This is a genomic window from Streptomyces cavernicola (assembly GCF_029968035.1).
GTDB classification, from domain to species: Bacteria; Actinomycetota; Actinomycetes; order Streptomycetales; family Streptomycetaceae; genus Streptomyces; species Streptomyces cavernicola.
In genome coordinates, this window is record NZ_JASCIQ010000001.1 from 286050 (window position 1) to 343239 (window position 57190).

The window sequence follows — 57190 nt, forward strand, 5'->3', positions numbered from 1 at the left end:
CGCCTCGACCTGCAACGTCTCTATGCGGTCGGCGAGTTCGATGAGGCGCTGCGAGCCGGGGAAGAGCTTGGTGCGGAAGTCGGTGGTGATGCCGAACGCGAAGACGTCCATGTCCAGGTCGTCCACGACCCGCGCCAGCTGGTCGATCTGCTCGGGCGCGAGGAACTGCGCCTCGTCCACGATCACGTAGTCCACGCGCTCGCCCTGCGACATCCGCTCCACCAGATACCCGTACAGGTCGAGGCCCGGCGCCGCCTCCACGGCGTCCGTGACCAGGCCGAGCCGGGAGGAGAGCTTGCCCTCGCCGGCGCGGTCGTCGCGGGTGAAGATGATGCCCTGCAGTCCCCGCGCCGACCGGTTGTGACCGATCTGGAGGGCGAGGGTGCTCTTGCCGCAGTCCATGGTTCCGGAGAAGAACACCAGCTCGGACATGGGGAGTTGAGGGCCTTTCGGTACGTACGTGAGGGGGCTCGGGCGCGCGAGGGCCGTGCTCAGGTGCGGACTTCGAGCAGCGGGACGAGCTGCTCGACGGCCGTCATGGAGCCGTGGTTGCCGACCATCGCGGACTCGTTGGGCTCCCGCTCCGAGGCGATGATCAGGACGTCGTCGCGGGCGGCCGCGATCACGTCGCCGAGCCTGCCGTACACCCGCTCGTCGCAGGCGCCGGGCGGGCCGAACCAGCCCGCGGCAATGGCCTCTTCGCGGCTCGCCACCCAGAACTGCTCGCCGAGCACCTCGCGCCAGCAGGTCAGCACATCGTTCTCCGCACCGGGAACCGCGTAGACGTGCCGGGCACGGCCCTCGCCGCCGAGCAGGGCGACGCCCGCGCGCAGCTCCCAGTCCTCGTCGAAGTCGATGCGGTGCTGCTCGTCGAAGGGGATGTCGATCATGCCGTGGTCGGCGGTGACGTACAGCGTGGAGCGGGGCGGGAGCTGCTCGGCGAGGCGCTGCACCAGACGGTCGACGTACATCAGCTGGCCGCGCCAAGCGTCGGAGTCGACGCCGAAGCGGTGGCCCTTGCCGTCCACCTCGGAGTAGTACGTGTAGACCAACGAGCGGTCGCCCGCAGCGAGTTGCTCGGCCGCGACGTCCATGCGCTCCTCGCCGGAGAGCCTGCCGTGGAAGGTGCCGCCGCTGAGGGCGATCTTCGTGAGCGGGGTCTGCGCGAAGGCCGGGGACGACACCTGGGCGGTGTGCACGCCGGCCTCGTCGGCGACCTGGAAGACCGTCGGATACGGCTGCCAGATGTGCGGCGGGGTCCAGGGGTTCCAGCGCAGCTGGTTCATCAGCGCGTCGGTGTCCGGGTTGCGCACCGTGTAGCCGGGCAGTCCGTGCGCGGCGGGCGGCAGTCCGGTGCCGACCGAGGCGAGCGAGGTCGCGGTGGTGGCGGGGAAGCCCACGGTGATGGGGCGCCCGGTGCCGCCGCGGGAGCTGCCGATCAGGGAGGTCAGGAACGGGGCCTCGTCGGGATGGGCGAGCAGCTGCTCCCAGCCCAGGCCGTCGATCAGGAACACGCAGTTGCGGTCGGCGGCCGCGAGCTCCGGGATCTGCGCGTGCGAGCCGGGCACCTGCACGCCCATGCCGGTCGCCAGGGTGGGCAGCAGGTCGGCGAGCGATCCCGTGCCGTACGCGGGTACGGGGGCGGAGTCGACGGTGAGGAACTCCGCGGTCTCCTCCGGCCAGTAGGGCTCGGCCATCAGCGGGCGGTGGCCGCGGTGGCCTCGGAGAGGGCCTGCGCGAAGGCCAGGGTCTGGCGCACGGTGTCCGGGCCGTCGCCGGCCTCGCTGACGCGCAGGCTCAGGTCGTCGGCCGTGGTGTTGCCCGTGTACCCGTGGTCGGCCTCGCAGTTGGGGTCGCCGCAGGCGGCGGGCTCCAGGTCGATACGGGACACGGCGCCCCAGCCGATGGTGAGCAGGACCTCGCGGGGCAGGCTGCCGGGCTGGTACTTCTCCGGGTTCGCGACGACCCGGCTGACCACGACCGAGGAGATCCGGCCGAGCTTCACGGACTCGGTGGAGGTGGTCGCGTACGGCGTCGGCGAGGTGGAGTCGGCGGCCTGCTCGTCGGTGTGGCTGACGATGAAGCGGGTGCCGGTGAGGACGAGGACCGTCACATGCCGACGGACCTCGTTGGCGTCGAAGGTGGTCTCCTGGTGCACCAGGTACGACGCGATCGGCTCGCCGCCGACGGCGGCTTCCACCGCCTCGGCCACGAGAGCCGGGTAGTAGCCGCTGCGCTCGATCGCGGCGCGCAGCCCCTGGGTCGTCGTACCGGTCTTCGCCATACGCCCCATCCTACGGGGGCCCGGGGACCGCCGTGGCACCCCACTGCCCGCCCCCGGGGCCGGGGTGGGACGGGCGTGACCGGGCGGGCACGGAGGGGTGGGTGTGAACGGTGCGCCGGGCGTGCGGGGGCGGGCGGGCTCAGTAGGCGGGCAGGGTGCGCGGGCCCAGGTCGTCGCGGGCCGGGGGTGGGGCGAGGCGGACCGTGGAGTTGAGGACGGCGGCGCCGTGCTGTCCGACGACCACGGGTTCGAGTGTGACGGAGACGATCTCGGGGTGGTCGTCGACGAGGCGGGAGACACGGAGCAGCACGTCTTCGAGAGCCGGGGTGTCCACCGGGGAGGAACCGCGCCAGCCGAAGAGAAGCGGGGCGGTTCTGATGGATCTGATGAGTCCGGCGGCGTCCCGGTCGGTGACCGGGACCAGCCGGTGCGCGGTGTCGCCGAGCAGTTCGGACGGCGCCCCGGCGAGGCCGAAGGAGAGCACCGCTCCGGCGGCCGGGTCGATCGTGGCCCGTACGACGGTGTCGACGCCGCGCGGGACCATCGCCTGCACGACCGGCCGCAGCTCCTCCGGCTTGCCGAGGGCCTCGGTCAACTCGGCGTACGCGGCGCGGAGTTGGTCCTCCCCGGCAAGGTCCAGGCGGACTCCGCCGAGGTCGGCGCGGTGGCGCAGGTGGGGTGCGGTGGTCTTCAGCGCGACCGGGTAGCCGAGCACGCGGGCGGCGTGCGCGGCGGCGTCCGCGTCGGGTGCGGGCAGGGTGCGGTGGACGCGGATGCCGTACCGGCGCAGCAGGTCGTGGGCGTCCTCGGGGGCGAGGTCGAAGCCGCGGTCGGTGTCGGCGGCTTCGAGCAGGGCGTCGATCCGCTCGGCGGCACCGCGCTCGTCGATGTCGTCGTACTGCGGGACGCGGCCCGGGTGGTCGGCGTTCTCGCGCCGCCACTGGGCGTACTTGACGGCTTCGCCGAGGGCGCGGGCGGCGCGTTCGGCGGCCGGATAGGCGGGGATGCTGCTGCCTCGGCCCCGGTCTCGGCCCCGGTCTTGGACCTGACCCGGGGCTTGGCCTTGGCCGGGGTCGGCGGGGGTGGGCTCTCTCGGTTCGGCGGGCGTCAGCTCGGCTCGGGTGGAGGGCTCCGCCTCCGGGCGAGTGGCGGGAGTGGCCGTCGGGCCGGTGGCGGGCGCGGGGTTCGGCCCGGTGGCGGGCGCGGGGTTCGGCCCGGTGGCGGGCGCGGGGTTCGGCCCGGTGGCGGGCGCGGGGTTGGGCCCGGTGGCGGGCGCGGGGTTCGGCCCGGTGGCGGGCGCGGGGTTCGGCCCGGTGGCGGGCGCGGGGTTCGGGCCCGCGGACGGGCGGGCCTGGGCGGCGGGCTGCTGGGGGCGTTGGGCGCCCTCGGCCGGCGGTGCCGTGCGGGAGGCGGCGGAAAGGGCCTCGGCGAGCTGGCCGAGTTCGACCACGACCACGACGACCGGCTTGGCGGGCCCCGCCGCGACCGCTTCGCGCAGCGTGGCCGCAAGGGCGGACGTGGACTGGGGCGCGGAGTCGCCGACCCAGGGGATGGCGGTGACGACGACGGCGTCGCAACTGTCGTCGGCGAGGGCCGCGTCGAGCGCTGCCCGGAAGTCGGCGGGGGTGGCCTGGGTGGTGAGGTCGAGCGGGCGCTGCGGCCTGAGCCCCTCCGCGAGGCATGCGTCGTACGTGAGGACTCCCACCGACTCGGAGTTGCCGAGGATCGCGACGCGCGGCCCGGCCGGCAGGGGTTGTCCGGCGAGGAGCAGGCCGGCGTCGACCAGTTCGGTGACCGTGTCCACCCGGATCACACCGGCCTGGCGGAGGAGCGCGGACACCGTCTCGTGCGGGATGCGGGTGGCGGGCACCGCGTGGCCGATGGGGGCGCCGGTGTGCCGGGCGCCCTTGACCACGACGACGGGTTTGACGGCGGCGGTGCGGCGGGCGAGGCGGGTGAACTTCCTTGGGTTGCCGATGGATTCGAGGTACATGAGCGCGACGTCGGTGTCCGGGTCGTCGTACCAGAACTGCAGGACGTCGTTGCCCGAGACGTCCGCCCTGTTGCCCGCGCTGACGAAGGTGGACAGGCCCGTGCCCCTGCGGTGGAGGCCGGCGAGCAGGGCGATGCCGATGGCGCCGGACTGGGTGAACAGGCCGACGCGTCCGGCGGCGGGCAGCGTCGGCGCGAGCGAGGCGTTGAGCCGGATCTGCGGGGCGGTGTTGATGACGCCGAAGGCGTTGGGCCCGATGATCCGCATCCCGTACGACCGGGCCTGGCGGACCAACTCCCGCTGCCGGGCGAGCCCTTCGGGACCCGACTCGGCGTATCCCGCGGAGAGCACGACCAGGCCCTGCACGCCGCGCTCGCCGCATTCGGCGACGACCTCCGGGACGCGCTCGGCGGGGACGGCGACGACGGCGAGGTCGACCGGCTCTCCGATGTCCCGCACCGAGCGGTGCGCGGGGACGCCGTCGACCTCGGTCTCGTCGGGGCCGAAGGCGCTGTTCACCGCGTACGCCCGGCCCGTGTAGCCGGAGTGGACGAGGCTGTGCAGGACGGTGCGGCCGATGCCGCCGGGGCGGCGGCCGGCGCCGATGACGGCGACGGAGCCGGGGGTGAGCAGGCGCTGCACGGAGCGGGCCTCGGCGCGCTGCTCGCGGGCGCGCTGCACGGCGAGCGAGGCCGCGGTGGGTTCGAGGTCGAACTCGAGGCGGACGACGCCGTCTTCGAAGCTGCGCTTCTGTTCGTACCCCGCGTCGCGGAAGACTTTGATCATCTTGGTGTTGGCGGGCAGCACCTCGGCGGCGAAGCGGCGGATGCCGCGCTCGCGGGCGACCGCCGCGACGTGTTCGAGCAGCGTGGAGGCGACGCCGCGGCCCTGGTGGGCGTCCTGCACCAGGAAGGCGACCTCGGCGTCGTCCGCCGGGGCGGAGGCGGGGCGGCCCTGTTCGTCGATCCGGTCGTACCGCACGGTCGCGATGAACTCGCCGCCCACGGTGACCGCGAGGCCGACCCGGTCCACGTAGTCGTGGTGGGTGAAGCGGTGCACGTCCTTGTCGGACAGGCGTGGGTACGGGGCGAAGAAGCGGTAGTACTTCGACTCGTCGGAGACCTGTTCGTAGAAGCTGACCAGGCGGTCGGCGTCCTCGGTGGTGATGGGCCTGATCCGGGCCGTGCCGCCGTCGCGCAGCACCACGTCCGCCTCCCAGTGGGCGGGGTAGGCGGCGTCCTCCGTGGATTCCGCAGGTGTCTGCATGCGGCCCAGAGTACGGGGAAGCGGCCGTTCGGTCAGGGCCTGTGGATAACCCGAGTTGACGGTGGCGGGCGGGCCTGTGGACAACCTCCGACGGCCCCTTTCCTGGGCCGTCTCACCCACCGAGTACCGGTCGCGGTGCCGCCCCTCGCGATGCAAGGTAGGAGGGCTGTGCGGCGGTCGGGCTCGGGACGAACGACCCTCCGGAGCACCCGCCGCGGTATGAGACAGTGGTCTAGACAAGGCTTGAGCGAAACCTGAAGGGCTGCACACATGGCTGAGCGCCGCGTCAACGTCGGCTGGGCCGAGGGCCTCCACGCCCGTCCCGCCTCCATCTTCGTCCGCGCGGCCACGGCCGCAGGCGTCCCCGTGACGATCGCCAAGGCCGACGGCAACCCGGTCAACGCGGCCTCGATGCTCGCGGTGCTGGGCCTGGGCGCGCAGGGCGGCGAGGAGATCGTGCTCGCGTCCGACGCCGAGGGTGCGGACGTCGCCCTGGACCGTCTGGCGAAGCTGGTCTCGGAGGGTCTCGAGGAGCTCCCCGAGACCGTCTGAGCCTCACCACTGCCGCGTGAGCCCCGCAGGTCCGATGGGACCTGCGGGGCTCACGCGCTTTGCACGGCGAATGAAGGCACGCGAAACAGGCCGCCCTGGAAATGGGCAGCCTCGGAAAATCGGCAGCGTCCAGGAAAAGAGCAGCCTGAATAAGGGCGGGCAATAAACGGCCCACACAGCATAGCCCGCGCACCTTATTCGTATACGGCTTCCGTTAATTCCGGCCGCTCGCCATGTTTACGGAATGTTGCGAACTCCTCACCGTGACCCGGCCGGCCCGGTCGCCGCGACCGCCCCGCCCTTCCCGCCCGCCACCCCCGGGAAAGCGCAGCCGGTGCGCGGGCGTGGAGCGCTCGACGTGCTGGGCGGTGAGCGCGCGGGCGCGGTCGGCGTCGCCGCGGGCCACGGCGTCGACGATCGCCCCGTGCTCCGCCCAGGACGCGACCGGCTCGGCGGCCGGCTCGACCGCGTACATCCAGGCGATCTTCTGTCGGAGCTGGGTGAGCAGGGCGGTCAGGCCCGCGCTGCCGGAGGCCTGGGCGAGCGTCTCGTGGAACCAGCCGTCGAGGGAGCGCAGGTCGTCGCCGCGGCCCGCGCGGGCGCGTTCCTGGCCGAGCCGCACGAGGCCGCGCAGCACCTTCAGGTGGGCCTCGGTGCGGCGCTGGGCCGCGCGGGCCGCGCCGAGGGGTTCGAGCAGCTGTCTGACTTCGAGCAGGTCGGCGGCCTCCTGCGCGGTGGGCTCGGCGACGCACGCGCCCGCGTGCCTGCGGGTGCTGACGAACCCCTCCGCCTCCAAGGTGCGCAGCGCCTCGCGGACAGGGACGCGGGAGACGCCGTACCGCCGGGCGAGGACCTCTTCGGTGAGCCGGCTGCCGCGTTCGAAGACTCCCGCGACGATGTCGTCGCGGATCGCCGTGCATACCGAGTGCGCCGGAATGCGCATGACCGGACCTCCACCTGTGGAATTCGCGCTGCCGCGACTCTATTCCAGCACGGCCGAATTTCCGACGGGTCACCGGAATTCATGGACGTATTTTGGCCTGCGTCCGACCGGAACCGGACGAATCCGATGCGGCCCGGTAAACGCCGAAGGCCCCGGCGGGTGCCGGGGCCTTCGGGAAGCGGTGCGCGCGCGAGCGGTCGCGTGGGACGTATCAGACGTTCACACCGTGCGAGCGCAGGTACGCGACGGGGTCGATGTCCGAGCCGTAGTCGGGGGACGTACGGGCCTCGAAGTGGAGGTGCGGGCCGGTGGAGTTGCCGGTCGAGCCGGAGAGGCCGATCTGCTGGCCCGGGGTGACGGCCTGGCCGACGGTGACGCCGATGGACGAGAGGTGGCCGTACTGGGTGTACGTGCCGTCGTTCATCTTGATCACGACGTTGTTGCCGTACGCGCCGCCCCAGCCGGCCTCGACGACGGTGCCGGAGCCGACCGCGCGCACGGAGGTGCCGGAGGCGGCGTGGAAGTCGACGCCGCTGTGGCTGCCGGAGGACCAGAGGGCGCCGCCGGTCTGGTAGCCGGTGGAGACGTAGGAGTTCTCGACCGGGGCGGTGTAGCTGTTGAGGCGCTTGCGCTCGGCCGCACGCGCGGCGCGCTCCTTGGCCTCGCGCTCCTTTTTGGCCTTCTCCGCAGCCTTGCGCTTGGCCTCGGCCTTGCGGGCAGCCTCGGCGCGCTTCTCGGCCTTCTCCTTGGCGGCGGCCTGCTCGGCGGCCTCCTGCTGGGCGGCGGCCTGGGCGTCTATTCGGTCGGCGAGCGAATCGCCCACGGACATGGCCTGGTTGATGCCGGTGTCGTCGAGGGCCAGGGAGCTCTCGGCGGCCATCGCGGGGGCGGCGAGGCCGCCGACGACGCCCGAGGTGGTGAGGGCGGCGACGCCCGCGATGGTGGCGCCCTTGCGCGTCAGACGGCTGGGGCGGCGGTGCTTCCCGGTGGCACGGGCGAAGGCCATGGAGTGGCGGTGTCCTTTCCTTCCTTCTCGCCTACCGGGTTAGCTGACGGGTTCGGAGCAGGAAGGTCTCCTACGGGCTCCCTCCGCGCGGAGGGCGTCCGATTCACCCCAGGGACTGCGTGTGGGTCCCCGGCTCCCCTGGCTCGCGCCGTACGGGGACTCGGCGATGACTGTCCGGTGCCGCGGGCGCGGCGCATAGCTGGCGAACAGCCGGACCGACGCTAAACGGGACATCTTTCAATCAACAAACGGATCTAGGCTTTTGTAGTGCACGCCACAGGGCAGACCCCAACGAGCCTGAAATTTACGAACTAATCGGGCATTAGGTGATGAGGGTGGGCGAACGACGAGGCCCCGGCGGTGCGTGTGCGCACCGCCGGGGCCTCTGTGTCCCGCTGAACTAACCGGTGACGACGGTGACTTCGCCAATGCCGAGCGCCTTCACGGGCTCCTCGATCTGCGCGGCGTCGCCCACCAGGACCGTGACGAGGCGGTTCTCGGGGAAGGCGTTCACGACGGCCGCGGTGGCCTCCACCGTGCCCGTCTCGGCCAGACGGCGGTACAGCTGCGCCTGGAAGTCGTCCGGCAGCTGCTGCTCGACCTGGTCGGCGAGGGTGCCCGCGACGGCCGCCGCCGTCTCGTACCGCAGCGGAGCGACGCCTACGAGGTTCTGCACGGCGACGTCCCGCTCGGCGTCGTCGAGGCCCTCAGCGGCGAGGGTCCGCAGCACCTTCCACAGGTCGTCAAGTGCCGGGCCGGTGTTGGGGGTGTCCACCGAGCCGCTGATCGCGAGCATCGCCGCACCGCTGCCGTCCGCGGCCGAGCGCAGCACCTGGCCGAAGGCCCGCACACCGTAGGTGTAGCCCTTCTCCTCGCGCAGCACCCGGTCCAGACGGGACGTCAGAGTGCCGCCCAGGCAGTACGTGCCGAGCACCTGCGCCGGCCACACCTGGTCGTGCCGGTCCCCGCCGATACGGCCGATGAGCAGCTGCGTCTGCACCGCCCCTGGACGGTCGACGATGAAGACCCGGCCGGTGTCGTCGGCGGTGATCGGCGCCGCGGAGCGCGGCTCGGCGGTGTTCCCGGTCCACTCCCCCAGGGTCTCGCCGAGCATCGCGTCCAGGTCGACGCCCTCCAGGTCACCGACGACCACCGCGGTCGCGGTGACGGGGCGGATGTGCGCGTCGTAGAACGCCCGCACCGCCGCCGAGTCGATGCGCTCGACGGTCTCCTCGGTGCCCTGCCGCGGCCGGGACATCCGCGCCTCGGCCGGGAACAGCTGCTTGTAGAGCTCCTTGGCCGCGCGCCGCGCCGGGTTGGCCGTCTCGTGCGGAATCTCGTCGAGGCGGTTGCGTACGAGGCGCTTGATCTCGCTGTCCTCGAAGGCGGGGGCACGCAGGGCGTCGGCGAGCAGCGCGAGGCCCTTCGGGAGCCGGGAGACCGGCACTTCGAGGGAGATCCGCAGACCGGGGTGGTCCGCGTGCGCGTCGAGCGTGGCGCCGCAGCGCTCCAGCTCTGCCGCGAACTCCTCGGCGGAGTGCTTGTCGGTGCCCTCGGTGAAGGCCCTGGCCATGATCGTGGAGACGCCGTCCAGGCCCTCGGGCTCGGTGTCGAGCGGGGCGTCGAGCACGACGTCCACAGCGACGACCTGCTGGCCGGGGCGGTGGCAGCGCAGCACGGTGAGGCCGTTGGGCAGCGTGCCGCGCTCCGGGGCGGGGAAGGCCCAGGGCTTGGCGGTGCCCGGCTGCGGCTGCGGGTGGAACTCCATGGTGGCGAGCTGCTCGGTCACTTCGCCGCCTCCTCGTCCTGAACCTCGATCTCGGCGGCCTCGTTCACATCGGTGTCCGGGGCGTCGGGGGCCTGCTCCGGGGCGATCGGCTCGTAGACCAACACCGCGCGGTTGTCGGGGCGGAGCCGCGCCTGGGCGACCTCCTTGACCTCGTCCGCGGTGACGGACAGGACCCGGCCGACCGCGGTCAGCGCGAGCTGCGGGTCGCCGAACAGCACTGCGTACTTACAGAGTTCGTCCGCGCGGCCCGCGACCGTGCCGAGGCGGTCCAGCCACTCGCGCTCCAACTGGGCCTGGGCGCGCTCCATTTCCTCGTCCGTGGGGCCCTCCGCGGCGAACCGGGCGAGCTCCTCGTCGACGGCGGCCTCGATGTCGGGCACCTCCGCCTCGTGCGAGGTCTTCACGTCCAGCCAGCCGACCGACGGGGCGCCGGACAGGCGCAGCATGCCGAAGCCGGCCGTCACCGCCGTACGGTCCCGGCGGACCAGGCGGTTGTAGAGCCGCGAGGACTCGCCGCCGCCGAGGATGGTCAGGGCGACGTCGGCCGCGTCGCACGCGCGCGTGCCGTCGTGCGGCAGGCGGTACGCGGCCATCAGCGCGCGGGAGGGCACCTCGGCCTCGACGAGCTGGCGCTTCTCCTCGCCGATGACGTCGGGCAGCGTGCCGTCGCGCGGGGGGCGCTTTCCGTCGTGCGCCGGGATCGTGCCGAAGTACTTCTCGATCCAGGCGAGGGTCTGCTCCGGGTCGATGTCGCCGACGACCGAGAGCACCGCGTTGTTCGGCGCGTAGTACGTCCGGAAGAACTCGCGGGCGTCCTCGAGCGTGGCCGCGTCGAGGTCCGCCATGGAGCCGATCGGCGTGTGGTGGTACGGGTGGCCCTCCGGGTACGCGAGCGCGAAGAGCTTCTCGAACGCGGTGCCGTAGGGGACGTTGTCGTACCGCTGGCGGCGCTCGTTCTTCACCACACTGCGCTGGTTTTCCATCGACTCGTCGTCGAGGACCGTGAGCAGCGAGCCCATGCGGTCGGCCTCCAGCCAGAGGGCGAGCTCCAGCTGGTGGGCGGGCATCGTCTCGAAGTAGTTGGTCCGCTCGAAGCTGGTGGTGCCGTTGAGCGAGCCGCCGGCGCCCTGCACCAGCTCGAAGTGGCCGTTGTCCTTGACCTGCTTGGAGCCCTGGAACATCAGGTGCTCGAAGAGGTGCGCCAGGCCCGTACGCCCCTCGACCTCGTGGCGGGAGCCGACGTCGTACCAGAGGCAGACCGCCGCGACCGGGGTCAGGTGGTCCTCGGAGAGCACCACGCGCAGGCCGTTGGCGAGGCGGTGCTCGGTCGCTGTCAGGCCGCCGGAGCCGGCCTCGGCCGTGGCCGTGTGACCCATGGGCATGTAGATCCCTTCGATCGCGAGATGTCGTCCTTGACTGACCTGTCGGCGGCGGGCGGTGGCGGGCCTGATGGCGGTCGTCCACGCGGTCGCCGGAGCAAGTGCTGTCACTGTATGCAAGCGTGCGGACATCTGGCGAAGTTCCCGTCCCGGCTCTGCTCTCAGCGATCTCCGATCGCGTTTCGACGGTCTCGTACGGTCACCCTCGTACGGTCATCGGCGGTCTTCGGGCAGTCCGATGAACGTGCCGGGAACGGGGATTGGACGGGTCGCGGTCCGCGTTGTCAGTGGCGCGGTCCACAATGGTCGGCGTCAGAACTGGAGATTGCCCCGCACAGGAACGTGAAGGAGCCGCAGCAGCGATGGCCCGCCGCAGCACGAAGACCCCGCCGCCCGACGACGCGTACGAGGAGAAGATCCTCGACATCGACGTCGTCGACGAGATGCAGGGCTCCTTCCTCGAGTACGCGTATTCGGTCATCTACTCCCGGGCCCTGCCGGACGCCCGGGACGGCCTGAAGCCGGTGCAACGCCGCATCGTCTACCAGATGAACGAGATGGGCCTGCGCCCCGACCGCGGCTTCGTGAAGTGCGCCCGCGTCGTCGGCGAGGTCATGGGTAAGTTGCACCCCCACGGCGACGCGTCGATCTACGACGCGATGGTCCGCATGGCCCAGCCCTTCTCCATGCGCGTCCCGCTGGTCGACGGCCACGGCAACTTCGGCTCGCTCGGCAACGACGACCCGCCCGCCGCGATGCGGTACACCGAGGCGCGGATGGCCACGGCCACCTCGCTGATGACGGAGTCGATCGACGAGGACACGGTCGACTTCTCGCCGAACTACGACGGCCAGGAGCAGGAGCCGGTCGCGCTCCCCGCCGCGTACCCGAACCTGCTGGTCAACGGCTCGTCGGGAATCGCCGTCGGCATGGCCACGAACATGCCGCCGCACAACCTGGGCGAGGTCGTCGCGGCCGCCCGCCACCTCATCAAGCACCCGGGCGCCGACCTGGAGACGCTGATGAAGTTCGTCCCGGGCCCGGACCTGCCCACGGGCGGCCGGATCGTCGGCCTCTCCGGCATCCGGGACGCGTACGAGTCGGGCCGAGGCACGTTCAAGATCCGCGCGACGGTCGCGGTGGAGAACGTGACGGCGCGCCGCAAGGGCCTGGTCGTCACCGAACTCCCCTTCACCGTCGGCCCCGAGAAGGTCATCTCGAAGATCAAGGACCTGGTCGGCAACAAGAAGCTGCAGGGCATCGCCGACGTCAAGGACCTGACCGACCGCAACCACGGCCTGCGCCTCGTCATCGAGATCAAGAACGGTTTCATCCCTGAGGCCGTCCTCGAGCAGCTCTACAAGTTGACGCCGATGGAGGAGTCCTTCGGTATCAACAACGTGGCCCTGGTGGACGGCCAGCCGCTCACGCTCGGCCTGAAGGAGCTCCTGGAGGTCTACCTCGACCACCGGTTCAACGTGGTGCGCCGCCGCAGCGAGTTCCGCCGCGGCAAGAAGCGCGACCGCCTGCACCTGGTGGAGGGCCTGCTCGTCGCGCTGCTCGACATCGACGAGGTGATCCGCCTCATCCGCTCCAGCGAGAACTCCGCGCAGGCCAAGGAGCGCCTGATGGAGCGCTTCTCGCTGAGCGACATCCAGACGCAGTACATCCTGGACACCCCGCTGCGCCGCCTCACCAAGTTCGACCGCATCGAGCTGGAGGCGGAGCGGGACAAGCTGAAGGCCGAGATCGAGCAGCTGACCCGCATCCTGGAGTCGGACGCGGAGCTGCGGAAGCTGGTCTCCTCCGAACTCGCCGCGGTGGCCAAGAAGTTCGGCACCGACCGGCGCACGGTCCTGCTCGAGTCCTCCGGCGCCCCGGCCGCATCGGTGCCGCTCGAGGTCGCGGACGACCCGTGCCGGGTGCTCCTGTCGTCGACGGGCCTCCTCGCGCGTACGGCCACGGGCGAGGTCTCGTTCGACACCGAGGCCAAGCGCGTCAAGCACGACGTGATCGTCTCGGCCGTCCCCGCGACGCAGCGCGGCGAGGTCGGCGCGGTGCTCTCCTCGGGCCGGCTGCTCCGCCTGAACGTCATCGACCTGCCGCAGCTCCCGGAGACGGCGGCCGCACCCAACCTCGCCGGCGGGGCGCCGGTCGCGGAGTTCCTGACCCTGGAGGCGGGTGAGGAGCTGGTCTGCCTGATGACGCTCGACGAGTCCTCGCCGGGCCTCGCGCTCGGTACGGCGCAGGGCGTGGTGAAGAGAGTCGTGCCCGACTACCCGTCCAACAAGGACGAGTTGGAGGTCATCACCCTCAAGGACGGCGACCGCATCGTCGGCGCGGTCGAGCTGCGCACGGGCGAGGAGGACCTGGTCTTCGTGACGGACGACGCCCAACTCCTGCGCTACCAGGCCTCACAGGTCCGTCCGCAGGGCCGGCCGGCGGGCGGCATGGCGGGCATCAAGCTGACGCAGGGCGCGAAGGTGATCTCGTTCACCGCGGTGGACCCGGCGGCGGACGCGATGGTGTTCACGGTGGCGGGCTCGCGCGGCACGCTCGACGACTCGGTGCAGACCACGGCGAAGATCACGCCGTTCGACCAGTACCCGCGCAAGGGCCGGGCCACCGGCGGTGTGCGGTGCCAGCGGTTCCTGAAGGGCGAGGACTGCCTGTCGTTCGCGTGGGCGGGTGCGGTGCCGGCACTTGCGGCGCAGCGCAACGGCTCACCGGCGGAGCTGCCGGAGGTCGACCCGCGCCGTGACGGCTCGGGCGTCTCGCTCGCCAAGCCGGTCGCGGCGGTGGCGGGCCCGGTGTAGGGCTACTCCGCGAGCTCGGGTTCGGGGTCAGCCACAAGGTGCGCCTCGGGCTCGGGCTCGGGTTCGCGTTCGTCCACGTATCGCAGGACGCCCCACATGACCTCTTCGAGGCCGGCGTCCTGCGGTTCGTCGTCCCGGCAGCGCTCCAGGGCGGTGTGCAGGGCGGCGCCGTCGACGCCGGATCCGATGAGGACGAGCTGCGTGCCGCGCTCGGCCTCGCGGGGCCACGGCTCCGGGTAGAACCGCAGGAAGCGGCCGACGGCGTGCAGGGCGTAGCGGTTGCCCGGGTCGTGCGCGCCGAAGTCGACGAATCCCTTGATGCGGTAGAGCCCTTCGGGCCGCTCGTCGAGGAAGTCGAGGAGCCGGCGGGGGTGCAGGGCGCCGTCGGTGGCGAAGGAGACGCTGTCGTAGGCGGCGTGCAGGTGAGTGCGGTGAAGGTGCTCCCCGTGGGGACCCTCCCCATGGGAGCCGTCCTCGTCGGTGTCGTCCTCATGAAGGTCGTCGAAGGACAGCTGCCCGAAGCGCTCGCCCTTGGGCTTGCCGTCGAAGAGCAGCTCCGGGTCGATCCGTCCGTACGTCGACTCGACGACCGCCGCCCCGTCCGCGAGCCGGTCCACGCTCGCGCGCACCCCAGGAAGGTCTTGCGCCTCGACCCGGTCGGTCTTGTTGAGGACGACGAGGTCGGCGAGGGCGAGATGCCGTTCGATCTCGGGGTGCTTCGCGCGGGTGGCGTCGAACTCGGCGGCGTCGACGACCTCCACGAGCCCGCCGTACACGATGTTCGGGTTGTCGCTCGCGAGCAGCATCCGGACGAGTTCCTGCGGCTCGGCGGGGCCGCTCGCCTCGATGACGATCACGTCGAGGCCGACGGAGGGGCGGGTCAACTTCTCCAGGTACGCGTCGAGTTCACTGCCGTCGACGGCGCAGCACAGGCAGCCGTTGCCGAGCGAGACGGTCGAACCCACCTGCCCTGCCACGGACATGGCGTCGATCTCGATGGTCCCGAAGTCGTTGACGACGACGCCGATGCGGTTGCCGCCGCTGTGCCTCAGGAGCTGGTTGAGGAGCGTCGTCTTGCCCGACCCCAGAAACCCCGCGAGTACGACGACGGGGATCTGCCGCTTGCTCACACTGAACCTCTCGTACGGAACTGCACCCGGACGCGCCGGTCCCGGCACGGGTCCCGACCGGGAGTACCGGCCAGGAGTACCGGCCAGGATAAATGCGCCCCCGAGTACGCCCCTCAACGCGCTCCTCAGAGGCACAGAAGCCACGGCCCGAGGCCCTCGGAAACCATGTGAACGATTGTTAGCGCCGTACGCGGGGCACACATGGGGAACGGCACCGGTTGTCAGGACATTCGCATGCATCCAGGCGCCGCCACTCTGCTCCGCCTCCAGCCGATCAGCGCCGCTCGGCCACCGGAAGGCGGCAAGCGCGCCCGCCCACCGCTCGCCGGTCCCACACTCCCCCGTCGACCCGCACCCCGACGGCCGGCGAACGGTCGCCCGACTCGGGGGTTGACATGGCCACACGAAAAGTCTGCAAGCACAGGTTCGGTTCCGCCACGGCTTCTCTCGCCGCCGCCGGGGCCGTTCTGCTGTTCGCCGCGCAACAGCGCAAGTGCGAGTCCCTCAGCGCACAACTACGCGCGTGCACCTCTCTGATCGAGCGAGCACAACGACAGGGAGCACTGGACCGTCAGCACCGGCTTCACCTCGACCTGCTCTACAAGGCCATGGACGATCCCGCACTCGCCGCCGTCCTGGACACCTACGAGGAGGAACTGGGACCGGAACTGCGGCGCCAGTACCTGTTCGCGAACGCGCTCTACATCAACGCCCTGCACTCCCATCGAGTCGGCTACATCAGCCTGGTGGAACTTCACGGGCACCTGAGAGTCATGTGCCAGAACAAGTTCTTCCGCGGCTACTGGGAAGCCACCAGGCCGCACCGGGCCAGCCTCCCGGACGTGTCGCAGGAGGCGCAGAGCGGCCGCATGGTCGACGAACTCATTCGCGAACTCGACGACGCGGAGACCGAGGAGTGGTGGGTTGTCGGCGAACTGCCGGTGATATAGGGGCAGTTGGTCCAGTCGGGGGACATTGGGCCGCTTCTTGAGCATATGGAGCGGTTCCTGGCGCTAGCGTGTGCCGCGCGTGCGACTGGGCACAGCCCACCAAGCTGTCGGCCGGGCGCGCGCCTCCCCGCCCCACATCAGGGTGCGCCCCCTTCGCAGACCGGCGACCCCAGCCTGCCCTTATCGCCGCAACTCCCCTCAAGGACCGGGATCCCACTTGAAGATCGTGCGCCGCATCGGCACAGCCCCCCACGAACGCGGCAGCGTAACGGGCCAGACCTGCCCTGACCTCTTCGAGCTGAGCGACGGCAACTTCGCCGTCATGGGCACGGAGGCCACGGACGCCCTCCACCACCAGCTCCCGCCCGACGCAGCCAGGGCGGACTACGAACGCATCGTGGTGATCAGCCGGGAGACGCTCATCCGCGCGAAGGCCGACATCCCGGACGCCTGACGCGCGCACTCCCCGTCTCGCCTTCCGCGTCGGCCGCTCGACAACAGACCGGCGCGGAAGCCGCGCGCACCTCGCCGCCCGCCCCCGCGGCAGCCCCTCACCAGCCCCTCCCCCGCCACATCAGGCTAGGCTCACCTATGTGAGTACGTGCGCCACCGCCTCGCGGGACCTGGACGAACCTGTCGCCGGCACCGCCGCCACCGCGAGGACCTGGTTGCTCCTCGAACAGTCCGGGCCGTGGGGCGCCAAGGCGCTGACCTCCAGCCATCTCGACCCGGAGCTCGGCCGAGCCCTGGAAGCCGCCGCCGAGGGCACCGGCGTCCGCGTCGCCCTGATCCGCCGCCCCGGCCGGCACGCCGACTGCCACGACGCGGCCCGCCGCCATGTGTTCGCGGCACACGTCGACCCCGCCTCCCCCACCACCTGGCTCCACAGCGCGGTCATCGACGACCCCGCGCGACTGCTCCAGCTGGACTTCGCCGCCCTCGGCAAGGGCGACCACCACACCTTCGACCACGCCCTGGACGCCGCACCGCACACCGGCGCGCCCCTCGCCCTCGTCTGCACCAACGGCAAGCGGGACCGCTGCTGCGCGCTGCTCGGCCGCCCGCTCGCCGCCGAGCTGACGGCCGCCGGCGAGCCTGGTGCCTGGGAGGTCACACACCTCGGCGGCCACCGCTTCTCGCCCACGCTCCTCGTCCTGCCGTACGGATACGCGTACGGGCGGGTCGGCGCCGAAGAGGTGCGCGGGGTGCTCGCGGCGGCGGGCGAGGGCCGCGTCGTCGTCGACGGCTGCCGGGGCAGCTCCGCCTGGGAACGGCCCGGACAGGCCGCTGAGCTGGCGGTACGCAGGTTCAGCGGCGAGGACCGGGCGGGGGTGCTGTCGGTGCTCCGAACCGAGCCGGCCCGCACCGAGTCCACCCGAACCGGCCACTCCCGCACCGAAGACTCCTCTACCGACGAGCCCCGTACCGAAGACGCCGCCCCTACCGAGGACGCCCCTACCGACGACTCCCGTGGGCCCGAGGCCGCCGGCCCCCGCTGGGACGTGATCGTGGCGCACGTCGACGGGCGGTGCTGGCGGGTCACCGTTGCGCAGGGCGCCTCGCTGCCGCCGCGCCCCGAGAGCTGCGGCGCCGCCTTGGCCACGCCCGGCCGGATGGACGTGCTCGCGGTACGGCCCGAGGCCCCGCTCCCCCAGGCCCCAGGAGCCCTCGCCTCAGCGGCATCCGCCCCGGCCGGGAAGGCTGACGGGAAGGCGGAGGCGACCGGCGCAACGCGGTACGACCCCGCAGCCCCCGTCCGCGACATGGACCGGCTTTGACCCCCGACCCGCCACAAGCCGTACCGTTTCTGCATGAACGCAGCACTCCCCCCGGGCCCCGGCCGGAAGGCGCCGTCGCCGTGAGCGGTGGGCGCAGGATGCGCATCGGCCTGCCCCGACGGGTCTTCGCGCAGGTCCTGGTGATGCAGCTGGCGATCGCCGCGGGGGTCGCCGTGCTCGCCACCGGCCTCTTCCTGGCGCCGCTGAGCGATCAGCTCGACGACCAGGCGATGCGCCGCGCCCTCGCCATCGCGCAGACCACCGCCGCGCAGCCGCAGGTCGTCGAGGACCTGACCGCGACGCGGCCGAGCCCCGGCGGCCCGGTGCAGGCCGAGGCGGAGCGGATCCGCAAGGCCACCGGCGCCGAGTACATCGTGATCATGGACGAGCGGGGCGTTCGCTGGTCGCACGCCAACCCCGCCGAGATCGGCAAGGTCGTCTCCACGGATCCCAGCCAAGCGCTGGCCGGCCGGGAGGTCATGGAGATCGACGAGGGCACCCTCGGCCGCTCGGCCCGCGGCAAGGTCCCGCTGCGCGGCTCGGACGGCGACATCGTCGGGGCGGTCTCGGTCGGCATCGCGTACGACAGCGTCCGCGACCGGCTCATCTCCTCGATCCCCGGCCTCTTCGCGTACGCGGGCGGCGCCCTGGCCGTCGGCGCGCTCGCCGCGTATCTGATCTCCAGGCGGGTCCAGAAGCAGACCCGTGACCTGGCCTTCTCCGATATCTCCGCGCTGCTCGCGGAGCGTGAGGCGATGCTGCACGGCATCCGCGAAGGCGTACTTGCGCTCGACCGGAACGGCCGCGTCCGGCTACTCAACGACGAGGCGCAGCGGCTCCTCACGCTCGGGCCCGAGGCCATCGGCAAGCCCCTGGACGAGGCGCTCGGCGAGGGCCGCACCACCGATGTGCTCGCGGGACGGGTCACCGGCACCGACCTGTTGACCGTACGCGGCCAGCGCGTCCTGGTCGCCAACCGCATGCCGACCGACGACGGCGGCGCCGTGGCCACCCTCCGCGACCGTACGGAGCTGGAGCGCCTCGGCCGCGAACTCGACTCCACGCGCGGCCTGATCGACGCCCTGAGGGCAAAAGATCATGAGCACGCGAACCATCTGCACACGCTGCTGGGCCTGCTCGAACTGGAGATGTACGACGACGCCGTGGACTTCGTCGGCGAGACCGTCGGCGCCCACCGGGCCACCGCCGAGCAGGTCACGGAGAAGCTGCACGATCCGCTGCTCGCCGCGCTCCTGGTCGGCAAGGTCGCGGTCGCCGCCGAGCGCGGGGTCTCGCTCCGCCTCTCGGACGACACACGCCTTCCGGACCGGCTGATCGACCCGCAGGGCCTGGTGACGATCGCGGGCAACCTCGTCGACAACGCCCTGGACGCGGCGGTCGGCAGCCAGGACCCGCGCGTCGAGGTCGCCCTGCACGGCGAGGGGCGCGCGGTGGAGCTTCGGGTACGGGACTCGGGCCCCGGAGTCGTCCCGGAACAGCGGGAGTTGATCTTCACCGAGGGCTGGTCGACCAAGGAGCCGCCCGCCCACGGCAAGCGCGGCATCGGCCTCGTCCTGGTGCGCAGGCTCGCCGAACGCCAGGGCGGCAGCGCCCACGTGGGCGAAGCGCCGGGCGGCGGCGCGGAGTTCACCGTCGTACTGCCCGAGGCCCTCACCGAACCCGACCTCGCGCACGCGGAGGAACGACCATGAGCGGCAGCAACGCCCCCAGCCGCGCCGGCGGCGCGATCAACGTGCTGGTCGTCGACGACGACGTACGCGTGGCCGGGGTGAACGCCGCCTACGTCGCGAAGGTCCCCGGCTTCCAGGTCGCGGGCCAGGCGCACACCGGGTCCGAGGCACTGCGCCTCGTCGAGGAGTCGGCCTCCGGCGGCACGGCCGTCGACCTGGTGCTGCTCGACCACTACCTGCCGGACCGCACCGGCCTCGATGTCGTACGCCTGCTCCGCGAGCGCGGCCACCAGACCGACGTGATCATGGTGACCGCGGCGCGCGACGTGGCCACCGTCCAGGCGGCGATGCGGCACGGTGCACTGCAGTACCTGGTCAAGCCGTTCACGTTCGCCGGCCTGCGCGCGAAGCTGGAGGCGTACGCGGGTCTGCGGCGCACCCTGGACAGCGGCGGTGAGGCCGAACAGGCCGAGGTGGACCGGATCTTCGGCGCCCTCTCGGCCACACCCGAGCCCGCGCTCCCCAAGGGCCACTCACCGAGCACCGCGGAGCTGGTCCGCCGCGCGATGATGGCCGCCGACGGCCCGCTCTCCGCCCAGGAACTCGCGGACCGCACCGGCCTCAGCCGCCAGACCGCCCAGCGCTACCTGAAGCTCCTGGAACGCTCCGGCCGCGTCCGCCTCTCCCTCAAGTACGGGGACACGGGGCGGCCGGAGCACCGCTACGCCTGGGCCAAGTCGGGCGGCCCCGCAGCGGATTGAGACACCGCCCGGACTCCTTCGACAGCCGAACCAGTGCCTGCCCAAACCCCGCCCGAAGGCCTCAGACCGCCCCCGCCCCCGTGAGGGACCGCACTTCGGTCTCCGCGTGCTTGGCCTCGTCCGGCGACTCCTCGGACGTCACCGTGCCGATCCAACCCGCGAGGAAGCCCAGCGGGATGGAGACCAGACCCGGGTTCTGCAGCGGGAAGACCTGGAAGTCGACGCCGGGGAAGATCGATTCAGGGCTGCCGGAGACCACCGGCGACAGCACGACCAGGACGAGCGCGGGCACCAGACCGCCGTACACCGACCAGACCGCGCCCCGCGTGGTGAAACCGCGCCAGAACAGCGAGTACAGCAGCACCGGCAGGTTCGCGGAGGCCGCCACGGCGAAGGCGAGGCCGACGAGGAACGCCACGTTCAGGTCGCGGGCGAGCAGGCCGAGCCCGATGGCGACCGCCCCGATGCCCACCGCCGCGACCCGCGCCACGGCTACCTCGCTGCGCGGCTTCGCCGGCGCTTCCCGAGTCTTCCTCCGGCTCCGGCTCCTCAGTGACGCGTACAGGTCGTGCGCGACGGACGCCGACGAGGCCAGCGTGATGCCCGCGACGACCGCCAGGATCGTGGCGAACGCGACGGCGGCGACGATCGCAAACAGGATCGTGCCCCCGGTGGAGTCCGCGCCTCCGCCCAGGTCGAGCGAGAGCAGCGAAACCGCCGTGTTTCCGGCCGGGTTGGAGCGCCGCACCTCGTCCGAGCCGACGATCGCCGCGGCACCGAAGCCGAGCACCACCGTCATCAGGTAGAAGCCGCCGATCAGCCCGATCGACCAGACGACCGAGCGCCGCGCGGCACGTGCTGTGGGCACGGTGTAGAACCGCGACAGGATGTGCGGCAGACCGGCCGTGCCGAGCACGAGCGCGAGCCCGAGGCTGATGAAGTCGAGCCTGGCCGTCCAACTCCCCCCGTACTTGAGGCCGGGACCGAGGAACCGCTCCCCGTGCCCGCTGCGCTCCGCCGCCGTGCTGAGCAGCGCGTCGAAGTCGCCGTGGAAGCGCACCAGGACGAGCACGGTGAGCGCGATCGCCCCGCCCATCAGGAGCACTGCCTTGACGATCTGGATCCAGGTGGTGGCCCGCATCCCTCCCAACGACACATAGACGACCATGAGCGCGCCGACACCGACGACCGTCCAGCTCTGTGCCGCACCGCTCGTCCCGCCGAGCAGCAACGCGACCAGGCTGCCCGCCCCCACCATCTGCGCCACCAGATAGAGAACGGACACGGTCACGGAAGAAGTTCCCGCCGCGATGCGTACGGGACGTTCGTTCATCCGCGAGGCCACGACGTCGGCGAGCGTGAACCGCCCGCAGTTGCGCACGAGTTCGGCCACCAGGAACAGCACAACGAGCCAGGCGACGAGGAAGCCGACGGAGTACAGCAGTCCGTCGTAGCCGTAGAGCGCGATCAGTCCTGCGATACCGAGGAAGGAGGCCGCCGACATGTAGTCGCCGGCGATGGCGAAACCGTTCTCCATCGGCGTGAAGAGCCGCCCGCCCGCATAGAACTCCTCGGCCGTGCCGTGCCGTTTGCGGCTCGCCCAGGTCGTGATCGCCAGCGTCACGGCGACGAACACGCTGAACAGCACGAGCGCCAGGGTCTGGTGGTCTCCGCTCACCGCCCGACCCCCCTGGTCAACTCCTGGGTGTCCCAGCGCAGTTCGAGCGCCGCCCGGTCCCGGCGCAGGCGCGCGTGCCTGACGTACGCCCAGGTCAGCAGGAACGTGGAGAGAAACTGGCCGAGCCCCGCCACCATCGCCACGTTCACCGAGCCGGCCACCGGCCGCGCCATCAGCTCGGGCGCGGTGGTCGCCGCCACCACATAGGCCACGTACCAGGAGAAGAACGCGATGCACGCCGTCACCACGAACCTCCGGTACCTGCGCCGCACTTCCTGGAACGCGGGGCTCCGCTGCACTTCGAGGTAGATGTCGGCCGCACTCACGGCGGGCCCGCCCGGTCCGTCCTGCCCCGCCCCACGCGCATGCGGTACGGAGGACGCGGGCGCCCCGGTGTCCTCCGACTCGTCCCACCCCGAGGCGAGCGCGTCCTGCCAGGGGTCGTCGAGCTCACCGGGATCGCTGAGCCGGACCCTCCCGGCATCGCGATCTTCGTGCTTGTCCACCGAACTCTCCTCGTCCGCGGCGCACTTCGGCCGCGTGCCCAAGGATGGGCAGAACGTGAAGATCCCGACACTTCAATCCCCCCGCTTCACCCCATCAGGTGACCGGAGGCTTGGCGGGCAGGCCGCGAGCACCCCACGGAAAGCCTCGGGCCCGCCTCCTGCCCATGGGCGGAGGCGGGCCCGTGGGGCGGGCGCTCGGTACGGGCGCGCTCAGGCGTCGATGCGCGAGCGGTCGAGTGTGGCGGCGGAGCTGGTGATGAACTCCTTGCGGGGCGCCACCTCGTTGCCCATCAGCAGGTCGAAGACCTTCTCGGAGGACTCCAGATCGCTGATGTTGATCCGGCGCAGCGTGCGGTACCGCGGGTCCATGGTGGTCTCCGCGAGCTGGTCCGCGTCCATCTCACCGAGGCCCTTGTAGCGCTGGATCGAGTCCTTGTAGCGCACGCCCTTGCGCTCGAACTCGAGGAGCGTGGCCCGCAGTTCGTTGTCCGAGTACGTGTAGACGTACTTGTCCTGGCCCTTCTTCGGCTGGACCAGCTCGATCCGGTGCAGCGGCGGCACGGCGGCGAAGACCCGGCCGGCCTCCACCATCGGCCGCATGTACCGCTGGAAGAGCGTGAGCAGCAGGATGCGGATGTGCGCGCCGTCCACATCGGCGTCGACGAGCAGGATGATCTTGCCGTAGCGCGCGGCGTCGATGTCGAAGGTCCGCCCGGACCCGGCTCCTATGACCTGGATGATCGCGCCGCACTCGGCGTTCTTCAGCATGTCCGAGACGGACGCCTTCTGAACGTTGAGGATCTTGCCGCGGATCGGAAGGAGCGCCTGGAACTCGGAGTTGCGCGCCAGCTTGGCCGTGCCGAGCGCCGAGTCGCCCTCGACGATGAACAGTTCGCTGCGGTCCACGTCGTCGCTGCGGCAGTCGGCGAGCTTCGCGGGCAGCGAGGAGGACTCCAGGGCGGTCTTCCGGCGCTGCGCCTCCTTGTGCTGACGGGCGGCGATACGCGTACGCGCGGCGGCGACGGCCTTCTCCAGGACGGCCCGCGCCTGCGCCTTGGCGTCCCGCTTGGTGGACGTCAGGAAGGTCTTGAGCTCCTTGGCGACGACGTTGGCCACGATCCGGTTGGCCGCCGAGGTGCCGAGGACCTCCTTGGTCTGGCCCTCGAACTGCGGCTCGGCGAGCCGCACGGTGACGACCGCGGTGAGGCCTTCGAGGGCGTCGTCCTTGACGATGTCGTCCTCGGCGACGCGCAGCAGCTTCTGTGTGCGCAGGACTTCGTTGACCGTCTTCGTCACGGAGCGTTCGAAGCCGGTGACGTGGGTGCCGCCCTTGGGCGTCGCGATGATGTTCACGAACGACTTGATCGTCGCGTCGTAGCCCGTGCCCCAGCGCAGCGCGATGTCCACGCCGAGCTCGCGGGTGACCTCGGTGGGCGTCATGTGCCCGCGGTCGTCGAGAACCGGCACGGTCTCCTTGAACGTGCCCTCGCCGGACAGACGCACCACGTCGCAGATCGGCTTGTCCGTGGCGAGGAACTCGCAGAACTCGCTGATGCCGCCGTCGAAACGGAAGGTCTCCTCGCTCTTGCCGATCCCGTCGAGGTCACGCTCGTCGCGCACCACGATGGTCAGGCCCGGCACCAGGAACGCGGTCTGGCGGGCGCGCTGGTGCAGGTTCTCCAGAGAGAGCTTGGCGTCCTTCAGAAAGATCTGACGGTCCGCCCAGTAGCGCACACGCGTGCCCGTACGCCCCTTGGGGACGCGCTTGCCCTTGGTCAGGCCGCGGCCCGCCTCGAAGTCTGCCTCCGGGCCCTCGCCGGTGAACTTGCCGGGGACGCCACGGCGGAAGCTGATCGAATGCACGGTGCTGCGGTCGACCTCGACGTCGAGCCGGGCCGAGAGCGCGTTCACCACCGAGGCGCCCACGCCATGCAGACCGCCGGAGGCCGCGTACGAGCCGCCGCCGAACTTGCCGCCGGCGTGCAGCTTGGTCATGACGACCTCGACACCGGAGAGGCCGGTCTTGGGCTCGACGTCCACGGGGATGCCGCGGCCGTTGTCCTGCACCTCCACCGAACCGTCCTCGTGGAGGATCACCTCGATGTGGTCGCAGTGCCCGCCCAGGGCCTCGTCCACGGAGTTGTCGATGATCTCCCAGAGGCAGTGCATCAGACCGCGGCTGTCGGTCGATCCGATGTACATGCCCGGACGCTTGCGTACCGCTTCGAGCCCCTCGAGGACGAGCAGGTGCCGCGCGGTGTAGTTGGAACCGTCCCGGTCTGCCCCGGAAAGCAGCTCTGTGGACGACACGGACGTCTCGGCGGTCACGCGTTTCGCTCCTCGCTGAATTTCTGTTGGGACCCCCTGGAGAGAGGGTCGGCATCGGTCGCCGCTCAGAGGGTACCGAGGCCTGGTAGAGCCGATGTAACGCCACCCTCGACTGGAACCAACCCTAGTCCAGGGTCGTAAGGATGTTCGATCCCTCGATGGGGTGATGCTCACATCACGTTCCCAAGCAGGCATGAACCATTTAGGCTCCGGGCACGTCCTCATGAACAACCGGCCGCACCTTGGGTCGGGGAGGACAGAGCTGGACCACAACTGAAGACGGCAAGCAAGACTCTGCAAACCCACGCGAAAACCGTAGAAGACGTAATACGGCACATTCGCCGCCAACCGGCAGCAGTCAGCCGCCTCGGAAGAAAATTTCGAGGAAAAGCCGTGAGCGGGAACGTTTTCGGCCTGGTTGGATGTTGACCCTGGTACGACAGCTCGTCGAGCTAGAGAAGAGGCGACGTGACTACTGTTCTGACCCCCGCGAGCCCCCTGACGGCCGCTGATCGCTGCGACCGCTGCGGCGCCCAGGCATACCTGCGCGTCGTCCTGTTGAGCGGCGGTGAACTGCTCTTCTGCGCCCACCACGGTCGCAAGTTCGAGCCGGAACTCAAGAAGATCGCCGCTGAGATACAGGACGAGACGGAGCGGCTGACGGCCGCCCCGGCAAGCGCCAACGACGAGGAACGCTGACACTTCGCATCACGACGAGCCAGCACCGGCCCAGGGCCGGCACTGCGGGCGGCCACCCCGACGGGGGTGACCGCCCGCTCTCGTACATCCCGCAACACCGCCCCCAACTACCCAGCGCAGCGTCCCGACTACCGTGCGGAGCGCTGCAACCCTGGCTGCTGGGCGGCTAGTTCGGCTGGGGCGCGATGGGCGTCTCCGCCGGAAGCTGCTCCGTCGCGGGGTGCTGCTCCGCCACCGAGGGCTGCTCCGGCGCCACCGGAGGCTCCTCCGTCGTCTGCGCCTGCGACGCCAGCGGCAGCACATCGGAGATCCGCGTGTAGACACCGGGGTTGCCCGCCTGACCGCAGCCGCTCCCCCACGACACCAGGCCGATCAGCCGCCCACGCGCCACCAACGGCCCGCCGCTGTCGCCCTGACAGGCGTCCCGACCGCCGGCCGGCTCCCCCGCGCACAGCATGGAGTCGGCCATGTACTTTCCGTCGGCGCTGCCGGGGTAGGCCTGCTCGCAGACGCTGTCGGCCAACACCTTTACGCGCGCGGCACGCAGCGTACGCGCGTAGTCACCGTCGCCGGTCGTGTCGCCCCAGCCGTACACCGAGGCCTCCGTTCCGGGTTGGTATGCGGCGTCGCCCGCGTCCGCCATGGAGACCACGGACGCCTCGGGCAGGGGCTTGGCGAGGGTGAGGACCGCGACGTCTCCGGCGTTGGTGAGGTTGTCGTACTCCTCGTTCACCCGCACTCGACTCACGGTGACTTCGCTTCCGGTGTCGGTCCGCAGATCGCCGCGCCCCGCGACGACCTTCAGGTCGGGCACGCGGCTGGGCGGGACCCCGAGCACGTCCTCGCTCATGCAGTGCGCGGCCGTGAGCACGGTGCTCGGGCCCACCACAGCGCCGCCGCAGAACTGCCCCGACCGCGTACCTCCGAACCGGTCACGGCTCGCGACGGCCACCACCCACGGATGCTCGGCGACCTGGACCGGCCGGCCTCCGACCACCACTCCGTCGGCAACCGCCGGAGCAGGCGCGGTCAGGGGCAGCACAACTGCCGCCGCCAGCGGGACGAGTAAGCCCGACAGCGCTCTGACGAAGGGACCACGACGCATGCGTTCTCCTGACGCTGAGTTGCATTGACTCGCTCAGCGTCGACCACTGACGCGCGCTCCGCACCCGCGCATCGGTGCACGGAGAGGGCGTGCGCGCGCGAAGAAGGGCCCGGACTCCTCACGGAATCCGGGCCCTTGCCTCGTACGGACTGTCTGCGACCTAGTCGAGGTAGTCGCGCAGTATGGACGTGTGAGCGCTGTGCTCGATCGGCATCAATGCAGGTCGGCAGGAAGCGCAGGCCACGAAATATCTTGGCTTGAGATGAGTGGTGATCTCCATGGGACATCTCGAAGATCCGGGCACCTGGGTTGCCTCCGACGACGCCGACCGTTTCGTGGTCGACGCACAGTGGGAGTGTCAGGATCGCAACGACGAGCGCTCCGACTCGTCGGGCTGGGTCCTCATGGAAGCACCGGAGATCCTGGTAGCAAGGGAGGCCGGGGGGTCAGTCGATTCGTACTCTCCGGAGGAAGCCCGGAAGCTCGCCGAGCGGCTCCTGGAAGCGGCCGACGAGGGTGAGCGGCGCTGGGCGGCGGCGGTCTCCGCGCTCGACCACCCGAACTGGCTCACGCCGCTCACCAGCCAGTGATCTTGAGAGCCCCGGAGTCGCATCGGCGGACGACTCCGGGGCTCTGTCGTGCGTGGTCACGCCCTGTCGTGCGCGCCACTGGCATGGGAGCGGATCTCCGAGGCGTGCCGTGCCGCGATCCTGATGTCGCCCTTCTCCCTCGCTTCGGTCATCTGGTTGTGGTTGGCCGCGCACACCCCGCAGAGAGGCACTGGGACGCAATCGAGCAGCCAGGCCTCGAACCCGATCGGAAGCTCGATGACGGGCTCGGGGGTGGTCTTGTGCTTCGTGGTAGCCATCGGGGTCTCCCAGCTCTCTGCGGGCCTGTGAACGCGACCGTAGAAAGCGGGAGTTGGGGATGGCGGGAAGTATTCTCGAATATTCTCCCGCCGTGCCCCGGGATGCCTCGACATTCGCCTGCGATCACGGACACCCTTGTCTGGCCAGGGCTTCCACAAGCGGCACGAGGGGTGACTGCATGGCACGCAGGCTGCGTTTCAACGGGACGGGCAGCGGGGGTACGGGGTGCCCGTCCGTCCATGAGGACATCGACAGCGGAGAGGTGATCGTCCACGGTCCGCCGCTCACCGACCCCGAGGACATCGCCCAGCTCCAACACCTGTCGGAGGGCGAGACGGCCGTCGTCGTACCGCGCGAGGTGCTGGCCGACTGGACGCCCAAGGACAAGACCCGCAAGGCGAAGATCATCAGCCTGGACCAGTTCGAGGAGCTGTTCCGGGTCTTCCAGCACACCGCGTGGCGACTGGAGACACGCCGTCGCTATGCCAGCGACGAACAGACGGACACCTACCGGCAGTTCACCGCGGCCGGCACTGTCGACTGGGACCCGAATGATCCGTACTGCGAACTGATCCGTTCTCAGATCGCCCAGGGCAAGCGGGTGGAACGGGTACGGATCGTCGACAGCCCGCCGACCACCGGTCAGCTCTACCTGCTCAACAACGCCGAGCGGAACGCCTCGCTCGGGGAGGACATCCGCATCCTCACGCGCGCGGAAGCCGACCGACGCCTGATCTCCAACGGCCATCGCGACTGGTGGCTGTTCGACAGCCGGGTCGTGGCCGCCCTGCGGTTCGATGACGACGACCAGCTCGTGGACGTGGAGCTGATCACCGAGCCGGCTGAGGTGGTCCGCTGCAACGTGACCCGCGACACGGCATGGCATCACGCCGTCCCCTACCGGGAGTTCGCGGCAGGGCTGGGCGAGTAGGCAGGCAGATCGGGTACCGGTGAGCACGGACTATCAGAAGGCACGCGCAGAGCTGGGGCGCAGGCTCCGCGAGCTGCGCGAGGAGAGCCCTCACGGACGGCTCACTGGTACCCGGCTGGCCGCGCAGTTGGGCTGGCCACAGTCGAAGATCAGCAAGCTGGAGAACGGCAAGCAGACCCCGACGGCCGACGACATCCGCGCCTGGGCGGACGCCACCGGGCAGCCCGATGTATTCCAGGAACTGCACGGCCGGTTGAAGGGCTTCGAAAGCCACATCCGCTCATGGCGGCGGCAACTCGCAGGCGGACATCGACCCGTGCAGGAGACCTGGAACGCGCTGGTCGACGGCTCCAACACCCTGACCGTGTGGGAGAACAACGCGGTCAACGGCCTGCTCCAAACCGCCGAGTACGCCCGGCACGTCTTCGAGGGATACGCGTCACTCCAGAACTCGCCACGGGACGCGGACGACGCTGTCCGGGCCCGCATCATGCGGCAGGAATGGCTATACCAGCGGGGCAAGCGGCTGAACCTGCTGATGTGGGAGGGCGCGCTGCGGGCCCAGGTCTGCCCACGCCCCGTCATGGCAGCCCAGTTGGACCGACTCCTGGGCGTCATCGGCATGGACACCGTCCACCTCGGGATCGTCCCGCAGACCGGCTCCCTACAACTCCCACCCGGAAATCCCTTCTGGATCTTCGATGACCGGCTGGTCATCGCCGAGGACTGGCACGCCGAACTGTGGCTGGACGACGCGGACACCATCGCGCTGTACCAGCGCGTCTGGGAGACCTTCAGCCGCTCGGCCGTGTACGGCACAGACGCCCAACAGGTCATCCACGAGGCGCGCCAGAAACTCGGCACGCCCTGAGCTACAGCGTCGGTGAAGACCTCCAGCCAGCCGTCCTCCGCTGGCGGGCCCTGCGAGGCGGAACTCGACGTGCCGGGCAGGGCATTGAGGGCACATCGTGGCCCCATGACCGAGAACCGACCGGCAGTGAGCTGTGCCGAATCCTCGAAAGCGTCAACGAGCGCCCGCTGTCCGAATACATCGCAAACAAAGAGAAGGGATGGACAGAGGAAAGGACATTGAGGAACGAACATCGAGAATGGGCACTCTACATTCTCAGCGAGCTTGATTTGAGCATCCAGGAAATTCGTCAAGGCGATGGGAATCCCGTCCTCGACATTCACTTGAGCGCCCGCCTGCATTCCCGGCAACGGCGAAATCCTTCCGGAAGACTCCCCTTTCCACCCAGGCAAGGCCTCCCGCATCCCGCGCAAGGAACGACGCCGGTTTCCCGAGGAGGCATACCGTTGGCGCGAGCATTGGCGTACCAGTCGCGGTAGATCCTGGCACGCCGGGCCCGCACACATTCAAGCTCCCGGCAGTATTTCTGCCCCTTCCGCCCATCGAAAGACTTTCGACACTCGGCGCATTGCATCATGACACCCTCCGCATCTAGCCAATGTGCGATATTCGCATGAATATACGGTGCACTTGACCTGGGATTTTGCTCCATGGGCGAATATAGGGAGAGAAGCGATTCACAGGGGCGGGGTCAACCAGGCTACGCATAATGGCCGCACACCCACCCCCCTAGACCCTGCATATCCATGCACTGTTTATGCAGGCCTGGGGTGCGGATACTTTTCCCGCGCGAGACTGGATTGCAGGGGGCACCGATTTCACCTTGTTGCAGTTCTTCCGGTACCGGCACCTTAGCTTTCGAAATTCGGCAACACCTGCGACACCGAAAAGGGATTCCTTGGCTGCGCATGGGACACCGGTCCTGGCGCAAGCGCAATGGGACTTCGGGGTGACTCGGGAATTCAGAGCAATTGGCGATTACATCTCTTGTGAAATGCTCCTTTTCCGCAAGTCTCGCCGTTTCCGCGACACCTTGCCATTTCCCTTTGGTCTCCTGCTTACCTTCGAGCTATTCGCTGGCTGAGGTTTCGAACTTCTTTGTGGTTGCTGTCTCACACAAGGTCAGGTGTGGGAGCGAGGGGCACAGGCAGCGGGGGGACACGGCACACACCGGGGCACCGGGGGCCCACCGCCCTGGCGGGTACGGGTGGTGGGGTGGCTCAGGCTGCCGCACGTCGGCAGGCGTCCAGCTCGGCCAGGCAACCGCTGTCGTCACAGCGTCACTTCGGCTTCGAGCTGCCTGTGTGTGGTGTTTGGTTGAGCCCGGATACAGGGCCGCGAAATGGTCGCGGTCCATGCACGCGTAGCCCAGTTTCAGTTCCGCTTGAGTAACGCCACAGTTTCCATGGCGGTTCGACAATCTGTGGGTCATACGGAAGCCGGGGGCCCTTTGAAGGGAGCCCCCGGCTGTGCGGGGCGTTACCCAATTACGGCGCCAGGTCGACGATCCGGAACGCGGCCGGACGCTGTACAGCGAAGCCGAACCTTCCCTCTGCCCTGAGTTTGATTTGATTGGTCTCGAACAGGGCCCCGGAGCCGTCGGCGTCGATCGTCGTGTCCTGGCGTACCACGAGCCGGCACTGGGACCAGTCGGCCAGAAGTGCCGTACCGGCGGGGACACTTGTCGAGACGACCTTGGGGATGTTCCCGAAGATGTTCGCGTACGCCGTCGAGTCCACCAGGTATTCGCCGTCGGCCGTGGTGAGGAGATCGAGCCCCTCGGCGTCGGCCGGGTTGAGCACCCATGCCGTGGGGGCCTCGTGGGCGCTCTCCATCGCCGTGCGGGCCTTCCGGAGTGTGATCGGCACGGAGGTGAGGAACGCGGTCGTCCCGACCCCCGCAGTGTTGAGGATGCCGACGACGTTCTCAGACGCCACGGCGCCGCTGACGATGTCGGCTTCCAGCTTGTCGAGGACGCCCCGCGACATCTCCGACTCCAGGAACCCGGAAAGGTCCTTGTGGTCCGCGAAGAGTCGGAGCGGGGTCGGCTCGGACAGGTGCGCATACACCCTCACCCGGTCCTGTACCGAGGTCACGGTGTAGATCGACGTGGGCTTGGTTGCGCTGTCCGCTACGGCGACGGCGTTGTCCGTGCGGACGGTCTGGCGCAGGAACTCGAATTCGTTGCCGGGGATCTGCTGCCGGTCAACGATGAGGTCGAGCAGCCGGGCCGGGTTGGTCGGCATGGCGAACAGGCCCGTGCGGACCATCGTGGGGGCGTCCACGGCCCCGGAGGTAAGTGCCTTGACGCCGTGCTGCTCGGCGGCCTTGGTGAGCGTCTGGGCGGCCTCCTGCGCCCACTGGCGGGCTCCCTGGCCGATGCTGGGGGCCGATCCCTTGATGCCGCCCAGATGGAAGCTCTCCCTCTCGTAGGACCGTGCGCCGTCGCCGGACGACATGTGGCCGCCGGTGTTCTCAGCGGCCTGGCCTACGGCCTTGAGTTCGACGAATCGGGCGTTGAGCTGCTTGATCTTCGCGAGCTTCTCGGCGTTGGTGCCGGTGATGCTCCGGATCTTGGCGACATCGTGGCCGCCGTCCTCGGTGCGGGCCTCATCGAGCAGGGCCGCGAGTTCTTCCTGAACGGCTCGCAGTGCGGGGAAATCCATGACCGTTGTCCTTTTCTGGAGTGCGTGTGTTGGTTCGCATTCCGAGGACCGCCCAGTCATCGGCTGCGGCGATAGCCGCCCAGCTACCGGGGGTTGAGGGTGTGGGGGTCTCGTGGGCCCTTGGCCGTCCAGCCGGGGCAGGCTGGGGGCCGTCGTGGTCGCGACGGCCCCCAGCCTCACCATGAAGCGTTCCCAGCGCTCGAATTTGATAATACCGATTAGAGCGAGAGAACGGAATAGGGCGGGTCACATTCCAGCGAGGGCGAATTCGCGGGCATAGGTGTCCCAGAGCCTCCATTCAGGCTGCCCTATTCCTTTGAGCCTTCGGGATTCGTGCGTGAATTGCTCTGACAGGGGCTTCTCCCACGCCGGAGAGATGTAGACGTCACTGCCAGCCTCCTTGCGGGCTTTCAAGACCTGTCGCCAATTCTTGACGTACGCATCCACGCCTCGCGTGAAACGCGCCCAGTCGTCTTGTGTGAGCTGGTACCGCTTGAAGGCCGCGAGGACGAGTTCACCGGGGGCGGGTGCAGGAGGAAAGTCGGGGATCGTGGTCATGGCGGTTCCTTTCGGGTTGGGGCGTCCAGCTTGAGGGCACCCAGAGGGGTGGTCTTGGAACGTTGGCAGTTGGAACAACGGCGTCCAGCCCTGCTATCGCAGGTCTGTCTGCCAGGTCGGTTTAACTGCCAGGGGAGATCTTTGCCTCGGGCGAGCGCCAACAGCGACCACGCGGCGGATGCCAGGCGGGCTTCAGGGAGCCCTGAAGCCCAACCCCGGCCCCATTACCCTCGGCCACCCCCATTCACCCCGCAGACGGGCGCACAGGGCCGTGGAGAGGGGTTTTCGCGGAATCGCTCAGTACGCATTGGGGCGACCTCACCCTCGGCGGCGGTTCGGGCAGGCCGGAGCGTGGGAGCCGACGAGTTCGTACTCGTGGCACCAGTTGCACTCCTCGGGCCTGGCTGTCGCCGGGTCCTCGAAGTCCGGCAGAGCGGCGGCAGCACTGGGCGGGTCGGCGTCCAGTTGGGCGACCAGCTCGGCGAGATCTATCTCCTCGCTCATGAGTCTTCCTTTCGATCCATCCACCCTCGTGTGCGGGCTCCGATAGCCCCCACGGGTGGGCGCGGTCCGCGTAGGGCCCACCCCGTAGGGGGACCAGGTGGGCCACCCCGTCTGACCTGCGGTTTTGTCGAAAGTGGACCAGAAAAGTGGTCCACTTTAAGATCAACAGGCATCTGACCTGCGGTTTTCTGTGGTGGACCACCTCTTGGACCAGGTGGACCACCCCTTGGTCGGCTAGTAACTACCCTTGAAACAAAGGGCAGTTGAGGTGGTCCACGTCCCTGACCTGGGCTTTTGTCACCCAGAGTGGGGGAACTTGTCCCATTCGGTGCGGTGTTCTTCGATGGCCCTGTGGATGCGCGTTTTGGGTGCTCCGATGGCTTTCTCAAGATCCCGCTCTGATGGGCGCGAGAGCTTCCCGTCGCACTCCTTCGCGATGCGCGCCCACAGTTCATCGCGTGGACCTGAGCCGATTGACCACGGCCACTTCCCGCCCCTGTTGAGCATGCTCGGAAAGTCGCGCTGGTCGCGCATGCCTCGCCAGTGGCTGACGACGCCGTGTTCATCGATGTGGATACCGAACTCGGGCCATCGCATCCACCCCGACCATCCTGCTGGCCGTATTGGGCGTTTGCCGCCGTTGGATGCGTGCGGTGAGTGTGCTTCGAGTAGCACGGCGCATCCGTGTTCGGTGCGGATACTGTCGAGTTTCAGTGCTACCGGCCGGGCTTGCTCTTCGCTGTTCGGGTCTCCGGCAATCATCTTGTACAGGGGCCCCACGATGAGCACATCCGGTTTGTGCTTGGCCACTTCATCATTGAGGATGTCGCCGCCGTCGCTGTTGAAGTCGAGTCCTTGCGGCCGGTTCACTCGCTTCATGTTGGGTCCGATCCACCGCTCGCCGGCTGCCAGCCTCAACTTCCGCATCTCCCTTCGGAAATGTGACTCGCTGTTCTCCAAGTCGTAGAACAGCACCTTCACCGGGGAAACTTGGTCGCCTGCGAAGGGATGCATGCCGCATGCGATCCGTACTCCTATCTGACGGAGCAGCGTTGACTTTCCCTTGCCCTCGGGGCCGGTGAGCATGAGCCGGTCTCCACGCTCCAACAGCCCCGGCACGAGCCAGTCGTACTCGGGGTCCTGGGAATCCAGGAAGCTGTCCATGTCGGCCGGGTTGGGGAACAGTTCGTCCCTACAGGCCGCGCAGACCCAGAAGGACTCGACCGGATGCCAGGCCAGGTCAGCGACGGGCGGGGCTAGCGCTTCCTTGTAGAGAACACAGAGAGAACACCATTGCCGGGGCACCCGGTTCGCCCACCTGGCGCGATTCCTGGCGTACTCACGGTTCCATTCCTCGTCGGAGTCCGGCAGTGCCTGAAGGGACTGGTCGTAATCCCAGGCAAGCTCTGCCAGCTCGGCAGGGAAGGGCTGCGGTACATTGGCGTTGTTGTGGTCATTACGGGACGCCTCGGTCTGGTCCGCCGGGGCGTCTTTCTTTGTGTCTTGCATCAGTCCATCGGTCACTTCCTGCGGGTCTCAGGGGATGGGGTCACCCGTCCTCGTCGCCGTCTGCGGGCCTTTCCCTGCCGAGCCGCAGCAGTGCTGCCAGGCGGCGGAGTTGGGCGTCTGAGAGGTCGCCTATGGCTTCTGCGAGGGGGTTCGGCGCTTCACCGCCGGTCATGGTGTGCTCGGGAACGCGGCGCTATGGGGCGCGAGTTGAGCCACCGTTCGACTTCTGACGGACGGAAGCGGACTCCGCCGCCTGCCTTCACGTAGGCCGGGCCGGTGCCCAGCGAGTTCCACTCGTAGATCGTCTTGACGGAGACGTTCAGCGCGTCTGCCAGCTCCTGAACCGTGATCATCTTTTCCATCGGAAGGGTCTTCCTATCCTGTCCGGTACCTTCCGGATCTCTAGGGACAAGGAAGACATAGGGCCGCGACAAGACAGCCCGCTCTGGGGGCGTTCAGGTAGATCACGTGGGTCGCCTGCGGACTAAACGCCCTGGTCAGCCGGGCTGTGCGTGAAGTTCGTGGAAGTCGGTGTCGTGCTTGAAGAGATTGACCGACCTAAAGAACGCCCTGGTCAGCGGGTCTGCCCGTGGAAATGCTTGCCAGTGCAGATGATCAGACCCTTGGGGTGTGGGCAAGGTCCAGGAAGTCCTGGACCTCGCCAATGTTGAGGTTGAACAGGCGGTTCACAAGGGGCGGGTTCAACCAGATCGATCATCCCCATCGCGCGGCTGCGACGACTCCCTCGGGGTGCAGCCTCTCGGGCTGGAAGGGGTTGCCCCGGCGTTGGCCACGGTCCACGGCCCTTTCGAGCACGGCCACGACGACACGACAGGCCAGACCGCATCCCCCGCCTCCTGCCCGGCTCAGCCCTTCGTCCCGCAGCACCTGGACGGCCCAGTACAGCGCGGGATGATCCGGGGCCTTTCGCCAGGCCCCTCTTCCATGCTCACGCCGCTTCACCACCCCGGCGGGCAGCGGCCCTGGCAGCACGAGCTTTGGAGCTGGCCAGGGCTAGCCGCTTGAAGTGCGCTTTACGCGCGTGTTCGGCGCGGCGCAGGCGCTCATCCGCTGTGAGAACGCCATCGGGGTCGACCTCGCGCTCGAATCGTTCGAGGAAGGCCCGGCGGGCGGGCTCGGTGTGGGCGGAAGGATCATTGCAATTGGCCCACAGGGTGTGGGCGGCGATTTGTGCACGCATACGGTGCTGCTCGGGCGTCATCGCAGGACTACTCCAGGCGTGAAGTGTTCCTGCGGCGGCAGTGGCACTATGCCCCGCACCGGCCCTCGCGCGGGCTGCGATCGTGCGCCAGAGACCCGTCCCCCGTCGTAGCTCCGGGGTTACCGCTCTTCCGTGGCGGACTGGACGGCCTCCAGTTCGGCCTCGCCGTCACTAAAGCGGCCCCGGCCTGGAGGTACCGGACCCCCGGCGCTGTGCCGGGGGTTACTTCAAGAGAAGCACAGCGCACAGCACCCCCAAGCGATTCCTGCAAGATCTTCCTTTTGCGCATTTGTGTCGCGCCTAGAAGTCCCCCAGGTTCAACCGCCGCGCCTCTTCAGCTGCCCGGCGCTCGGAGGTGGCGCGGGTATAGCGGTCGATCATGTCGCGGCGGGACCATCCGGCCATGGCCATCAGCCCGCCCTCAGACCCCCCTGCCGCCAACCACCGTCCGGCTGTCGTGTGGCGGAGCACGTGAGGGTGAAAGCCCTCGATGCCAGCTACCGCTGCCCGGCGCTTGAGCGCCTCGTACAGCCCGTCATAGGTGAAACCCTTCCCCCGGTCCCCGAGCCACACCACTGGCGTCTGGGCGAGCCGATGGGTCCGGCGGATGCGTAGGTACCGGTCCAACGCCCGAGCGGTCTGATCGCCGAAGGGCACCACCCGGCCCTTGCCGCCCTTGCCGCGCCGGACGACGGCCGTGCCCTGCTTCAGGTCAAGGTCGCCCATGGTCATGTCGATGACCTCCCCTGCCCTCGCACCCGTCTCGACCATGAACCTCACGATGGCCTCATCCCGACGGTCACGCAGATCCCTGCCCGCACAAGCCTTGGTCAAGGCCCTCAACTGCTCATCGTTGAGTGCAGGGACGACCTTGTCGTCGAGTTTGGGTGGCTTCAGGGTCACGAGCTGATCCGCCCTGATTTCGCCCTCGTCGGCCAGCCAGGCAGAGAAGCGCCGCAGTGCAAGCTGACGACTGCGGGCGGTAGCCGCCTCAGCCCCGTCTGCGATCAGCCCCGCTATGAATGCGTTGACGGTAGGCCTGTCGAGCCGGGGCTCAGCGCCAACCCGCACTGCCCATCGGAGGAAGGCGCGGACGCCGTCTCCGTAGGTCTTAATCGTCTGGGCCGACTTACGCTCGGCGGCCAGGTGCAGCGTCCACGAGTCCAGAAAATCTGAAATGTCCGAACTATCCATGGCCTCAGCCTACGCCCGTGATATCTGGAGTAGAAGCGCTGTGCTGCTAGAAAAAACGCCCCTGACCCACGAATCCGCAGGCCAGGGGCGTCTTGTAGGGGTTGACCTAGTCGAGGTAGTCGCGCAGCACCTGGGAGCGCGACGGGTGACGGAGCTTCGACATGGTCTTGGACTCGATCTGACGGATGCGCTCACGCGTCACGCCGTACACCTTGCCGATCTCGTCGAGGGTCTTCGGCTGACCGTCGGTGAGACCGAACCGCATGGAGACGACGCCCGCTTCGCGCTCGGACAGGGTGTCGAGCACGGAGTGCAGCTGCTCCTGGAGGAGCGTGAAGCTGACCGCGTCGGCCGGGACGACGGCCTCGGAGTCCTCGATGAGGTCACCGAACTCGCTGTCGCCGTCCTCGCCCAGCGGGGTGTGCAGGGAGATGGGCTCGCGGCCGTACTTCTGGACCTCGATGACCTTTTCGGGGGTCATGTCGAGTTCCTTGGCCAGCTCCTCCGGGGTGGGCTCGCGGCCCAGGTCCTGGAGCATCTGACGCTGCACGCGCGCGAGCTTGTTGATGACCTCGACCATGTGCACCGGGATACGGATGGTGCGGGCCTGGTCGGCCATGGCGCGGGTGATGGCCTGACGGATCCACCACGTCGCGTACGTGGAGAACTTGTAGCCCTTGGTGTAGTCGAACTTCTCGACGGCGCGGATCAGACCGAGGTTGCCCTCCTGGATCAGGTCCAGGAAGAGCATGCCGCGGCCGGTGTAGCGCTTGGCCAGGGAGACCACCAGACGGAGGTTGGCCTCCAGGAGGTGGTTCTTGGCGCGGCGGCCGTCCTCGGCGATGATCTCCAGCTCACGCTTGAGCTTGGGGGCGAGCTTGTCGGCGTTGGCCAGCTTGTCCTCGGCGAACAGTCCGGCCTCGATGCGCTTGGCGAGCTCCACCTCCTGCTCGGCGTTGAGCAGCGGAACCTTGCCGATCTGCTTGAGGTAGTCCTTGACCGGGTCGGCGGTGGCGCCGGCGACGGCGACCTGCTGCGCAGGCGCGTCGTCCTCGTCGTCGTCGGAGAGGACGAAACCCTTGGCCTCGCCGCCGGTTCCCTCCTCTTCCTCGCCGGGCTTGCCCGGGGCCGGGGTCTCCTCGATCGGCTCGTCGGCGACGAGCAGGTCGTCGTCCTTCTTGGCGGTCTTCTTCGCCGCCGTCTTCTTCGCGGCGGTCTTCTTCGCCGTCGTCTTCTTGGCCGTCGTCTTCTTGGCGGCGGCCTTCTTCGCGGGGGCGGCCTCTTCGGCCGTCGTCTCTGCGGCTGCGGAGACGGACGCGGCGGTGGTCGCCGTGGCCTTCTTCGCGGTCGCCGTCTTGGCCGCCACGGTCTTGGTGGCGGTGCGCTTGGCCGGACTCTTCGCTGCGACGCTCTTGCGGGGGCGCTTCGGCGACTCCGCGGCACTGACCATCAGCGTCACACCCTCTTCCTCGAGGATCTGGTTGAGGCTGCGCAGAACGTTCTTCCACTGAGTGGCCGGAATCTGGTCAGCTTCGAAGGCCCGACGCACGTCATCGCCGGCGATCTGCCCCTCAGCCTTTCCCCGCTCGATGAGCGCCATCACAGACTGGGACTCGGCGATCTCCGGCGGGAGCGTACGGGATGTGCTGGCCGACACGAACAACCTCTCGGAACGATGGAAACGGCTTCCGGCCCCGTCCACTGTGGACCGGAGCCGACTACCGACGGCTGGGAATTGGCCGACGGCACGGGCGGGGGCGTCAGAGCTGCTACAGCGCCGCGAGCGGCGGCTGTATTCCCTCCTCGGCTGTCACCTCTTAGGTCATCGCGCTACCCCGAGGAGCGTTACGCCCAATCTGCGTGGCCCGAGTCACATCCCGTAACCATCGATAACAACAGCTATGAGACATACGCCCTCAGATACGGGTGCCCAAAGCCGAGCGCCGCACTCCTGTTTCGCCCCGAGTCCGGGCGGGACGGGGCTTCACGCTTGCGGGCCGCCGGACCCGACCCGGGCCCCGACGGCTCCGCCACTGCGACCCGCTCCCCTGAACGACTCCGCCGGCCCGACCGCCGCCGACACCAGTTCCCTCACCCGTACGGCTCCGCCCTGGGTACGGGCCGACGGCAGAGCCACGCGGCCGGGACGCGCAGCGGGAGCGCACTGCCGACCCACGGCTTCCTGTCGTTCGGCACGAGAGCTCGGCCCGTCCGTGCGACCTGGCGTGCACGATGCCGCACGGAACGTGAGCGCGGAAGGGATACGCGGTCGCCTTCGTGTCCGCCGTACGCACCTGGCGCACGCGTCGCGCGGGCAGTTCAGTGCTCGCGGGGGGCCGGGACCACACGCTCCACGTCCGGGTGGACGGTGAGCAATTGACGCATCGCGGTCTCGGCGCCGACGCCGTCCGCGGCGCCGAGGGCCTCGACGATGCGCGCGTGGTGCGCGACGGCCGACTCGGTGGGCCGGTCGCAGCCGGTCACCGGACCTCCGGACACCTGCAGCGCGGCCGAGACGATCCCGGAGAGGTGCTCCAGCATGCGGTTGCCCGCGACCTGGATGAGCAGCGAGTGGAACTCGGCGTCCGCGCGGGCGAACGTGACGGAGTCACCCTGCCCGAGGGCGTGCCCCATGATCTCGACCATGTCGACCAGGCGCTGCTGTACGTCCTCACGGCCGTGCCCGGCTGCGAGGCGGGCGGCCAACGGCTCGATCGTCCAGCGCAGCTCGCTCAGTTCTCGGCGCTGGTCGTCCCGCTGCGGGCCGAAGGCGCGCCATTCGATGATGTCCGGGTCGAGCAGGTTCCAGTCGCTGACCGGTCGCACGCGCGTGCCGACGTTGGGGCGGGCGCTCACCAGCCCCTTGGCCTCGAGGACGCGGAGCGATTCGCGGACGACGGTGCGGGACACCTCGAAACGCTGTCCGATCTCCTCGGGTACCAGCGGGCGGTCCGCCCCCAGGTCGCCGGAAACGATCATCTGGCCGAGTTGCTGGACGAGTTGGCCGTGCAGTCCGCGGCCGCGGCTGCCCGCAGCGCGCCGGCCGGCGCGGTTCAGATCGGGATCCGAACTCTCCCAGGAGGGAACGCCGACGCGGCCGGTGGCGTGGGCCTCCGCGTAGGGGTAGCGGTCGAGTTCGCCCGGTCCTGCGAGGCCGGTGTCGGCGGAGCGGGCGGCGGTCATCATGGTGTGCGCAAGGGTACTCACGGATCTTTTGTCGGCTCAGCGCTCAACCCCCTTGAGGTCTTTGGTGAAAAGCACACGAAAGGGTGATCGCCTACCTCGCCGCAATTGACGCCTTATCCGACAGAAACGACTCTCCTCCCGTAATCCTGCGGGCAGTTGTGCACAAGCGCTGCAAGGGAAAGCGCGGCACGGCACTATCGCGCTCTGCTTCGCAGCCCCGTCAGGAGGTACGCGCACAGCAGTGCGGCCAGACTCAACAGCAGTGCGCTGCCTACGGGTTGAGCGATCATGTGCACCAGCTCCGCGACGAACCGGTCTCCCTTGGCGGGCCATTGGACGATCGTCACCTCACGCAGCCTTTCCGGCAGGCCCGCCGCGGACCGCGCCGCCGGCTCGGTCAGCAACCTCTCCACCACGGGCACGAGCACGATGGGTACAGCGAGGAGCGCCGCCAAGCCCGCTGTGGTGGACCGGAAGACGCCTGCCGCGAGGAGCCCCGCCCAGGAGCAGGCGACGCTGAGCGTGAGCCAACTCGCCGCCATAGCAGGCCAGTCGACCGGGAGCCGCGTCACTTCCTCGCCATACACGACGTGCAGCACCAGCCCGTCACCCAGGATGGTGATCACGGCGAGCAGCACCGCAACGACCGCGCAGACCATGAGCTTGGCGACGAGCAGGCCGAGTCTTCGCGGTACGGAGCCGCGATCGGCGGCGAGGGCGGGGTGCCGGAACTCGTCCCCGAACGACAGCGCACCGAGGAGCCCCGCCCCCATCGCGGCCGGGGCGAGCGGGAGTTCGTACGGCCAGGCCGCAAGCGTCCGGGGCAGCGGGGTGTGACCGGTTCTGGCCAGGAAGATCGCCATGACCGCGGAGACTGCGACGACCAGGAGCGCCGTCACATAGCCGGTACTGATACCGGCGGCCCGCCGCACCTCATAGCGCAGGGGACGCAGCGGGCTGCGGGCAGGGCGGGCCGTGATGGGTGGCGGGAGGAGCGGGAGTTCCGCTCCTCGGCCTTGAGTTGCCCCTGCCGTGAGTTTTCTGAACTTGTCGAGAACGGATGTCGGGGTGGCGGGGGCTGTGTTGTGCGCGTCCTGATCAGCCTGTGCGTGGCCGGTCGGTGTCGGTGCCCCGGCAGAGCCGATCGGGCCGGAGGGCACTGCTGCCCCCTTCGCCCCCTTCGACCTTGACTGCTCCGTCGACGCCCTCGGCTCCGTCGCGAGGGAGGATCGGGCCGGGCCCGAGTCTCCGATCTCATCGGCGAGTTGGTGAATGAGCACCCCGTGCTTGAAGGCCGTCTCCCCCACTTCGGCGCAGTTACTTCCGTACACCGAAAGCCTGTTGCCGTCCTCACGGACCACTTCCAGCGAACGCCTGCCCGCGCGCGCCTCCTTGGTGAGCAGCACACTGAGCCGTGCGGCATGCGGGGAACGGACGGCGACGCGAGGCCGTAGCCGGGTACGCGAGAAGTCCTCGACCTCCTGGTCCGCCACCAGCTTGCCCTGTTCGATCGTGACGACGCGGTCGGCGACCTCCGCCGCCTCCTTGGCATCGCTCGTCGTGAACAACACGGTGCCGCCCTGCTCCGCGTGGGCCCGGAGCATGGTGTGCATCCAGCTGCCTTCACGGGCGGAGAGGCCGTCGGCGGGCGAGTCGAGCACAAGGGTGTGCGGGTCGGCCAGCAGTGCGCACGCCAGGCCGAGCCTGCGGTCCATTCCGCGCGACAGGTTGCCGAGGCGCTCATCGCGGAGGCTGACGAGGCCGACGACTTCGAGCACCTCGTCCGCCCTGGACACGGGAACGCCTGCGGCCGCGCACAGCATGCGCAGTTGACCTCGCGCGGTGCGTCCCGGGTGCCCCGGCACCTCGCCGAGAAGCACACCTACTTCACGTGCGGGATGCGCGATGCGGTGCAGCGGTCGCCCCCTGAAGTACGTGACGCCACGGCCGGGTTGCAGTTCGAGCATCAGTCGCAGGACCACGCTCGTGCCGGCGTCGGCGCCGCCGAGCAGGGCCGTGACCTGGCCGGACCTCGCGTCGAAAGACACGTCGTCGACAGCGGGCGGCAGGTCCCGACGGGGATTGCTGGTCAATCCGGTTGCCTGGATCATCGCTTCTCTCGCGGAAAGTGGCGACCGCTCGGCGGCCGGTGGGCAGTCCGCCTGATCGGGGACGGACAGACCCCGTGAGTACTTCAGCAAGATAACCCTCCATTTCCGGCTTTTCGGTCAAATTCGGCGTCCCGGGTGTGCCCATCACCCACCCTCAGCTGGTCCTGTACGCCCAGGAGTTCGCCCATGTGTACGGCGCAATTCGCACACCGCACGGGCCGTGATGCGCGAGGCGTGACGGCAGGCTGCCCACCGCCGTACGACGCCACAGAGAAGGAGGCGAGAGCTACGAGCCCAGCCACGCGAGAGCGTGACGACAAGAAGGCGTGACGACATGAGGGCGTGAGGGCGTGAGGGCACCCCAGCCAAGACATAGCGCTGGGTTCAGCCTCGCCTGGCCTTTACGGAGTTGAGCGAAAGGTTGGTGCCGTTTGAGGGCAGGCAGGCTCGGCAGTTGGTGAAGGCGACGCATTGCGGTGCCCTGACATGGCAGTTCACCGAACGATGGAGGCTCGTGGCGACCAGACCTCGGTCAGGGGGTCAGACCTCGGGGCGCAGCATCGGCGGGTTGAGCAGTGTGGCTCCGCCGGCCCTGAACAGCTGGGCGGGGCGGCCGCCCTGGCGTGTGGTGGTTCCGCCCGTGGGCACCAGGAACCCCGGCGTGCCGGTCACCTTGCGGTGGAAGTTCCGCGGGTCGAGCGCGACACCCCACACGGCCTCGTACACCCTGCGCAGCTCACCCACCGTGAACTCGGGCGGGCAGAACGCTGTGGCAAGCGACGAGTACTCGATCTTCGACCGAGCCCGCTCCACGCCGTCCGCGAGGATCTGCGCGTGGTCGAAGGCGAGCGCTCCCGTCTCCTCGTCCTCCGGCTCGAGGAACGTCTCGACCGGCGCCCACCGCGCGCTGTGCGCGTCCCCGCCCGCCTTGGGAGCGGGCAGGTCCGGCGCCAGCGCGAGATGCGCGACGCTCACGACCCGCATACGAGGGTCCCGCTTCGGATCGCCGTACGTGGCGAGCTGCTCGAGGTGTGCTCCGTTGCCCGGATCCGGGGCAGGCGTTCCCGGGTCGTGCGCAGACAGACCGGTCTCCTCCTCCAGCTCCCGGGCGGCGGCCATCGCCAGGTCCTCGTCAGCCCGCACGAATCCACCGGGGAGCGCCCAGCGCCCCTGAAAGGGCGCCTCACCCCGCCGGACCGCCAACGCGCAGAGGGAATGCCGACGCACAGTCAGCACCACCAGGTCGACGGTGACAGCAAAGGGCGGGAAGGCCGACGGGTCGTAGGGCGACATGCCGTGATCATAGTCGTCTGCCTGACGATAAACACTCCCTTCGCTACTTCGTCAGTGATCATCCGACCGAGCGCCGACGCATGGTGGCCGATTCCCGCCCCCTTGCCGCCGCTCCTTTCCCTCTCACTGCCGCCCTTAGGTCCGAACCACCCGAGCGCGTCTCACCAGTCGTTACTGTCCGCCTCACCGGTCACTGACGCCCACGCTTCTGATCACCTCCCTTCTCACCTCCCTTCGAGGATCGGGAGCCGCCGGATCCACGCGCCGGGTCGCTCTGGGAGCTTCGGTCGTCCGGCCGGTAACCGACAGCCGGGGCGTCGGCCCACTTCGTCGACTTGGCCGCCGGCGGCATGATCAGGTTTCGGCGAAGCCGTCGGGGCAGCGGTACGCCACTCCGCCCGCCGGGGCGCGGCCGAGCCCTGCGCCGAGCCCTTGATCCGGCGGAGGCGGGACGCCTCGACTTGGACCCCGCTGCACGCGGCAGGTGATGCGCTGGACGCGCAGCGGCCTCGGCACCGCCCTCCTTGGACGACTCCGGCTCAGCCGGCGAGGTCCGCGGCTGACCGGGCGCTGCCGGTTCCGCGGGTGAACCGGCCAGGTCGGTGGGGCCGGCGGCAGCACTCGGGGATTCCGTTGTCGAGCGCCGGTGTGTGCAGCGCTTCTTCTTCTGATCCGGCACCGACTGCTCGTACGGCAGGGTGAGTTGAGCACCCCGGCCATGCGCACGCTCCCGCGCCGCGCTCTTCGAGCGAGCCTTGTGCGCGGAAGCGGATTGAGCACCCCGCAGTTCGGCACGCAAACAGCGACGGACCTCCTCCACGTCCAGCCCCTGATTGCAGGCGTGATGCAGGAGTTGAGCAAATGTGTAGCGAGGGTCGAGATCAAGGGCGAGGCCCAGCGCGACCCGAGCCTCGGGTTCGTCGTCGAGCGACCAAGCCACCCAGCCCGCAAGCGACAGCGGCGCCGCGGCGAATTCCATGTACGGCGCGACGCAGCGGCGCGCGAGTGCTCGCCAGAGACGCAGTGCGAGGGCGGCCTCTTCGCCCTCCATCCACTCGGCCGCCCTGTCCCGAGTCTCACGCACCTGCAGACCGAGGAGCAGATCGGCGCCTTCCCTGTCCCCGATCAGCTGGTCGTCCCGGCGGTCGGACTCCAGCGTCCCGCCCGAAGGAGGCGCCTTTCGGAGCCTCTCCATGATGCGTGCCGCAGACTCCAAGGTCTCCTCGGCGACGCGATCGCCGTCATCGTCCATGATCATGCGAGGGACCAGCGCCGATGCGGCCGCGTCGAGTGCGCTCTTCCGACTCTCCGCGGCCGCCCCGCGCGGGGGTGCGAACCGGTCCTGCATCTGATGCAGGCTGCCGGGCATGGGAAGTCCCGCGTACGTCGCGGCCGCCGCGGTGACGGACGTGCCCGGCAGGGCCATCGGGGTTCCCGTGGGCGGACAGCAGCGGGCGTCTGGGCAGACGTACGACCAGTAGCGGCCTGCGGAGAGGCAGAGGGCCTCCTCGACCTTGATCCCGTGGCTGCCGCAAGTTGCCAGGAGTGCCGCGGCGAGCGGCCGTAGCCTCTCCATGGTCTGTTGTGGGGTCTCGTTCTCGCGGGGGTCCTGACAGAGATAGACGACGATGCCGGCCGGCCGTCCGACGTGACTCTCGCTGCAGGCCACGAGGCAGGCGACCAGCTGCTCCGCGATCCCCGGCCAGTCCTCCGTCTCGTCCGGAATGCCCAGCCGGACGCGGCCGCCGAAGCCGAGCCCGCTGCGGTGCCTGGCCGCGAGGACCACGCTGTCGTCGGGATGGAAGCCCATCAAGTAGGGGAGAGCGTCCGCGAGTTCGGCCGGTCCGGGCCTGGTCGGCATCGGGTTGGCAGAGCCGTCTGGGGCTTCGAAGTGATTCGTCATGCCAGGACTCTGTCGCGGATTCCCGGGCTCCGGTTTTGCTGTGGATAACCCTGACCGTGCACACGTCATAAGTTATCCACAGGTCGACGGGCCCATTCGCCGAATGTCAGAGCCATCGGGTTGCATGGACGCATGAGCAACGAAGAACTCCGCACGGAGGCCGACGCCGTACTCGCCCGTCTCGTCGGCGACCAGACCGGCCGCGCCCGGCTGCGCGAGGACCAGTGGCGGGCGATCGAGGCGCTCGTCGCGGACAAGCGGCGGGCCCTCGTCGTGCAGCGCACGGGGTGGGGAAAGTCCGCGGTGTACTTCGTCGCGACCGCATTGCTGCGCGCCCAGGGCGGCGGCCCCACCGTCATCGTCTCGCCGCTGCTCGCGCTCATGCGGAACCAGGTGGAGGCAGCCGCGCGTGCAGGCATCCACGCGCGCACGATCAACTCGTCCAACACCGAGGAGTGGGAGACGATCCAGGCCGAGGTGGCGGACGGCCAGGTTGACGTGCTCCTTGTGAGCCCGGAGCGCCTCAACAACCCCGATTTCCGTGACGAGGTGCTCCCCCGCCTCGCCGCGGCCACCGGCCTGCTCGTCGTCGACGAGGCCCACTGCATCTCCGACTGGGGCCACGACTTCCGGCCCGACTACCGCCGGCTCCGCACCATGCTGGCCGACCTTCCGTCCGGCGTGCCGGTCCTCGCCACCACGGCGACGGCGAACGCACGCGTCACCGCGGACGTCGCCGAACAGTTGGGCACGGGCGGAGGAGCGGGCTCGGACGCCCTGGTGCTTCGCGGCCCGCTGGACCGGGAGAGCCTGAGCCTCGGGGTGCTCGAACTTCCTGATGCGGCGAGCAGGTTGGCCTGGCTGGGCGAGCACCTCAGCGAACTGCCGGGCTCGGGAATCATCTACACACTGACGGTCGCGGCAGCCGTGGAGGTCACCGCGTTCCTACGGCAGTGCGGGCACACCGTGTCCTCGTACACGGGCAAGACCGAGAACGCGGACCGCCAGCAGGCCGAGGAGGATCTGCTCGCCAACCGTGTGAAGGCCCTGGTCGCCACATCGGCGCTCGGCATGGGATTCGACAAGCCCGACCTGGGATTCGTGGTCCACCTCGGCTCCCCCTCCTCCCCCATCGCCTACTACCAGCAAGTGGGCCGCGCCGGCCGCGGAGTCGAGCATGCGGAGGTGCTCCTGCTGCCGGGCAAGGAGGACGAGGCGATCTGGCGGTACTTCGCCTCGGTGGCGTTTCCGCCCGAGTCCCAAGTGCGCCTGACCCTGGACACGTTGGCACATGCGGGCCGCCCCCTCTCCCTGCCCGCCCTCGAGCCCCTCGTCGAACTGCGCAGGACCCGGCTCGAGACGATGCTCAAGGTCCTGGACGTGGACGGCGCGGTCCGCCGGGTCAAGGGCGGCTGGATCTCCACCGGCCAACCCTGGGCGTACGACGCGGAGCGGTACGCCTGGGTCGCCCGCCAACGCGAGGCCGAGCAGCAGGCGATGCGGGACTACGCGACGACGTCGGGGTGCCGTATGGAGTTCCTGCGGCGCCAGTTGGACGATGAGGAGGCGGTGCCGTGCGGGCGCTGCGACAACTGCGCGGGGCCCCGCTTCGAGACAAAGGTGTCCGCCGCCGCACTCGACGCGGCCAAGGGCGAACTCGGCCGAGCCGGAGTCGAGGTGGAACCGCGCAAGATGTGGCCGACCGGGCTCACGGCCGTGGGAATGGACCTCAAGGGACGGATCCCCGCCGACCAACTCGCCAGCACCGGGCGGGCCTTGGGGCGGCTCTCCGACATCGGCTGGGGCAACCGGCTGCGCCCCATGCTCAGCCCGCAAGCCCCGGACGGCCCGATTCCGGACGATGCGGCGCGTGCGGTGGTCGATGTCCTGGCCGACTGGGCGAAGGGGCCGGGCGGTTGGGCCTCGGGCGAGCCCGGCGCCCTGCGCAGACCGGTCGGCGTCGTGGCCATGCCGTCCCGGACCCGGCCGCAGCTGATCCAGTCCCTGGCGGGTCACATCGCCACGGTCGGCCGCATGCCGCTGCTCGGCTCGCTCGCCTACGTGCCGGGGGCGGACCAGTCGAGCCCGCCGCGCAGCAACAGTGCACAGCGACTGCGCGCCCTGGACGGCACGTTGACGGTTCCGGAGGAGTTGGCCGTACAGCTGCGGCAGACGGGAGGCGGGCCGGTGCTCCTCGTTGACGACTTCACCGAGACCGGCTGGACGCTCGCGATGGCCGCCCGGCTGCTCCGACGGGCCGCTGCGGAGGGGGTGTTGCCGCTGGTACTGGCCATTCAGGCGTGAGTCACGCGTCGAACGGTGCTGTGGGGGAAGGGATATAGGCGGCGCTCCCGCTGATTACGGGCAACGGCGTCGACTGCTCGTTGCCTGGTGCCGCTGGGCGGGCGAGAATTGGGGCTCGCTCCCTGCACGGCTCGCCCGTGGTCCGGCAGTGCTGTGCCGCGGTGCGCTCCCGACCGTCCGACCCCGCCCGCAGGTGTGGGCGTGTAGCCGAAGGGAGGACCGTGACCTTCGGATTCGCTCCGTCCGCAGCGGCATCGAAGCCGGGGGCATCGCAGCCCGCTGAGATGTCCGACTCCACCAGCAATGAACTGGCCCGTGTACTGGAACCCGCCGAATGGGCAGCGGCGGGGATCCCGCTGCTGCGCGATCCGCGTGAGGTCGTCAGCGGCCTGCACCTACGGCATCTGCCCACGCCTGAGACCGCGGTGGTTGCGGTGCTCGACCAGGAGGAGCGGCTTCGGGCGAGCGCCTCGTTCTCCAGGCGCGCGACGGGAGCGGACGGCTGGGTGAACCGCAACGCCCTGCTGGCGCAGCTGCGTCGAGTCATCCCGCACGATCTGCGGCGCCGTACACCGGTCCGGACAGCGGTGTTGCTGTACTGCCGCGAGGGGGACGCGCAGTGGACTCAGGAGGACGGGGCGTGGATGTGGGGGCTGCGGGACGCCTGCACGTTGCACGGCTTGAGGTGCGGTGCGTACATCACGCTGACGCACGGCGGCTGGCAGGTGCTCGGCGAAGGGCGCGGCGGGAGAAGGCCGCACATCGGCTCGCTGCCGGGGCAGGTCGAGGGCGGCTGGCACCTGGAGGAGCCGGATGAGAGGGCTGGCGCGGGAGCGGACGCCGCAAGGAAGGAGCAGGAGCAGATACGACGGCGGCAGGAGCGTCCTCCGTCGGTGGAGCAGAGGCTGCGGGCCAACGGCGCGGCGGTACAGCCACTACCGCAGCCGCCGGCACAGACAAGGGGCAGCTCCGGAGGTGGAGCGGCGCAGAGGCTGCGGCGAGGCGCGGCTCGCTGAGCCGCGCGGAGTGGTGAGCCGCCCGGAGTGGTGAGCGGGGTTGCGAGCAGGTGGTGAACGGACCTGCAGGGTGGTGAACGGACCTGAGGCCGCGCGGTGGGCACGGACCTTCAGGCAGGCGTTCACACGGCCGGGCAAGGAGCCAGGCGCCTGGAAAGGATCCCGGAAGGATCCCGGCACTTGGAGTGGCGCACCCCGGAAGCACACAGGTACCCCGAAGAACCAAGGTGCCCTGGAAGTGCTCAGGCACCCCCGAAGACCAAGGCGCCCCGGAAGCACTCACGTGCCCCGGAAGTGCTCAGGCGCTCCGGAAGCACTCAGGCACCCCAGAACCACCCGGCTGCCCGGCAAGCTCGGCCTGACAGTACGGCCGCACTCACCCGGCACGGACCGGGTGCCGTCGACGCTCCGGAGGGCGTGCAGAGACGCCGCCCCCACGAGTGGCGCCGATCGGCGACCCGGGTGTCGGGATGCCGGACCCAGGTGTCGAGGTGTCAGACCCCGGCACCCAGAGCCGAGTTGATGCGCTGCGGGTCGCCGCAGACGATCAGCAGGGCTCCGGCACGGCTGAGCGCGAGCGGCAGAGCGGTGACCGCTTCGTTGTCGGAATCGCCGTTGACGGCGACGACGACCACGGAGCGGCTGCCCGCTCGGGCGATGTCCGCTGCGGCGGCGTAGAACACGTCGTCGCGGGCATCGTGCTGGGCCCAGTAGGCGTCCGCGCCGAAGGACAGCTCGTGAGCTGCCCAGGGGTGCGGGTCGCCGGTGGTGATCACCAGGATCTCGCCGGGCTGGCGACCGCTGTCGAGCAGCAGGTCGACCGCTTCCTCCGCGGCGTCCAGCGCACCGTCGGCGGAGGCCGGGATCAGCTGGATCTGCGGAGTACCGGCCGACTCGCTCGCGGCGGCACGCGCGGACCCCTGGGCCGGCACGGTGGCGGGCGCAGCGGGGGCCGGCTTGGCGGCGGGAGTGGCAGTGGGGGCAGCCGGGCCCGGCTTGGCCGGGGTGCGCTGCGCGGGAGGCGTAGGCCTCGGGGGACCCGGGCGTCCCGGTCGCGGCGGTGCCGCGGGGCGGGGGCCGGGTACGGGACGGGGGGTCGGCGCGGTGCGGCCGTTGGCCGGAGTTGCGCGGGGACCCTGGGCGCTCTCGTGAATCTGAGGCTCCTCGGGAATGAGAGGCATGAGTGGTTGTCTATCAAACGCCGGTGCGCACGGCACCGGCGGGTGGCACATGAGTGCGACCGGCAATGGTGTCAGAAATCGAAGCCGAGTTGCCCCTCGATTTCCGGGGTGCCGCCGCTGAGCACCGGTACGCGGTTCTTCTTGAGATGCCGCCACTGGGGCAGCGCGTCGAGATAGGACCACGACAGCCGGTGGTACGGGGTCGGACCCCGCTCCTCAAGCGCCGCCTTGTGCACCGGCGAGGGGTAACCCGCGTTGGCGCCGAAGGCGAAGTCTGCGTGTTCGGCGTCCAGTTCGGCCATCATGGCGTCGCGGCTGACCTTGGCGATGACCGAGGCCGCAGCGACGGCGACGCAGGACTGGTCCCCCTTGATGACCGTACGGACCTTCCAGGGGGCGCCGAGATAATCGTGCTTGCCGTCGAGGATCACCGCGTCCGGGCGGACCGGCAGACCTTCGAGTGCGCGCACCGCGGCGAGGCGGAGCGCTGCGGTCATGCCGAGCTCGTCGATCTCTTCCGGAGAGGAGTGACCGAGCGCGTAGGCGGTGACCCAGTCCCTCAGCACCTCCGCAAGCTCGTCGCGTCGTTTGACGGTGAGGAGCTTGGAGTCGGTGAGTCCGGCGGGCGGCCGCCTCAGTCCGGTGACCGCCGCGCAGACGGTGACGGGCCCGGCCCAGGCGCCCCGTCCCACCTCGTCGACCCCGGCGACGAGCTTCGCTCCGGTGGTTGCCCGAAGGGAACGCTCGACGGTGTGGGTGGGTGCTTCGTACGGCATGGCGCAGACAGGTTACGCCGCCCGGTGGGCGCTGCGACACCCCGGTTCCCGGAACGGGGAGATCGATTTCCTTCGGCCGGGGGTCCAACGGTCCGAAGCGGCGGATTCAAGAACTCGATCTCGCTACGAGCATTGCACTAGCAATCGAAGAAAGCGAGACCCCTACAGGGCTCACAGAGGGGCCGAAGCCCACCGTCAGCACTCACCGCCAGCGACGCATCCTCACCCCTCACCAACAGGGCACACAACCACATAACCACCAGCCAGAAAGGAATTTCGCCGCCCAGTCACGCACCGACGCGAGACCCAGGCCCCCACTCCCGCCCCCGAAAGAGCAGCCTCAGCCGGAGGTGGGCGCCCAAGCGGGAAGCGGTTCAGTTTGCTGCAGCCAAGACTCGGGAGGGGTGGTCTTGCCGCCGGAGGACACGACTCCGCCGACGATCGCGCAGGTCGTGTCCATGTCGCCGCCGACCTGCGCCGTCGTCCAGAAGGCCCGCTCGAAGTCGCCGAGGGAGCGCGCCGCGGACCAGAGGGCGAAGGGCACGGTGTCGTGGGCGGTGGTGCGACGGCCGCAGCCGAGGACGGCGGCGACGGTGGTGGAGTCGCTGTAGTCGAGCATGTCCCGGGCCCGCCGCAGGCCCGCGCCCACCGCGCTGCGCGGCACGAGCGCGACGACGCCGTCTAGCAGAGCCGCGGGGGTGGGTGGCCCTGCCGGGTCGGCGGCGAGTGCCGCGGCCGCCGCGACGGCCATCGCGCCGACGACGGCCTCACGGTGCTGATGCGTCGGGTAGGCGGAGATCTCCGCCTGGTGGGTGGCTTGTTCGGGGTCGTCGGCGTACCAGGCGCCGAGTGGGGCGATCCGCATGGCCGCGCCGTTGCCCCACGACCCCTGCCCCTTGAACAGGGCCGAGGAGAGCTCGCGCCAGTCGCCGCCCTCGCGGACGAGGCGCAGGAGTCGGTTCACGGCGGGCCCGTAGCCGCGGTCGAAGTCGTGGTGCTCGGCGAAGGACTGGGCGAGCGCGTCCTGATCGATACGCCCGTGCGCCGCCAGGACGGCGAGCACGGAGCAGGCCATCTCGGTGTCGTCGGTCCACTGCCAGGTTCCTTGCGGCACTTCACGGCGCTTGAGGAGCGGATAGTTCGCGGGGACGAAGAACTGGGACCCGAGGGCGTCCCCCACCGCGAGACCGCGAAGGGCGGCGAGTGCGCGCTCCAGGCGCTGCTGGGAAGAGGAGTCAGCGATCATGGCTCTGCCACTCTAATTCGTCGGCCCCCGGTCCAGCACCACGCCGACGCTATCCGGCCCCTTAGCCCCCCCTAGCGCCCCCTAGCTCCCTCCCCCGCGACTCCCGCCGCAGAGAATCAGTCACTGCCTGCTCAGAGCATCAGTCACTGCCTGCTCAGCGGAGTCTCAGATTCCACGCGGGACAGTTTCTCCGGATTGCGGACGTAGTACAGACCGCTGATGCGCCCGCCGTCGACGGCCACCGCCATGACCCCGTCCAGCTCGCCGTCCAGGTGCACGACGAGGGCGGGGTTCCCGTTGACCACGGTCGGGGCCAGGGTGATCGGGAGCTGGTTCTTGCCGAGTCCGCCGAGCATGAAGCGGGCCACCTTTTCGGCGCCGTTGATCGGTCGCGGCGCCGCCTGCTTGATGCCGCCGCCGTCGCTGACGAGGACGACCTCCGGCGCGAGCACGTCCATGAGCCCCTGCAGGTCACCGGTCTCGAGGACGCGTCGGAAGGAGTGCAGCGCCGCCCGCGTCTCGTCGGGCGACACCGTCTGCCGCGGGCGGCGCGCGTCGACGTGCTTACGGGCCCGGTGCGCGATCTGCCGTACGGCGGCCGGGCTCTTGCCGACGGCGTCCGCGATCTCGTCGTATCCGAGGTCGAAGGCCTCACGCAGTACGAAGACGGCGCGTTCGGTCGGCGAGAGCGTTTCGAGGACGAGCATCAGGGCCATGGAGACGCTCTCCGCGAGCAGTGCGTCCTCGGCCACGTCCGGCGCGGTGAGCATCGGTTCGGGCAGCCAGGGTCCGACGTACGACTCCTTGCGGCGCTTGAGCGTGCGCAGTCGGTTGAGGGCCTGCCGGGTCGTCGTGCGCACCAGGTAGGCGCGCTGGTCGCGCACCTGCCGCAGGTCCACGGTGACCCAGCGCAGCCAGGTCTCCTGGAGCACGTCCTCGGCGTCGGCGGCCGAGCCGAGCATCTCGTACGCGACGGTGAAAAGCAGGTTGCGGTGTGCCACGAAGGTCTCGGTGGCCTCGTCGAAAGCGGGCCCCTCCGCGGCCTGGTCCTCGCCCATGTCACTCCCAGCACTCACGCCCATCCCCGTCCCCATGCCCATCCTCGTTCGCCCATCTCCCACGGCAAGCGGTCCTCACTCATACCGCGCCTCACCGCACGGCCGCCGACCGATTCCCCTGCGACTCGGCCTCCGCCACCGGAGGCTGCGCCGCCGCCCGCACCGCCGCCGCGCGCTTGCCGTCCTTCATCCACCAGGCGACGGCGCCGGGGCGGCGTGCCTCGAACCGCAGTTGCCAGACGATGCCCCGGCAGATGAACTCCTTGATCTTCGCGCCCGGTCGGCCCGCGAAGTAGTACGGCCGCGCGATGTCGTCCTTCGACGCGGTCTGGAAGATCCCCGCACGCCGGCCGAGGCTGATGCACTGGCTGACGAAGGCGACCTCGGCCGCCCGCGGCTGCTCCCCCGCGATCCGGCGGAGCACCGTCTCGGCGGCCTGCGGGCCGAGTTGGACGGCGGCCTGGCAGCTCATCCGGTACGGCAGGTCCGAGGGCGCCGCCGCGTCCCCGGTGGCGACGATACGTACGTCGTCCACGCTGGTCAGGGTCTCGTCGGTGCGGAGGCGGCCCAGCTCGTCGGTGCTCAGTCCGCTGCGGCGGGCCAGGTCGGGCACGCCGAATCCGGCGCTCCAGATCGTCACTCGGCTCGGCACCTCGCGGCCGTCGGCGAGGCGTACGGAATCGGCGGTCACCGCCGTCACGTGCGTCCCGGGCCCGTCGAGCACCGTCACGCCGAGCGAGGCCAGCCGGTCGGCGACCGAGCGGCGGCCCCGAGGGTGCAGATACGGCCCGAGTTCCCCGCCGCAGACCAGGGTCACCGCCCGGCCCTCCTCGGCGAGTTCGGCGGCGGTCTCGATGCCGGTCGGACCCGCGCCGACCACCGTCACCGGCGCCGACGCGGGTGCCGCGGCCACGACCGGACGCAGCCGCTCCGCCTCCTCGAGGGTGGCGATCGGGTACGCGAAGTCGGCTGCGCCCGGCACGTCCGGCAGGGCGCTGCCGCTGCCCACCGCGTAGATCAGGTGGTCGTAGCCGAGCGTGGAGCCGCTCGCCAGGGTCAGGCTGCGCACGGGGGCGTCGATGCGCGTCACCGTGTCGACGACGAGCCGCACCCGCGCGGCGAGCATCCTGCCGTAGTCGACGACCGCGTCGTGGGACCCGCCGACCAGCTGGTGCAGGCGGATGCGGTCGACGAAGTCCGGGCGCGTGTTGATCAGCGTCACGGACACGTCATCGCGCTGCGTCAGGCGGTTGGCGGCCATCACGCCCGCGTACCCGCCGCCGATCACGAGCACCTCGGTCGTCGGCGCCGCCGTGCCGGTGTTGTCAGCCATGGTCTTTCCTCCGCTCCAGGGGGGTTCGACCTCAAGACACCGCCTGGCCGAAAGCTGTGACACCCCGCGCGCAGAAATCGGCTACCGCATCTGGTCGTACGTCTCCGGCTCGCGCCACCGTACGAACGGCCGGTCCAGGGAGTAGCGTCCGTCCGCGCCGAGGATCAGCGACCGCACCTCCGCGTTGCCCGGGTTGGACAGCGCCTCGAACTCGGCGACCGACCAGTGGAACCAGCGCATGCAGAACAGCCGCATGGTCAGACCGTGGGTGACGAGCAGGACGTTCGGCGGATGGTCCGGCGCCTCGAAGCTGCGGTACAGGCTCTCCAGGAACGCGCCGACCCGGTCGTACACATCCGCCCCGGACTCGCCCTGCGCGAAGCGGTAGAAGAAGTGCCCGTAGGCATCGCGATAGGCCTTCTGCAGCCGTACGTCGTCGCGGTCCTGCCAGTTGCCCCAGTCCTGCTCGCGCAGCCGCGGCTCCTCGCGCACGCGGATCAGGGCGGGGTCGAGGTCGAAGGCGCGCAGCGTCTCGAGCGTGCGCCGGTACGGCGAGACGTACACGCTGACGCGCTCCTGACCGAAGAGTTCCCGCAGGTGCTCGCCGGTCGCCTCGGCCTGGCGGCGGCCGATGTCGGTGAGGCGCAGCGCGTGGTCGGGCTCCCGCTCGTAGACGGTGTCGTCGGCATTGCCTTCCGACTCTCCGTGCCGGACGAGGACGATGCGCCGAGGACGTGCCATGCGGAAACCCTAGAACCTTCCGGATCCGGCGGGTGTGTCAGACCGTCCACGAGGGTTCGAGTTGCACGACGTCCCCGTCGAGGGCCGCCACATCGGCCTCGGTCTGCGCTCGCAGGGTGAGCCGCTCCACGCGCTCGACCTGGTACTTCCCGTACTCGGCGGTCGACTGCCACATGGAGAGCACCAGGAACTCGTGCTCCGGCGCCTCCCCGAAGAGGCCGCGCACCATGCCGGGAGAGCCGGCCATCGCCGGGTTCCAGATCTTTTCCTGTACGAGCGCGAAGTGTTCGACGCGGTCCTCGCGCACCTTGCAGTGCGCGAGCCGCACCACGTCCGCGTCGGCGAAGTGCGGTTCGAAGCCGGTCTTCACGTCGAAGCGGTGGTCGAAGAGCTTGACCTGCAGGTCCTTGTACGTACCGGCCTGGGCGGCATGCAGCCGGTCGTGCGAGCGGGCCATGAAGGAGTCGTAGAACGCGCGGCTCTCCCAGAACGATATGACGTGCACCGTGTCCGGCCGCCGACGGCTCCACCCACCGCCCTGTCCTCGAAACCCCGGCTCCCCCAGAAGCCCCGCCCACTTTCGCTGCCCCCGCTCGAACCCCCGGCGGTCCATCACGGTGCAGCGAATCCACTTGACCAGCACCGCGCCATCCTATGCCGCTGAGCACGCCGGCGGTCACTCCCTGTGGACAACTGCCTGTGGACGACGACCTGTTGAGAAACGGTGCCTGTTGAGAAACAGCCTGTGGACAACGGGTGCGCTCCCGGGTGCCGGTTGTCAGTGGCAGGCCGTAACGTGTCTCATCGGACGTGACCATGTGAGGGAACATCAACTCGCCGTCCAGGAGGGGGAGTCCAGTGAGCAGCGTCAAGAAGGGCCTCGGCAAGGTCGAGGTGGCTCTGAGGTGGGACCCGAGCCCGATGGGTGCGCCGGAGCACGACTTGGACCTCGTCGCGGCGGCGTACACGGAGGGCGCGGGGTACGCCGAGCCGGAGTACGTGGTGCATTTCGACAGCCGTTCCCCGGACGGCACGATCAACCTCAACCGCGACAGCCGTACGGGCCAGGGCTTCGGCTACGACGAGGTCATGACGCTGGAGTTCGACCGCCTCGCGGAGTCGTACACGCGGGTCGTGGTCGGTGTGGTGATACAGCAGAACGAGGACCGGAAGACCTTCGCCGACATCGAGAATACCGGCGTGCGCATCGCCGAGGGCTACACGGAGTTGGCGACGAGCGACCTCGCCGAGGCCGCGGGCGGCACGGCGGCGACGATCGCCGAGTTCACCCGGGACCCGGAGACCGGCACGTGGGAGTTCCGCAGCACGATCCGCGGCTTCGACGCCGACCCCACGTCCTTCGCGGCCCAGCTGGGCGCGCTGAGTTGAGCCCCGAACGCACTCGGGCACCGGGCTCGTGATCGAGCGCCGGGCCGCGATCCGTGCTGTCGAGGAACAGCTGGAGCGCGACCACGAGCGGTGGCGCGCCACGCATCCGGACACGATGCGCATGGCCGTACTCGAGGTCGAGCGGCACGAACTGGTCTGGATCGTCCACTGGCAGTCCGAGCCGTACGTGCGCAGGCGTGACCCCGAGTTCATGGTGGCCGGCAACGGCCCGTACCTCGTGGACCGCGTCGACGGCGGGCTGCATCAGATCGGCGTCGTCTCGGCCCTGGGCGGGGCGTGGGCGGACGACTACCGCGCCCGGATCCGCGGCCTCCCGGTGCGCACGGCGGTGGACGATCTGCACGATTCGGTACGCGAAGTCGCCGCCGGGCGCGGCCGGTTGCACGCCGTCCGGGAACTGCGCCGACGGCTGCCGGTGCTGTCGCCGCCGGAGGCACTCGCGTACGTGAAGGGGTTGCTGGAGGGGGATCCGCCGGGGCGGCTCGTGGACGTGGCGGCCGAGGAACTCGTGGAGCCTCTTGATCCGGTGCTCAGCGTGACCACCATCCGCCCCGGCACACCGCCCTCCTGACAAACGCCCGCAGGGACGGCGAAGGGCGCCGGCCACAAGGCCGACGCCCTTCCTCAACTCTCAGCAGCCGAGCTGCCGTTCAG

At 69.8% G+C, this 57190-nt stretch carries 48 protein-coding genes and 1 riboswitch (1 of these 49 running past the window's edge); of the genes, 15 read left to right on the top strand and 33 right to left on the bottom strand.

Annotation, left to right across the window (positions count from 1 at the left end):
• From QIS96_RS01245 to QIS96_RS01260, 4 genes are all read right to left on the bottom strand, one after another.
• Window positions 1-432 carry the 5' portion of a thymidine kinase gene (locus QIS96_RS01245; RefSeq protein WP_282540417.1) on the bottom strand. The gene continues 219 nt to the left of window position 1, outside the view, so 432 of the gene's 651 nt are visible here — the first part of the coding sequence; the start codon lies at window positions 430-432; its stop codon lies off the left edge, out of view.
• A gap of 59 nt (window positions 433-491) precedes the next feature.
• Complete coding sequence (locus QIS96_RS01250) at window positions 492-1697, bottom strand: alkaline phosphatase family protein (RefSeq protein WP_282540418.1); 1206 nt, start codon at window positions 1695-1697, stop codon at window positions 492-494.
• Window positions 1697-2284, bottom strand: a complete 588-nt coding sequence (locus tag QIS96_RS01255) for a DUF5998 family protein (protein ID WP_282540419.1) — start codon at window positions 2282-2284, stop codon at window positions 1697-1699. The genes QIS96_RS01250 and QIS96_RS01255 overlap by 1 nt, the downstream gene beginning before the upstream one ends.
• Before the next feature lie 139 nt (window positions 2285-2423).
• Window positions 2424-5543 carry a GNAT family N-acetyltransferase gene (locus QIS96_RS01260; protein WP_282540420.1) on the bottom strand — a complete coding sequence of 1040 codons (3120 nt, stop codon included), beginning with the start codon at window positions 5541-5543 and terminating at the stop codon, window positions 2424-2426.
• Between the two features lie 270 nt (window positions 5544-5813).
• Between QIS96_RS01260 and QIS96_RS01265 the strand changes: the two genes are divergently transcribed.
• Window positions 5814-6095, top strand: a complete 282-nt coding sequence (locus QIS96_RS01265; RefSeq protein ID WP_184565564.1) for an HPr family phosphocarrier protein — start codon at window positions 5814-5816, stop codon at window positions 6093-6095.
• A gap of 214 nt (window positions 6096-6309) precedes the next feature.
• Here the strand turns inward: QIS96_RS01265 and QIS96_RS01270 are convergent, their stop codons facing one another.
• The 4 genes from QIS96_RS01270 to QIS96_RS01285 form a co-directional block, all read right to left on the bottom strand.
• A complete protein-coding gene (locus tag QIS96_RS01270; protein WP_282540421.1) occupies window positions 6310-7038 on the bottom strand; it encodes a GntR family transcriptional regulator in 729 nt (242 codons plus the stop codon).
• Between the two features lie 211 nt (window positions 7039-7249).
• A complete protein-coding gene (locus tag QIS96_RS01275) occupies window positions 7250-8044 on the bottom strand; it encodes a M23 family metallopeptidase (protein ID WP_282540422.1) in 795 nt (264 codons plus the stop codon).
• A gap of 14 nt (window positions 8045-8058) precedes the next feature.
• A riboswitch (cyclic di-AMP (ydaO/yuaA leader) is annotated at window positions 8059-8220 on the bottom strand.
• A gap of 224 nt (window positions 8221-8444) precedes the next feature.
• Window positions 8445-9812, bottom strand: a complete 1368-nt coding sequence (locus QIS96_RS01280; RefSeq protein ID WP_282540520.1) for a M16 family metallopeptidase — start codon at window positions 9810-9812, stop codon at window positions 8445-8447.
• Window positions 9813-9829: 17 nt separating this feature from the next.
• Complete coding sequence (locus tag QIS96_RS01285; RefSeq protein WP_282540423.1) at window positions 9830-11215, bottom strand: M16 family metallopeptidase; 1386 nt, start codon at window positions 11213-11215, stop codon at window positions 9830-9832.
• A gap of 359 nt (window positions 11216-11574) precedes the next feature.
• Here QIS96_RS01285 and QIS96_RS01290 point away from each other — a divergent pair, with 359 nt between their 5' ends.
• Window positions 11575-14028, top strand: coding sequence for a DNA gyrase/topoisomerase IV subunit A (locus QIS96_RS01290; RefSeq protein WP_282540424.1), 2454 nt, complete (start codon window positions 11575-11577; stop codon window positions 14026-14028).
• A 2-nt stretch (window positions 14029-14030) separates the two neighbouring features.
• Here QIS96_RS01290 and QIS96_RS01295 read toward each other — a convergent pair whose 3' ends face one another.
• Window positions 14031-15158, bottom strand: a complete 1128-nt coding sequence (locus QIS96_RS01295) for a CobW family GTP-binding protein (RefSeq protein WP_282540425.1) — start codon at window positions 15156-15158, stop codon at window positions 14031-14033.
• 395 nt (window positions 15159-15553) lie between these two features.
• Here QIS96_RS01295 and QIS96_RS01300 point away from each other — a divergent pair, with 395 nt between their 5' ends.
• The 5 genes from QIS96_RS01300 (at window position 15554) to QIS96_RS01320 (ending at window position 20338) form a co-directional block, all read left to right on the top strand.
• Complete coding sequence (locus tag QIS96_RS01300) at window positions 15554-16108, top strand: DUF6082 family protein (RefSeq protein WP_282540426.1); 555 nt, start codon at window positions 15554-15556, stop codon at window positions 16106-16108.
• Window positions 16109-16325: 217 nt separating this feature from the next.
• Window positions 16326-16562, top strand: coding sequence for a hypothetical protein (locus QIS96_RS01305; RefSeq protein WP_282540427.1), 237 nt, complete (start codon window positions 16326-16328; stop codon window positions 16560-16562).
• A 139-nt stretch (window positions 16563-16701) separates the two neighbouring features.
• Window positions 16702-17886 carry a sucrase ferredoxin gene (locus tag QIS96_RS01310; RefSeq protein WP_282540428.1) on the top strand — a complete coding sequence of 395 codons (1185 nt, stop codon included), beginning with the start codon at window positions 16702-16704 and terminating at the stop codon, window positions 17884-17886.
• A gap of 98 nt (window positions 17887-17984) precedes the next feature.
• Window positions 17985-19598 (top strand): ATP-binding protein, encoded by a 1614-nt coding sequence (locus QIS96_RS01315; protein WP_282540521.1) that lies wholly within the window; start codon window positions 17985-17987, stop codon window positions 19596-19598.
• Window positions 19595-20338: a response regulator gene (locus tag QIS96_RS01320; RefSeq protein ID WP_282540429.1), complete on the top strand. Its 744-nt coding sequence runs from the start codon at window positions 19595-19597 to the stop codon at window positions 20336-20338. The genes QIS96_RS01315 and QIS96_RS01320 overlap by 4 nt, the downstream gene beginning before the upstream one ends.
• A gap of 61 nt (window positions 20339-20399) precedes the next feature.
• Here the strand turns inward: QIS96_RS01320 and QIS96_RS01325 are convergent, their stop codons facing one another.
• The 3 genes from QIS96_RS01325 to QIS96_RS01335 all read right to left on the bottom strand — a co-directional run bounded on the left by QIS96_RS01325 (window position 20400) and on the right by QIS96_RS01335 (window position 24850).
• The gene (locus QIS96_RS01325; RefSeq protein WP_282540430.1) at window positions 20400-22016 is read right to left on the bottom strand and encodes a solute symporter family protein; all 1617 of its coding nucleotides are present in this window, start codon (window positions 22014-22016) and stop codon (window positions 20400-20402) included.
• The gene (locus QIS96_RS01330; RefSeq protein WP_282540431.1) at window positions 22013-22522 is read right to left on the bottom strand and encodes a DUF485 domain-containing protein; all 510 of its coding nucleotides are present in this window, start codon (window positions 22520-22522) and stop codon (window positions 22013-22015) included. Before QIS96_RS01330 ends, QIS96_RS01325 begins: the two co-directional genes overlap by 4 nt.
• A 210-nt stretch (window positions 22523-22732) precedes the next feature.
• Window positions 22733-24850 (bottom strand): DNA gyrase/topoisomerase IV subunit B, encoded by a 2118-nt coding sequence (locus QIS96_RS01335; protein WP_282540432.1) that lies wholly within the window; start codon window positions 24848-24850, stop codon window positions 22733-22735.
• A 468-nt stretch (window positions 24851-25318) separates the two neighbouring features.
• Between QIS96_RS01335 and QIS96_RS01340 the strand changes: the two genes are divergently transcribed.
• The gene (locus QIS96_RS01340; protein ID WP_119102293.1) at window positions 25319-25549 is read left to right on the top strand and encodes a DUF7455 domain-containing protein; all 231 of its coding nucleotides are present in this window, start codon (window positions 25319-25321) and stop codon (window positions 25547-25549) included.
• A 166-nt stretch (window positions 25550-25715) separates the two neighbouring features.
• Here QIS96_RS01340 and QIS96_RS01345 read toward each other — a convergent pair whose 3' ends face one another.
• Window positions 25716-26654: a S1 family peptidase gene (locus QIS96_RS01345; RefSeq protein ID WP_282540433.1), complete on the bottom strand. Its 939-nt coding sequence runs from the start codon at window positions 26652-26654 to the stop codon at window positions 25716-25718.
• Between the two features lie 278 nt (window positions 26655-26932).
• Here QIS96_RS01345 and QIS96_RS01350 point away from each other — a divergent pair, with 278 nt between their 5' ends.
• Window positions 26933-27244, top strand: coding sequence for a hypothetical protein (locus QIS96_RS01350; RefSeq protein ID WP_282540434.1), 312 nt, complete (start codon window positions 26933-26935; stop codon window positions 27242-27244).
• Between the two features lie 56 nt (window positions 27245-27300).
• On the opposite strand, the gene QIS96_RS01355 is transcribed toward QIS96_RS01350, so the two are convergent.
• Window positions 27301-27522 carry a hypothetical protein gene (locus QIS96_RS01355; protein WP_282512159.1) on the bottom strand — a complete coding sequence of 74 codons (222 nt, stop codon included), beginning with the start codon at window positions 27520-27522 and terminating at the stop codon, window positions 27301-27303.
• A gap of 179 nt (window positions 27523-27701) precedes the next feature.
• On the opposite strand from QIS96_RS01355, the gene QIS96_RS01360 reads away from it, so the two are divergent.
• A complete protein-coding gene (locus tag QIS96_RS01360) occupies window positions 27702-28454 on the top strand; it encodes a DUF6879 family protein (protein WP_282540435.1) in 753 nt (250 codons plus the stop codon).
• 19 nt (window positions 28455-28473) lie between these two features.
• Window positions 28474-29325 carry a helix-turn-helix domain-containing protein gene (locus tag QIS96_RS01365; protein WP_282540436.1) on the top strand — a complete coding sequence of 284 codons (852 nt, stop codon included), beginning with the start codon at window positions 28474-28476 and terminating at the stop codon, window positions 29323-29325.
• Window positions 29326-30812: 1487 nt separating this feature from the next.
• Here QIS96_RS01365 and QIS96_RS01370 read toward each other — a convergent pair.
• The 12 genes from QIS96_RS01370 to QIS96_RS01425 form a co-directional block, all read right to left on the bottom strand.
• Window positions 30813-31991, bottom strand: a complete 1179-nt coding sequence (locus QIS96_RS01370) for a phage major capsid protein (RefSeq protein ID WP_282540437.1) — start codon at window positions 31989-31991, stop codon at window positions 30813-30815.
• Window positions 31992-32237: 246 nt separating this feature from the next.
• Window positions 32238-32549 (bottom strand): hypothetical protein, encoded by a 312-nt coding sequence (locus QIS96_RS01375; RefSeq protein ID WP_282540438.1) that lies wholly within the window; start codon window positions 32547-32549, stop codon window positions 32238-32240.
• 318 nt (window positions 32550-32867) lie between these two features.
• Window positions 32868-33053: a hypothetical protein gene (locus QIS96_RS01380; protein ID WP_282512171.1), complete on the bottom strand. Its 186-nt coding sequence runs from the start codon at window positions 33051-33053 to the stop codon at window positions 32868-32870.
• A gap of 297 nt (window positions 33054-33350) precedes the next feature.
• Window positions 33351-34577 (bottom strand): AAA family ATPase, encoded by a 1227-nt coding sequence (locus QIS96_RS01385; protein ID WP_282540439.1) that lies wholly within the window; start codon window positions 34575-34577, stop codon window positions 33351-33353.
• A gap of 143 nt (window positions 34578-34720) precedes the next feature.
• The gene (locus QIS96_RS01390) at window positions 34721-34924 is read right to left on the bottom strand and encodes a helix-turn-helix transcriptional regulator (protein WP_282540440.1); all 204 of its coding nucleotides are present in this window, start codon (window positions 34922-34924) and stop codon (window positions 34721-34723) included.
• A gap of 587 nt (window positions 34925-35511) precedes the next feature.
• A complete protein-coding gene (locus QIS96_RS01395) occupies window positions 35512-35784 on the bottom strand; it encodes a hypothetical protein (RefSeq protein WP_282540441.1) in 273 nt (90 codons plus the stop codon).
• A gap of 300 nt (window positions 35785-36084) precedes the next feature.
• Window positions 36085-36978 carry a tyrosine-type recombinase/integrase gene (locus QIS96_RS01400; RefSeq protein ID WP_282540442.1) on the bottom strand — a complete coding sequence of 298 codons (894 nt, stop codon included), beginning with the start codon at window positions 36976-36978 and terminating at the stop codon, window positions 36085-36087.
• A gap of 106 nt (window positions 36979-37084) precedes the next feature.
• Window positions 37085-38635: an RNA polymerase sigma factor gene (locus QIS96_RS01405; protein WP_282540443.1), complete on the bottom strand. Its 1551-nt coding sequence runs from the start codon at window positions 38633-38635 to the stop codon at window positions 37085-37087.
• Window positions 38636-39297: 662 nt separating this feature from the next.
• Window positions 39298-40185 carry a FadR/GntR family transcriptional regulator gene (locus QIS96_RS01410; RefSeq protein ID WP_282540444.1) on the bottom strand — a complete coding sequence of 296 codons (888 nt, stop codon included), beginning with the start codon at window positions 40183-40185 and terminating at the stop codon, window positions 39298-39300.
• A 173-nt stretch (window positions 40186-40358) separates the two neighbouring features.
• Window positions 40359-42275: an ATP-binding cassette domain-containing protein gene (locus QIS96_RS01415; protein ID WP_282540445.1), complete on the bottom strand. Its 1917-nt coding sequence runs from the start codon at window positions 42273-42275 to the stop codon at window positions 40359-40361.
• A gap of 540 nt (window positions 42276-42815) precedes the next feature.
• Window positions 42816-43568: an NUDIX hydrolase gene (locus QIS96_RS01420; protein ID WP_282540446.1), complete on the bottom strand. Its 753-nt coding sequence runs from the start codon at window positions 43566-43568 to the stop codon at window positions 42816-42818.
• 190 nt (window positions 43569-43758) lie between these two features.
• On the bottom strand, window positions 43759-45471 hold the full coding sequence (locus tag QIS96_RS01425; protein ID WP_282540447.1) for a DUF4192 domain-containing protein: 1713 nt from the start codon (window positions 45469-45471) through the stop codon (window positions 43759-43761).
• 132 nt (window positions 45472-45603) lie between these two features.
• Here QIS96_RS01425 and QIS96_RS01430 point away from each other — a divergent pair, with 132 nt between their 5' ends.
• The gene (locus QIS96_RS01430) at window positions 45604-47775 is read left to right on the top strand and encodes a RecQ family ATP-dependent DNA helicase (RefSeq protein WP_282540448.1); all 2172 of its coding nucleotides are present in this window, start codon (window positions 45604-45606) and stop codon (window positions 47773-47775) included.
• 221 nt (window positions 47776-47996) lie between these two features.
• A complete protein-coding gene (locus QIS96_RS01435; RefSeq protein ID WP_408907091.1) occupies window positions 47997-48791 on the top strand; it encodes a hypothetical protein in 795 nt (264 codons plus the stop codon).
• A 494-nt stretch (window positions 48792-49285) separates the two neighbouring features.
• Here the strand turns inward: QIS96_RS01435 and QIS96_RS01440 are convergent, their stop codons facing one another.
• The 7 genes from QIS96_RS01440 to QIS96_RS01470 all read right to left on the bottom strand — a co-directional run bounded on the left by QIS96_RS01440 (window position 49286) and on the right by QIS96_RS01470 (window position 55769).
• A complete protein-coding gene (locus tag QIS96_RS01440; protein WP_282540449.1) occupies window positions 49286-49972 on the bottom strand; it encodes a hypothetical protein in 687 nt (228 codons plus the stop codon).
• Between the two features lie 71 nt (window positions 49973-50043).
• Entirely contained in the window at window positions 50044-50748 is a 705-nt protein-coding gene (locus QIS96_RS01445; RefSeq protein WP_282540450.1) for a ribonuclease HII, read from the bottom strand.
• A 340-nt stretch (window positions 50749-51088) separates the two neighbouring features.
• A complete protein-coding gene (locus QIS96_RS01450; protein WP_282540451.1) occupies window positions 51089-51994 on the bottom strand; it encodes an ADP-ribosylglycohydrolase family protein in 906 nt (301 codons plus the stop codon).
• A 143-nt stretch (window positions 51995-52137) separates the two neighbouring features.
• Window positions 52138-53076 carry an RNA polymerase sigma-70 factor gene (locus tag QIS96_RS01455; protein WP_408907100.1) on the bottom strand — a complete coding sequence of 313 codons (939 nt, stop codon included), beginning with the start codon at window positions 53074-53076 and terminating at the stop codon, window positions 52138-52140.
• Between the two features lie 67 nt (window positions 53077-53143).
• Window positions 53144-54385, bottom strand: coding sequence for an NAD(P)/FAD-dependent oxidoreductase (locus tag QIS96_RS01460; RefSeq protein ID WP_282540452.1), 1242 nt, complete (start codon window positions 54383-54385; stop codon window positions 53144-53146).
• 81 nt (window positions 54386-54466) lie between these two features.
• The gene (locus tag QIS96_RS01465; protein WP_282540453.1) at window positions 54467-55126 is read right to left on the bottom strand and encodes a histidine phosphatase family protein; all 660 of its coding nucleotides are present in this window, start codon (window positions 55124-55126) and stop codon (window positions 54467-54469) included.
• 37 nt (window positions 55127-55163) lie between these two features.
• Window positions 55164-55769 (bottom strand): YdbC family protein, encoded by a 606-nt coding sequence (locus QIS96_RS01470; protein ID WP_282540454.1) that lies wholly within the window; start codon window positions 55767-55769, stop codon window positions 55164-55166.
• A 215-nt stretch (window positions 55770-55984) separates the two neighbouring features.
• On the opposite strand from QIS96_RS01470, the gene QIS96_RS01475 reads away from it, so the two are divergent.
• Window positions 55985-56515, top strand: coding sequence for a TerD family protein (locus QIS96_RS01475; RefSeq protein ID WP_282540455.1), 531 nt, complete (start codon window positions 55985-55987; stop codon window positions 56513-56515).
• Window positions 56516-56543: 28 nt separating this feature from the next.
• The gene (locus QIS96_RS01480; protein WP_282540456.1) at window positions 56544-57107 is read left to right on the top strand and encodes a YrhB domain-containing protein; all 564 of its coding nucleotides are present in this window, start codon (window positions 56544-56546) and stop codon (window positions 57105-57107) included.
• Window positions 57108-57190: the final 83 nt, after the last annotated feature.

What these genes read in the sequence shown, in the direction of transcription:
- QIS96_RS01420 (WP_282540446.1), bottom strand. Translation starts at nt 43,568, where the DNA reads ATGTCGCCCTACGACCCGTCGGCCTTCCCGCCCTTTGCTGTCACCGTC.
- QIS96_RS01415 (WP_282540445.1), bottom strand. Translation starts at nt 42,275, where the DNA reads ATGATCCAGGCAACCGGATTGACCAGCAATCCCCGTCGGGACCTGCCG.
- QIS96_RS01465 (WP_282540453.1), bottom strand. Translation starts at nt 55,126, where the DNA reads ATGGCACGTCCTCGGCGCATCGTCCTCGTCCGGCACGGAGAGTCGGAA.
- QIS96_RS01350 (WP_282540434.1), top strand. Translation starts at nt 26,933, where the DNA reads ATGGGACATCTCGAAGATCCGGGCACCTGGGTTGCCTCCGACGACGCC.
- QIS96_RS01430 (WP_282540448.1), top strand. Translation starts at nt 45,604, where the DNA reads ATGAGCAACGAAGAACTCCGCACGGAGGCCGACGCCGTACTCGCCCGT.
- QIS96_RS01400 (WP_282540442.1), bottom strand. Translation starts at nt 36,978, where the DNA reads ATGGATAGTTCGGACATTTCAGATTTTCTGGACTCGTGGACGCTGCAC.
- QIS96_RS01270 (WP_282540421.1), bottom strand. Translation starts at nt 7,038, where the DNA reads ATGCGCATTCCGGCGCACTCGGTATGCACGGCGATCCGCGACGACATC.
- QIS96_RS01285 (WP_282540423.1), bottom strand. Translation starts at nt 11,215, where the DNA reads ATGCCCATGGGTCACACGGCCACGGCCGAGGCCGGCTCCGGCGGCCTG.
- QIS96_RS01265 (WP_184565564.1), top strand. Translation starts at nt 5,814, where the DNA reads ATGGCTGAGCGCCGCGTCAACGTCGGCTGGGCCGAGGGCCTCCACGCC.
- QIS96_RS01440 (WP_282540449.1), bottom strand. Translation starts at nt 49,972, where the DNA reads ATGCCTCTCATTCCCGAGGAGCCTCAGATTCACGAGAGCGCCCAGGGT.
- QIS96_RS01320 (WP_282540429.1), top strand. Translation starts at nt 19,595, where the DNA reads ATGAGCGGCAGCAACGCCCCCAGCCGCGCCGGCGGCGCGATCAACGTG.
- QIS96_RS01425 (WP_282540447.1), bottom strand. Translation starts at nt 45,471, where the DNA reads ATGACGAATCACTTCGAAGCCCCAGACGGCTCTGCCAACCCGATGCCG.
- QIS96_RS01390 (WP_282540440.1), bottom strand. Translation starts at nt 34,924, where the DNA reads ATGGAAAAGATGATCACGGTTCAGGAGCTGGCAGACGCGCTGAACGTC.
- QIS96_RS01280 (WP_282540520.1), bottom strand. Translation starts at nt 9,812, where the DNA reads ATGGAGTTCCACCCGCAGCCGCAGCCGGGCACCGCCAAGCCCTGGGCC.
- QIS96_RS01380 (WP_282512171.1), bottom strand. Translation starts at nt 33,053, where the DNA reads ATGAGCGAGGAGATAGATCTCGCCGAGCTGGTCGCCCAACTGGACGCC.
- QIS96_RS01455 (WP_408907100.1), bottom strand. Translation starts at nt 53,076, where the DNA reads ATGGGCGTGAGTGCTGGGAGTGACATGGGCGAGGACCAGGCCGCGGAG.
- QIS96_RS01300 (WP_282540426.1), top strand. Translation starts at nt 15,554, where the DNA reads ATGGCCACACGAAAAGTCTGCAAGCACAGGTTCGGTTCCGCCACGGCT.
- QIS96_RS01445 (WP_282540450.1), bottom strand. Translation starts at nt 50,748, where the DNA reads ATGCCGTACGAAGCACCCACCCACACCGTCGAGCGTTCCCTTCGGGCA.
- QIS96_RS01260 (WP_282540420.1), bottom strand. Translation starts at nt 5,543, where the DNA reads ATGCAGACACCTGCGGAATCCACGGAGGACGCCGCCTACCCCGCCCAC.
- QIS96_RS01250 (WP_282540418.1), bottom strand. Translation starts at nt 1,697, where the DNA reads ATGGCCGAGCCCTACTGGCCGGAGGAGACCGCGGAGTTCCTCACCGTC.
- QIS96_RS01275 (WP_282540422.1), bottom strand. Translation starts at nt 8,044, where the DNA reads ATGGCCTTCGCCCGTGCCACCGGGAAGCACCGCCGCCCCAGCCGTCTG.
- QIS96_RS01315 (WP_282540521.1), top strand. Translation starts at nt 17,985, where the DNA reads ATGCGCATCGGCCTGCCCCGACGGGTCTTCGCGCAGGTCCTGGTGATG.
- QIS96_RS01345 (WP_282540433.1), bottom strand. Translation starts at nt 26,654, where the DNA reads ATGCGTCGTGGTCCCTTCGTCAGAGCGCTGTCGGGCTTACTCGTCCCG.
- QIS96_RS01355 (WP_282512159.1), bottom strand. Translation starts at nt 27,522, where the DNA reads ATGGCTACCACGAAGCACAAGACCACCCCCGAGCCCGTCATCGAGCTT.
- QIS96_RS01255 (WP_282540419.1), bottom strand. Translation starts at nt 2,284, where the DNA reads ATGGCGAAGACCGGTACGACGACCCAGGGGCTGCGCGCCGCGATCGAG.
- QIS96_RS01370 (WP_282540437.1), bottom strand. Translation starts at nt 31,991, where the DNA reads ATGGATTTCCCCGCACTGCGAGCCGTTCAGGAAGAACTCGCGGCCCTG.
- QIS96_RS01290 (WP_282540424.1), top strand. Translation starts at nt 11,575, where the DNA reads ATGGCCCGCCGCAGCACGAAGACCCCGCCGCCCGACGACGCGTACGAG.
- QIS96_RS01375 (WP_282540438.1), bottom strand. Translation starts at nt 32,549, where the DNA reads ATGACCACGATCCCCGACTTTCCTCCTGCACCCGCCCCCGGTGAACTC.
- QIS96_RS01460 (WP_282540452.1), bottom strand. Translation starts at nt 54,385, where the DNA reads ATGGCTGACAACACCGGCACGGCGGCGCCGACGACCGAGGTGCTCGTG.
- QIS96_RS01395 (WP_282540441.1), bottom strand. Translation starts at nt 35,784, where the DNA reads ATGACGCCCGAGCAGCACCGTATGCGTGCACAAATCGCCGCCCACACC.
- QIS96_RS01360 (WP_282540435.1), top strand. Translation starts at nt 27,702, where the DNA reads ATGGCACGCAGGCTGCGTTTCAACGGGACGGGCAGCGGGGGTACGGGG.
- QIS96_RS01450 (WP_282540451.1), bottom strand. Translation starts at nt 51,994, where the DNA reads ATGATCGCTGACTCCTCTTCCCAGCAGCGCCTGGAGCGCGCACTCGCC.